Consider the following 57,671-nt stretch of genomic DNA (forward strand, 5'->3'; position numbering starts at 1 on the left):
ATCCTGCGCGACGAGAAGATTCTCGAGCGCGTGCGCGAAGAAACGGCACCCTATTTGCAAAAGCGTCTGCGTGAGCTGGCGGACCACCCGCTGGTGGGCGAGGTGCGGGGCGTGGGCCTGCTCGGTGCGATCGAGCTGGTGAAGAACAAGCAGACCCGCGAGCGTTTCGAGGGTCAGGGCGTCGGCATGATCTGCCGCGGTCACTGTTTCGACAACGGCCTGATCATGCGCGCGGTCGGCGACACCATGATCATTTCGCCGCCGCTGGTGATCAGCAAAGCCGAAATCGACGAGCTGGTGGCCAAGGCGCGTAAGTGCCTGGATCTCACCGCCAGTGCAGTGCTGGGTTGAGTTAAGCGCTTGGCCTTGGTTCAGGCCAGAACTGCAAGTCCAGGTCCGGGGTGGTGGGGCATCGATTGCTCCACTGCTTGTTAGGCGTGCCTTCTATAGCGCCCTGGCGAGTACGACGTCAAAAACACCACGGCGTAGCTTTCCGTCCTGTTTCAAATCAATGGCCAAAGAGGGTTTGTGGCCGGCCCAGGGATCGTTCGCAATGAAGGGGTCGCCCTTGAAATAGAGCTGCGTCGTAACCGGAACGTGCAGCGATTCCATGAAGCGCATGTGGATATGGGCCGGTCGCGTCAGCCCCGCGTATTTCTCGAGCCCGGGGAGATTTGGCGGGATCGGGTAGCGGCCCGGCACAATGGTCTCAATCTCGTATTGCCCTTTTTCATTGGTGTACAGCATCCCCCGCAAGTGGAAGGTCGTAGTCTCGGTGAAATTGCCGGGCTTGTTGGTGTCGTATAAGCCAGCTTGGTTCGCTTGCCATACCTCGATCAGTGCCCCGGGGAGGGGGGTGTGGCAGTCTGAACTGAACACCGTGCCGGTCAGAACAAGCCTGTCGCCGGGCTCGTCGGGGTCTGCCAGGCGGGCGCGAAATGGCGCGCCGAACCGATAGTACGGACCGATGATCTCGGCCTCGGTGGGACGACAGTTTTGCTGCGCAGCAAAACCGGGCCCGGCCAGCAGCGCGCCCCCGGCTATCACCGCGCTCCTGTGCAGGAACGTCCGCCGTGAAATGGCCAAAGTCAGCTTTGAAATCGGATAGTTGTTCATGGTTGCCCCCTCTTCGGGTATTCGCACCCACTAAGAGACAAATGACCCGCCTAACGTCTGGTTGGGCACTCCCGCAGACCCGGCAATAGCCGCGTCCTTCAGCCTTCGTTCGCCCGAAACCGACACGGGCAATTGTTCAGCCTAGTACAAGCTTCAGTGGGAGCTCCTGGAGGCCGCCCAGTCGCAGTAGGTTGAGCGTAACTATCTCAAGGTGGGGCTGGCGCGTGTAGCAAGAACACTCCCTCTCTGCATGTTGCAGAGCACAGCTGAGGGTGGTTTGCGTATTTGTGTACCTGCGTTGAGTACTGACAGTATGATCGCCGTTCCTGCCCGGCTGGTGACTCGCCTGGCGTTGCCGAAGTGAGCCTTGAATTTGCCTTTCTTGCGTCGAAATTCTTTTCGTTTTCCTCAGTCCGTGCTGCTGGCATTTGCGCTGTTGCTGCCACTGGCCGGCTGTATGAATTCGGCCGTAGCACCGACCATCCAAGCTTTGCCTGAGCGGGTAGAGCTGAGCGGTGTACCCTTCTTTGCGCAGACCGCTTATGAGGGGGCTCCTGGGGCTCTGGCGATTCTGCTTTCGCAACAAGATGTCGTCACGACGCCTGGGCTGATCGCCAAAAAGTTGCAACTGCCAGGGAGTGAGGCTCGGCTGCAACAGAATATGCAGCGAGTGGTGAATGAACATGGCCTGCTGGTCTATCCCCTAGAGGCGGATCTTCCGGAACTATTGACCCAGGTCGCGGCAGGTTTTCCGGTATTGGTTCGCTTCAATAACGGTTTTGGCTGGGTATCGTTGCCGCGCTATGCGGTACTGATTGGCTATGACCGCGCGGAGCAGACACTGCTGTTGCGCTCGGGGATGAGTCGACGCTTGTCGATGGATTTCGATGACTTCGAGTCAGCCTGGAACGCTGTCGGGCATTGGGCCGTTCTGGTTCAGGCGCCGGCGCAACTGCCGGCTAACGTGGATCGACAACGCTGGTTGACTGGCGCGACAGAACTGGAGCAAGCCGGACAAAAGCTCGCGGCGAGTAACGCTTATCGAGCCGTCGAGCGCTCATCATCTAGCTCACAAACTAAAACGGCGCCTTAAAGGCGCCGTTGTTCTTTGCTACGGGCTCAGACCCCGAGTTTGTCACGCAGGGTGTAGTACCAAGCCCCCAGAGCGCTGAACGGCACCTGGAACAGACGGCCGCCAGGGAAGGGGTAGTGCGGCAGGCCGGCAAATGCGTCGAAACGCTCGGCTTGACCGCGCAGGGACTCTGCCAGCACCTTGCCGGCCAGGTGTGTGTAAGTCACGCCGTGGCCGCTGCAGCCTTGCGAGTAGTAGATGTTGTCGCCAAGGCGGCCGACCTGGGGCAGGCGCGAGAGGGTCAGCAGGAAGTTGCCGGTCCAGGCGTAGTCGATCTTGACGTTCTTCAGTTGCGGGAAAGTCTTGATCAGTTTCGGGCGGATGATCGCTTCGATATTCGCCGGGTCACGGGCGCCATAGACCACACCGCCGCCGAAGATCAGGCGCTTGTCACCGCTGAGGCGGTAGTAGTCGAGCAGGTAATTGCAGTCTTCGACGCAATAGTCTTGCGGCAGCAGGCTCTTGGCCACTTCGTCGCTCAGCGGTTCGGTGGTGAGCACCTGGGTGCCACACGGCATCGACTTGGCCGACAGTTCAGGGATCAGGTTACCGAGGTAGGCGTTACCCGCGACCACTACAAACTTGGCTCTTACCCGGCCTTGTGGGGTGTGTACCACTGGGTTGGCGCCGCGTTCGATACGAATGGCCGGCGATTGCTCATAAATGCGCCCACCCAGGGATTCGACAGCAGCGGCTTCGCCCAGCGCCAGGTTCAGCGGGTGGATGTGGCCGCCACTCATGTCCAGCATGCCGCCGATGTAATTCTCGGTCGCGACGACTTCACGGATGCGCTTGGCGTCCATCAACTCCAGCTGGGTGTGACCATAGCGCTCCCAGAGCTTTTTCTGCGCTTCGAGATGGCCCATCTGCTTGCTGGTGATTGCGGCGAATACGCCACCATCTTTCAGGTCGCACTGGATGTCGTACTTGGCGATGCGCTCACGAATGATGCGGCCGCCTTCGAACGCCATCTGCCCGAGCAGTTGCGCTTGCTTGGGGCCAACGGTGCGCTCGATCACGTCGATGTCGCGGCTGTAGCTGTTCACGATCTGCCCGCCGTTACGCCCGGAGGCACCAAAGCCGACTTTCGCCGCTTCCAATAGGGTGACTTTGAAACCGTTTTCCAGCAGGAACAGGGCGGTGGATAGCCCGGTATAACCGGCACCTACAACGCAGACGTCCGTCTCCACTTCGCCGGCCAGCTCCGGGCGAGCAGGAACCGGGTTGGCCGATGCGGCGTAATAGGACTGCGGATAAGGAGTGTGTGCCATCTTGCAACCTCTGTTTTATATTTTTTACGGATGTGACGATGCTACCCGAGTTGAAAATGCCCGGCTAGTACCCTGTGCAAAATATTAAACGCCGGGTTGAACGGTAAAAAATACGCTTATTCAGAGAGTTAGCGAAAAAAGTATTGACACTTTCGCGTGTCTCCGTAGAATGCGCGTCCATTGCAGGCACGTAGCTCAGTTGGTTAGAGCACCACCTTGACATGGTGGGGGTCGTTGGTTCGAGTCCAATCGTGCCTACCAAATTAAAAAAGGGTCGCTCAGGCGACCCTTTTTTATTGGGCGCTTGTCAGGGCTTCGGCTTTCTGAAAGCATCCCCGATTCTTCAAATTCCCAGTGACTGCGGTTCGGTTCAGGTTGGCCTTCGGGCTCCTGCCATTGTGAGGCGGGCATACCGCCGAATCGCGTACTGGCTCATCCCAACCCACGTGACCTTTGGTAGGGGTCACCACTAGGAGAGGAAGCGCCATGCCTGTTATTACTCTTCCCGACGGCAGCCAGCGTTCGTTCGATCACCCGGTCTCTGTGGCTGAGGTAGCTCTATCCATTGGCGCAGGCCTGGCCAAGGCCACCCTGGCGGGCAAGGTCAACGGAACCTTGGTTGACGCCTGCGACCTGATCGACGGCGATGCGACTCTGCAGATCATCACGGCGAAAGACGAGGAGGGGCTGGAGATCATCCGTCACTCCTGTGCACACCTGATCGGTCATGCGGTCAAGCAGCTCTATCCGACAGCCAAGATGGTGATCGGTCCGGTCATCGATGAAGGCTTCTATTACGACATCGCCTATGAACGCCCCTTCACTTTGGAGGATGTGGCGGCCATCGAGCAGCGTATGCAGCAGCTGATCGATACCGAATACGACGTCATCAAGAAGATGACTCCGCGCGATCAGGTGATTGCCGAGTTCAAGGCTCGCGGCGAAGAGTACAAGCTGCGCCTGGTCGAGGACATGCCCGAGACGCAGGAAATGGGCCTGTACTACCACGAAGAATACCTCGACATGTGCCGCGGCCCGCACGTGCCGAACACTCGCTTCCTCAAGGCCTTCAAGCTGACCAAGCTGTCGGGCGCCTACTGGCGTGGCGATGCCAAGAACGAGCAGCTACAGCGCATTTATGGCACCGCTTGGGCCGATAAAAAGCAGCTGGCCGCGTACGTTCAGCGCATCGAAGAGGCCGAGAAGCGCGATCACCGTAAAATCGGCAAGCGTCTGAATCTGTTCCACACCCAGGAGGAAGCGCCAGGCATGGTGTTCTGGCATCCGAATGGCTGGACCCTGTATCAGGTGCTTGAGCAGTATATGCGCCAAGTGCAGCGCGACAACGGCTACCTGGAGATCAAGACGCCCCAGGTGGTTGATCGCAGCCTGTGGGAGAAATCCGGGCACTGGGCCAACTACGCCGAGAACATGTTCACCACCGAGTCGGAAAATCGCGATTACGCGATCAAGCCGATGAACTGCCCGTGCCACGTGCAGGTGTTCAATCAGGGGCTGAAAAGCTACCGCGAGCTGCCGATGCGTCTGGCCGAGTTCGGTGCCTGCCACCGAAACGAGCCGTCCGGTGCCTTGCACGGCATCATGCGTGTACGTGCATTCACCCAGGACGACGCGCATATCTTCTGCACGGAAGAACAGATGCAGGCCGAGTCCGCGGCGTTCATCAAGCTGACCCTGGATGTCTATGCGGACTTCGGTTTCCAGGATATCCAGCTCAAGCTGTCGACTCGCCCGGAAAAGCGCGTGGGTTCCGATGAGTTGTGGGATCGTGCCGAGGCCGCTTTGGCTGCCGCGCTGGACAGCGCCGGTCTGCCTTATGACCTGCAGCCGGGCGAGGGTGCGTTTTACGGCCCTAAGATCGAGTTTTCGCTAAAAGATTGTCTCGGTCGGGTCTGGCAATGCGGTACCCTGCAGCTCGATTTCAACCTGCCAGTGCGTCTGGGGGCTGAATTCGTCAGCGAGGACAACAGCCGTAAGCACCCGGTGATGCTGCATCGCGCCATTCTGGGTTCTTTCGAGCGCTTTATTGGCATGCTGATCGAGCACTACGAGGGTGCATTCCCGGCTTGGCTGGCGCCAACTCAGGCTGTGATATTGAATATCACCGATAAACAGGCTGATTTTGCTCTCGAAGTTGAAAAAAAGCTCAATCAAAGCGGGTTCCGTGCCAAGTCTGACTTGAGAAACGAAAAAATCGGCTTTAAAATCCGCGAGCATACTTTGCTCAAGGTTCCCTATCTCTTGGTTATTGGAGATCGGGAAGTTGAAATGCAAACCGTCGCCGTGCGTACGCGAGAAGGTGCTGACCTGGGCTCTATGCCCGTCGCCCAATTCGCCGACTTCCTCGCTCAGGCGGTTTCCCGGCGTGGTCGCCATGATTCGGAGTAATTATTATTAAGCGTGAAATGAGACAAGATAAACGAGCTGCACCGAAAGCCCCGATCAACGAGAATATCTCGGCACGCGAGGTTCGGTTAATTGGCGCAGACGGCGAGCAAATTGGCATCGTCTCGATTGATGAAGCGCTTAGAGTCGCCGAAGAATCCAAGCTGGATTTGGTGGAAATTTCCGCTGATGCGGTTCCGCCGGTTTGCCGAGTGATGGACTACGGCAAGTCGATCTTCGAAAAGAAGAAACAAGTTGCTGCTGCGAAGAAAAACCAGAAGCAAGTGCAGGTTAAAGAAATCAAGTTTCGTCCAGGGACGGAGGAAGGGGATTACCAGGTAAAACTACGCAACCTGGTACGTTTCCTAAGTGATGGGGACAGGGCCAAGGTATCCTTGCGATTCCGCGGCCGTGAGATGGCGCATCAGGAGCTGGGCATGGAGTTGTTGAAGCGGGTTGAAGGTGACCTGCTCGAATACGGCTCCGTTGAACAGCATCCAAAGATGGAAGGACGCCAGCTGATCATGGTCATCGCCCCCAAAAAGAAGAAATAACCACCAGGGCACGGCAGGCCTTGCGGTTATGTTTATCAACTGAATGCGGAGTATCCGAACATGCCAAAAATGAAAACCAAAAGCGGTGCAGCGAAGCGTTTCTTGAAAACGGCTTCGGGTTTCAAGCACAAGCACGCTTTCAAGAGCCACATCCTGACCAAAATGTCCACCAAGCGTAAGCGTCAACTGCGCGGTAGCACCATGGTGCATCCGTCTGACGTGGCAAAGGTGGCGCGCATGCTGCGCGTTCGTTAATTTCGGTCAAGAACTAGAGGAAGTTACTCATGGCTCGTGTTAAGCGTGGCGTTGTTGCTCGCCGTCGTCATAAAAAAATTCTGAAACTCGCTAAAGGCTACTATGGCGCACGCTCACGCGTGTTCCGCGTTGCCAAGCAAGCGGTAATCAAGGCAGGCCAATATGCCTACCGTGACCGCCGTCAGAAAAAACGTCAGTTCCGTGCTTTGTGGATCGCCCGTATCAACGCAGGCGCTCGCATCAACGGCTTGTCCTACAGCCGTTTCATCGCTGGCTTGAAAAAGGCAGCGATCGAAATCGACCGTAAGGTTCTGGCTGATCTGGCAGTGAACGAAAAAGCGGCGTTTGCTGCGATTGTCGAGAAAGCGAAAGCCGTACTGGCTTAAGTCCCCGACAGTCACCGGGCTCGCCCGGTGCTAAACGTCACCAATAGGGGAAGAGCCTTCGTGCTCTTCCCCTATTTCGTATCTGGAGTCTGTAAATGGAAAACCTGGATGCGCTGGTCTCTCAAGCTCTAGAGGCCGTGCAACACACTGAAGACGTCAATGCCCTGGAGCAGATCCGGGTTCATTATCTTGGCAAGAAAGGCGAGCTGACCCAGGTGATGAAGACCCTGGGCAACATGTCGGCTGAAGATCGCCCGAAAGTCGGCGCTCTGATCAACGCGGCCAAGGAGCGTGTTCAGGACTCGCTCAATGCTCGCAAGGAATTGCTTGAGCAGGCAGCGCTGAGTGCCAAGCTCGCCGCTGAGTTCATCGACGTCACCCTACCAGGTCGTGGTCAGACTTCTGGCGGCCTGCATCCGGTCACCCGGACGCTGGAGCGCATCGAACAGTTCTTCACCCATATTGGCTACGGCATTGCCGAGGGCCCCGAGGTGGAAGACGATCATCATAACTTTGAGGCGCTCAACATCCCTGGCCACCACCCGGCGCGGGCGATGCATGACACCTTCTATTTCAATGCGAACATGTTGCTGCGCACCCATACCTCACCGGTACAGGTTCGCACCATGGAAACGCAACAGCCGCCGATCCGCATCGTCTGCCCGGGCCGTGTCTATCGTTGCGACTCGGATATCACCCATTCGCCGATGTTCCATCAGGTCGAAGGCCTGCTGGTAGATGAAGGCATCAGCTTTGCTGACCTGAAAGGCACCATCGAAGAGTTCCTCCGGGTGTTCTTCGAGAAAGACCTGGGCGTGCGTTTCCGCCCGTCTTTCTTCCCCTTCACCGAGCCATCGGCTGAAGTCGATATGCAGTGCGTGATGTGCAGCGGCAAGGGCTGCCGGGTATGCAAGCAGACTGGCTGGCTGGAAGTCATGGGCTGCGGCATGGTCCACCCCAATGTGCTGCGCATGTCTGGCATCGATCCCGAGAAATACCAGGGCTTTGCCTTCGGTATGGGGGTCGAGCGGCTGGCCATGTTGCGTTACGGCGTTAACGACTTGCGCCTGTTCTTCGACAACGATCTGCGATTCCTCGCGCAATTTCGCTAGGTCGCATGCCCGTAACCGTTTTCTAGGAGAAGAGCAGGATGAAATTCAGTGAACAGTGGCTGCGCAGCTGGGTAAGCCCGAAGGTTTCCCGCGATGAGCTGGTAGCTCGTTTGTCCATGGCCGGCCTTGAGGTTGACAGCGTGACGCTGGCCGCCGGCGCATTCAGTGGCGTGGTAGTGGGCGAGGTGCTGAGCACCGAGCAGCACCCGGATGCCGACAAGCTGCGCGTTTGCCAGGTCAGTAATGGTGCCGAGACTTTTCAGGTGGTCTGCGGCGCGCCGAATGTGCGCCCAGGTCTGAAGATTCCCTTCGCCATGATCGACGCCGAGCTAGCGGGCGACTTCAAAATCAAGAAAGCCAAGCTGCGCGGCGTCGAGTCCAGCGGCATGCTCTGCTCGGCTTCCGAGTTGCAAATCAGCGCTGACAATGACGGCTTGATGGAGCTGCCGGCGGATGCGCCGGTTGGCCAGGACATCCGTGCCTATCTCGACCTGGACGACGCCAGCATCGAAGTCGACCTGACTCCGAACCGCGGCGATTGTCTGTCGCTGGCTGGCCTGGCGCGCGAAGTCAGTGCGCTGTACGCCGCAGAGGTTACGCGCCCGGTCGTTGCCGTTGTGCCGGCGGTACATGACGAAGTTCGCCCGGTAGAAGTGCTGGCGGCAAAAGCTTGCCCGCGCTATCTCGGTCGCGTGGTACGCAATGTCGACCTGTCCAAGCCTACGCCGCTATGGATGGTCGAGCGTCTGCGGCGTGCCGATGTGCGCAGTATCGATGCAGCGGTGGACATCACCAACTACGTGATGCTCGAGCTCGGCCAGCCGATGCATGCCTTTGACCTCAACGAGATCAACGGCGGCATCCGTGTGCGCATGGCGGAAGAGGGCGAGAAGCTGGTTCTGCTGGACGGCCAGGAAGTCAGCCTGCGTGCCGATACTCTGGTCATCGCCGACCATCAGCGCGCCTTGGCTATTGCTGGTGTGATGGGTGGTGAACACAGCGGTGTCGCTGCCGGCACCCGTGACCTTTTCCTTGAAAGTGCTTTCTTCGACACCATCGCGGTGGCAGGCAAGGCGCGTTCCTATGGTCTGCATACCGATTCCTCGCACCGCTTTGAGCGCGGTGTTGATTGGCAGTTGGCGCGTGAAGCCATGGAGCGTGCGACTGGCCTGTTGCTAGAGATCGTCGGTGGCGAGCCCGGGCCGATCACCGAAGTGGTCAGCGAGGAGCATCTGCCAAACATTGCGCCTATCACTCTGCGTGCCGAGCGCATCGATCAGATGCTTGGCCTTGAGATCGCGGCCGATGAAGTTGAGCGCCTGCTCAGCGCCCTGGGTCTGCAGATTTCATTGGAGCAAGCGGGGCAGTGGCGTGTGGAGGTGCCAAGCCATCGTTTCGATATCAGCCTGGAAGTCGATCTGATCGAAGAGCTGGGTCGCTTGTACGGCTATAACCGTTTGCCGGTTCGCTATCCGCAAGCCCGCCTGGCGCCGCAGCCTAAAGCCGAGGCCCGTGCCGAGCTGCCAGCACTGCGCCGCTTGCTCGTGGCCCGTGGCTATCAGGAAGCGATCACCTACAGCTTCATCGATCCCAAACTGTTCGAACTGTTCAGTCCTGGTGTTGAGCCGTTGATGCTGGCCAACCCTATCTCGACAGATATGGCTGCCATGCGCGCGTCGCTGTGGCCGGGATTGGTCAAGGCGGTGCAGTACAACCTGAACCGCCAGCAGTCGCGGATTCGTTTGTTCGAAAGTGGCCTGCGCTTTGTCGGCCAGCTCGAGGGTTTGAAGCAGGAGGCCATGTTGGCCGGCGTGATCTGCGGTGCTCGCCTGACCGAAGGCTGGGCCCACGGTCGTGAAGTCGTCGACTTCTATGACGTGAAGGCCGACGTAGAGGCGCTTCTTGGCTTCGCCGGCGCCGAAAATGCCTTCAGTTTCGTGGCGGGGGAGCACCCGGCACTGCATCCAGGCCAAACTGCCCGGATTGAGCGCGATGGTCGCCTCGTTGGCTTTGTCGGCGCCATCCACCCGGAGCTGGGCAAGGCCCTGGATCTGGATCAACCGGTCTTCTTGTTCGAGCTGGTTCTGGCTGAAGTGGTTCAAGGACTGCTGCCCAAGTTCCACGAGCTTTCGCGCTTCCCCGAGGTGCGTCGCGATCTGGCGCTGTTGGTGGATCGGGATGTCGCTGCCGATGCCGTTCTCGGAACTATTCGCGAGGCCGCCGGCGAGCACCTGACAGGCCTCAAGCTATTTGATGTGTATCACGGTAAAGGCATTGATCCGCATAGAAAAAGCTTGGCGGTCGGCTTGACCTGGCAACATCCATCGCGCACTCTTAATGACGATGAGGTGAGTACTACAACGCAGAATATCCTCAGCTCGCTGGAAGAAAGGTTCAACGCCACGTTAAGGAAGTAGCGTATGGGGGCTCTGACGAAAGCTGAAATGGCCGAACGTCTGTATGAAGAGCTAGGCCTGAATAAACGGGAAGCCAAGGAATTGGTGGAGCTGTTCTTTGAAGAGATCCGGCAGGCGCTGGAGCTTAACGAGCAGGTCAAACTGTCGGGTTTCGGCAATTTTGACCTGCGCGACAAACGTCAGCGTCCCGGCAGGAATCCAAAGACAGGAGAGGAGATCCCGATCACGGCTCGACGCGTGGTTACCTTTCGCCCAGGGCAGAAATTAAAAGCCAGAGTTGAGGCTTATGCTGGAACCAAGTCATAACGACGAGTTGCCGCCCATACCAGGCAAGCGCTACTTCACGATTGGTGAGGTGAGCGAGCTCTGTGCGGTCAAACCGCACGTGCTGCGTTATTGGGAACAGGAGTTCACTCAGCTCAATCCGGTCAAGCGCCGCGGCAATAGACGGTACTATCAGCGCCAGGATGTGTTGATGATCCGGCAAATCCGCGCGCTGCTGTATGACCAAGGCTTCACTATCGGCGGGGCGCGCCAGCGCCTCTCGGGCGACGAAGCCAAAGATGATACCACCCAGTACAAGCAGCTCATTCGGCAGATGATTGCAGAGCTGGAAGATGTTTTGCTTGTCCTGCGTAAATAATCTCTCGCTTTCAAAAAACTTCCACTTTTCAAAAGCTTAATGTATAGTTCTATCCGCTTTCGGCAGTACGCGGAAGTGGATTAACGCCTAGTCGGGGCGTAGCGCAGTCCGGTAGCGCACTAGCATGGGGTGCTAGGGGTCGAGTGTTCGAATCACTCCGTCCCGACCATATAACTCTAGAAAATCCAGTCACTTAGCGGTGGTTGGATTTTTTTATGGGCGGGTGATTCGTGCATCGATGCAATTTTGCCCCACTTTTTGCCCCACCTAAAAGTTCTCTGCTGAAACATTGAAAATACCTAGGGCGTGTCAGGTGCACCTGCCAAGCCAGTTCAACCGTACCTGATGCTGATGAAGATGCATGATGCGGCGGCGATGTTGGGGCAGTGCAGTGCTCAACGCATGCCGCTGGCGGCGCGCAAGTGCCTGACCTAAGACCGGGCGCGAAATGGCTCGGCACGCTGAGGTTGGCCGGAGACTGGAGTAGCCATCTAATTCTGCGATCCGCACAGCCCCATTGGCAGCGCGGCAGCAACGAGAGCATCAGCGGCCTGATCCGCCAGTATGCGTCCAAGGGCGAAAATCTGCCGGTCCGCAGCTAGGAATAGTTGGTTGCCTTAAAGCTAGTGCGTCGAGGGACCTCGTTGGATGTCGCTCCTGGGGCCCGGCGGCCATTCTGCTGGAGCTGTGCATCACCCCCAATTTGTCGATACCTCACCGTTTGATGTCACGTCGGTTAATAGCTCGCATTTCTTCCCCTTTCTTTTGCCAGTCTGGTCGGTTGTCGACAGGCTGCGCCGATGTGCGCTTGTCTTGCGCGCCAGCATCGATGGCGGTTCTCACGCTAGCTGCTAGCTCCTGGAGTGTTGGTGCGGTGCTGCTCGCATCTTGAATGGTCGTCATAGCACTGATTTGCTCCGGGCTGGTTTTGCTGCTTGCTTTGAACGAGCTTTCGTCCAGCGATTTTGCTGGTGTTACTGGCGACTCGCTGTGCTCCTTCTTATGCGTGGTCAGTTCTTCGAGCGGCGTGTCGGCAGATGGGGCGTCGATATCGATTTGAACTGAAACGTGCTCATTGAAGTTTGTTAGTGGTGTAGCAAGCACTGAAGTGGAGTCGCTGTCTGCCTGATTTGCCGTCAAAGCATTTTTGAGTTTTTGTTCGGCTGAGGAGTTCTCCTCTGGGGTAACTGTCATGCCATTTTCTGGCGATTGACTAATTTCTCCACCTGCCTCATGCGGTTTCTCTCGCAGAGACTGTGCCTGTGTCCCTGAGGTGGCGTTGTGTTCCTGCTCCACGATCTGAGATGTATTAACTGTGGCCTTGGTGCTGGGCAAAGGGGCGGGCTTCGTCTGGCTGCGACGTATGAAAACTTTCTTGGCAGGAGTTTTTTTCTTTGGCATGTTTGCAGGAAGTGGCGGAAGTTGGTCGCGGACTTCTTTTTTTCTCGCCCTAGAAAGTCTATTAACTTTTTTTTGCTGCTCGGTATCTAGGGGGATAGTGATATCTACTTCGGCCTGGCTGAGTCTGAGTTTGTATTCGTGAAGTTCATCAAGAGCTTGGTCTAGCTGATGCTCAAAGATTGCCGCCCGCTTCTTGAAGACTCCTTCATCCTTCCTCTCGGCCTTGGATCTGTTCTCACGGGCAAGGCTGTCCGAAATTATCATTTCCAGGGTGTGAGTTTTTGTCTCGCCATAGTCAGCGGATAGCCTGCTCAGCTGTCTTCCTGCTTCCTCCGATAGATTAAAGTTGTGCGGCTTTTTGCCGGTTTGCTTATCCCTGGATTTCTGTTTCCTCCAAGCAGCTTGCATAGTTTCAAGCAGCTCTTTGAGCTTTTTGTCCGTGCTCCCCTTGAGCGTATGAATTTGGTGGAGTTGCTCATAAAGCTCCTTCGCAGGTGGGCTGTCAGGAACCCTGGCGCACCTGTGTTGTAGGTACGTCATGGCCCATGCGCTTACATCGGTTCGCGTTACCCAGGCGCGTTTATCTTTCGCCTTGATCATGCCGCCCCCTCGATTGTGGGTGATCACTTTTTAACCATTATAGCGGATGGAGCACTACCTGTGACGTAGTCACGGCTAAAATAAAATACAGGGTGTATTTATTGCGATATTATTACGACTTGATGATGACCTGCGGTGGAGAAATCATGCTCGTTCGTGCGTTGAGTTTCCCGCTTCCGAATGTCGGACCTGTGGCGAAATACTTCCTCGTCCGATTCGTTCAGGGCTTCGGGATCACGGACCCAGTTAGCTTGGGCGTGAAGGAGCTGGCGAAAAGGTTCGGATTGTCGGATCGACAGATTTCCGCGTCGTTGGAAGCTTTGCTTGGCGGAGGAGTACTAGCGTTGTCATCCACGCCTGGTGGAAGGGGGCGTCCGAAAAGATCGTACCGACTCCACGAGGTTTCCGTTGATAACTTCAACAAACCTCCCCAAATGCCACGTAAATCCTATGAGCCGCCGCCTTTTAATGAAATTCATAAGGAGGCAATTGGTAGGCTTCTTCGGCACGAGAATACGATAGCTGCCCAGCTGAACACGAAGTCCGAATCGAGGGGCGATGTTGCTAGCTTGTCGGCTCAAATGCGGGCTAGACGTCAGCCCGGTCGATTGTCCATCGTGAATCGATTATTGCTGGGTGTACTGCTTTGCTACGCAGACCATTTTGGCGTGGTCCGCGATCTTGGCTCTTCGGCGCTGCGAAAGGCGACCGGCCTCAATCAGGAGCGGTTAAAGAACCGGATAGATGAACTGATTGAACAGGGCCTGATAAGAGTCTATGTGCCGGGTGCTACCAGCTCAGTTTTTGCGAAAAAAGAGCACAGCACCTATTTCCTCAATTTGCACCACCCCGAGTTGTTCGAATGTGGGAGCGAAACGCTAGTCCTGATCAGTGAAACAGAGCACTCATCCAAAGATAATGAGCTGCAGTATGGTGATCAGGTCTCGCAGGGCGCCAGGGATGTCAGGCGTTTTCCTTCGGATTTTGACGGGATGGCTGTTGGCGGGTTTTTTCGCTATTTCATGGGGCAACAGGAATGCGTCTTTCGTTTGTTAGAGTTGAAGCTTGAGACCTATGCCGCAGATTTCCTTTCCTGGAACTGGATTGCGCTGGCTACCGGTGTTGAGATTGAAGACCCCAATCTCCGCAAGCGTATTCGCAACGAATTTGTAATTCCTGAGAGCCTCCGTGAAGCCTTAAGCACGGGCCCTGAAATCGCTCGATTACCGAGTCTTGTTGAGTCCATGCTCTATGGCCTTTCCATTGCGCTGGCTAAGCGGATTCAGAAAATGATCAGCGATGTGCCAGGTATTCCATTCGCGTCGATGGACTTCGTAGTTATTCCGCAAGCTAAGAATGTTGGCTATCGACGTTTTGTACTGCTTGCTCGTCTGAGATCCCCTGGCTCACAGCGTGGATGCCTCGTCTTGTGCATTGGCAATAACGGTGAGTCAGCTATCCAGGCTTTCACTACAGAGGCGGAGATTCCGGTAGCGGATCAATATCGTTTTGGCTTACGTGCGAAGCCACGCGCATAGCTCCAGGCCGATACAGGCCCCTCCGTACGTATTTTCTTACAAACTTCCCCAATCCTCTGAACGAATACGAGGAACCCGTTCATGAGGATCATCCGCCTGAAAGAAGTCATTGATTCAACCGGTCTGGCCCGGTCGACCATCTACAAGTACATGGCCGAGGGCACCTTCCCGAAGCCAGTTTCGCTGGGGGATCGATGCCGTGGCTGGTTGCTTAGCGAGGTCGAGGATTGGATCTTGGCCAGGGTCGAAGAGCGCGACTCGGCCGAAGAGAGGCGCAGTACGACTCCGGCCACTGGCTTGATTAGACCTGACGATTAGCCATGATGCGCCATGGTCGGCAGCGAGCCGACCATGGCGTTTATGCCGGCTGGGCGTAGCCGAAGCGGAACTCAGCTAACTCCCCCAGGCGACCTGGTAGATCTCTCGGCAGGCTTGGCAATGTTGCTCCCCATTGCTAGGCCTGTCGGAGCTCCAGGAAATCAGGTGCCTAGTTGGGCCAGTGCATGCGCTCGATAGTTTTTTGCCGGAGTGAGGGCGGAGACAAAAACACCGGCGTGGATGGAACATTCGGGACTACTTCCCCGAGCCAGTCGGGGAAGGCTTTCTCGGTGTGGGTAATATGCTTTTACTAGCACTTACCACCCGTAGGGTTGGGGTCGCTTCATCACGACAGCTACTGACCGATGGAGTCAGTAGAGGGTATCAGGCAGGTAAGACAGTACGAGGTAACGTTTAAAAAATACTCAATGGGCACAGGTTATGAACCTAAACCCAGGAGTAGTAACCATGCTTCGTCATCCCGAGAACCGTAACCTCCACCTGCACTACGACGATACCTTTGAAGGCCTACCAGTGATGGCCGAGAAAGGCCCCTTCGTCCGTGAGTACCTGTCTCGTTCGAAACGAACCATAGGCCTGACACTTGATCAGTATCCCAGGGTACTGGCCTTCAGAGCGGATCTGCGTCTTCCGCAGAATATCGATCTACCTGACCATGCCTATACGAACCAAGTCATCAGCAGGTTCATCGAGTCCTTCAAGGCGAAGATCGAGCACAACCGTGACCGGGCGCGTGAGCGAAACAAGTATGCCCATGACTGCAAGGTTCGTTACGTCTGGGCTAGAGAAGTGGGTTGGGGGCGGCGACCCCATTACCACCTACTGATCCTGCTTAACCGAGATGCCTACTACACGATCGGGCGTTTAGCTTCTAAGAGGGCCAACCATATCCGGCGTATAGAGGAGGCTTGGGCCACTGCGCTTGGGCTGACATACCGGCAAGTCAGAGGGCTGGTGCAGATCCCGGAGAATGCTGAATATCTAGTCAACCGTTATGTCCGTCGTGGTGACGTAGATGAGCTACCAGCGCTATTCCGTCGTGTCAGCTACCTGTGCAAGGCTGCTACGAAGTCGTATGGGGATCGCCAGCGTGGCTTTGATACCAGCAGAGGGTAGTGATCTTCATTCTGGCTAAGAAGCTCGTGCTTGGGGTGGAGCAGGCCAATCAGACTTCTGGCCGTAAGGCGAGCGTAGGCGCAGTTTTTATCGACATGTTTGGCTTTGCTGAACAGCGCATGCGCTTGTGAATCGTCGAAGCGATATCCGCAGGAACGCTGACAGATCGTACCTCGCTGCCGTCGGCTGTGCAGTAGAGACAGAACCTGGCGTCAGGCGGGCTCAATAGATGGCAGGCGGTACATTCCACCGCCTTCCCATCCCAGGCCCGCATTGCTTTCAACATAGTCGCCGCAATGAGGTCCGCCCGGCCTTGGACGGTAGCGTCCTGCTCAGTAGCTGGATATTGCTCTGCCATGTCAATTTGCATAGCGCGGTGTGTCTTCAGGGCCAAATCACGCTCGGCCTTCTCTTCCGCGAGGGCAAGCTGCCGAGCTTGTTCTTCGGCTTCACGCTCGGCCTGCTCTTGTAACCAAGTAGCGTTCAGCTCAGTCGCGTGCAATTGGAGCTTCTGCTCTGCGCTTGCCAGTAGCCTTTCGCCACGGATGCATCTGATCCAGAAGCGGGTCGACGGATCCTGCAGCACGGCATGCGCGAAACTGTCTGGGTCATTGATCTGCTCCAGTGTCAGGCGATGCAGGTCAATCTCCATGCTGGAATGTTCGAGAGCTTGAAGCTGACGGTAACGCTCATGCTCCATCCTGGAGGACATCTTGATGCGTACGATCAACTGTCGGCCAGATTGATGCAGGACTGCGTGGCCTCTTAATCCGTCGAGGTCAACGAATCGTTCCACGGAGTCTGCCGTGGCGGTTGCTGGCTTCAGTTCGACTTTATCTTCCAACAGCCGGCCGCTTACCGTGGATACTCTGGCCGTGCCGAGAAAGGCTGGGAGCAGGAGTTGTCTGTGCTGCACGATGAGCGCGACTGCAGCTCGTCTCACCCCTTCGCGGAATCCATCGGTGCAGTCATTCGACTGGGCATGGCGGAAATGAGGAATGACTTTTTCCCCGTTATTGGCCGCATTCAGCGGCTGCCTGCATCCTGGGCAGACGCAGCCGCAACGCAGTCCGTTCCCGACTTCATGCGCCCGGAATAGGGTGCCGTCTCGCTCTCCAAAGGGGATTTTTTTCTCGCGCATCGTCCATGCTCAAAGCGTCCACTGCCTGTGCGGATCATAGCCGGCGAACCCCCATTTGAACCAAACATCTGTTGCCCGCTGAGGGCGATCTGCCGACTCCAATTCCGTATGATCGCAACCCGGTTGACCGACCAGGAGGCCTCCGCCATGCTCATGTCTCTCTCGCCGAATGACTTTCTGTTGCTCGCAGTGCTGGTGCTGGTGGGGCTGGCCAGACTGGCCTACGGCGGGACGGATGAATAGGCACGAGGTAGGAGTCGTCTTGTGGCCCTAGCTCAGTGATACAGCCAGGGCTGCAGTTGATCCAGGTTCGCCACCACGATCTGCTGCGCCGTAGCCTTGGCATGCACCTTGGTCGGGTCGATCTGGTAGCGCTGCAGCACATACTGCACTAGGGCGCCTCGGGTCTGGATCCGCAGTTGTCCTTCCTGCATGCCGTAGTCGCTTTCGATGATTACCTTCTGTTCAGGCTTGAGGCGCGAGTCCGGCTCGATGACTACCTGTACCGGTGTATTCCAACCTGCATCCTGGTCCCGACCCTGCTCGGTGAAGTAATCCATCAGTTCAGGCACGCCACGGAAACGGCTCAGCACAAAGTCACGAAAGTCGCGGTTCTTCTCGCAGTAAGCACGCACATGCCAGCGCATGCCGGTGTAAACGAGTGTGTGCGGAGCGATCAGGCGGCTTTCGCCTTCCGGAGTGGTGAAGGACACATACTCGCATTCCAGGCGTAGCCCCTCTCGGCAGGCTTTGAGCAGCGGACGGAGCACTTCCGGCCTTACCGAGCGATCCGGCACAGCCAGAACTTCTGTGTGCGCATAGGCCAGCGCCAGGCCCTCAATGTGCGGTGCACGGTCGTGATTCTGGTTGAGCAGGTGCAGGTAGGCGCTGGCGCTGTCGTCGATGAACAGCGGTTTGAACTGCTTGCTCGGCACGTACCCCTTCACATGCTTGTCATATTCCAGGTTCTTCGGTGCGTGCTCGTTGATGTAGGTGTTGATGTCCTTCGACGCCTGCTGGCGGCTAATCCCAAAGCTCTGCATCAGGTGATTGGTAGTTAAACGCCCCTCCCACCAGGCTACCGTCTCGATCAGTCGGTAGCGCAGCGCCAAATCCCAGCGGACAGATTCGATCGATTGCGTGCGTTTCATTTCTTCTCCACCTGATTGAAAAGTTTACCTGTACGAGTAAACACCATGGATACGTCTACTTAGGCTACATATCCTGAATCCCGCACACAAGCCGGATTGATCCCGGCCAGACGCGGAATTCATTCTCAAGGAGTAGAAACATGGCATTGATCGATTGTGGCGAATGTGGCCGTATGGCAAGTGATCAGGCAGCGGCTTGTCCGCACTGTGGGGTGCCAATAGTGCAAATCTTTGCTAGTCCCCTGCCGGCTTCTAGAGCTCCCGCAGTCGCGCAGCGTTCGGTGGGTTTCTGGCTGGGGCTAGGCATCTTTCTGGTGCCGATGATTTTTGCCTGGTTCCTACTTAGGCTGGGACACAGCGCAACCAGCCGCATCATTGGCTTTGGCTGGTTGGTATTTGCGCTCTTTGCTGCCCTCGGGCATGAAGGTGAGGATGCTGTGTCCGGAGGTTCGACCTCATCCACCTCAGCGCGGAGTCAATCTGCAAAGGTTGCTCAACAGGTAGAGCCGCTGCATGAATACACAGCACAGCAAATGGCTGCTGAATATGAGCGCAACACCGTTGCTGCCGATCAGCACTTCAAGGGTAGGCGCTTCAAGGTCACCGGTGTGGTCGACTCGATCAATACCGATCTGTTCGGCAAGCCTTATGTCACGCTGCGTGGCGGGGTAAACCAGTTCATGGAACCGCAGTTCAAGCTCAGCGATGCTCATGCCAACTATGCCGCCGGACTCCAGCAGGGCATGCGCATCACCCTGATCTGTAAGGGGCGTGGAGACGTAGCTAAAACGCCGATGTCGGACGAGTGCATACCCGATAACTGACCATGCTGGCAAAAAAGCACTGTGCATGCCTTTACCCATGCACAGCCAGTGGATAAGGTGACAAACACCGCAACATGGCAGGCCGTGGTATCCCAGGGATGGCCGAGTTTCAGCGCTTATAGCCTTCAACGCTGTCGTTTCAGTTCTTTGTATCCCGCACCGTTGCCTACATGAATTTGAATTGTTGGCAGCCTTTCGGCTGCGCTGAGGATTTGCACATGAGTGGCATGACCCAGTTACCCCCAGGTTCAGGTGGCTATTGCCTCTGGTTATCCAGCGCCCGCTGCGCATTTAATGCCCTGACAAGGATTGCTTCATGCAACTGACCCAAGCCCCAGCTCCCGGTGCCCGCGCGCTGATCCGCGATGAAGAGTGGATCATCCAGAACGCCGACCAATGCAATCTCGGTGGCTGGCAGCTCTCCTGCATCGGTGTTTCGGAAACCGTGCGCAACCGCCATGCGCTGTTCCTCACTGAGCTTGATGGCGTCACCCTGATTGACCCGGCGAAAACCGAGCTGGTCTACGACGAGTCGCCCACATTTATTGCTTCGCGGCTGTTTATCGAAGCGCGTCTGCGTCAGTCAGCACTGCAAAACGAATCGGTTGTGATTGGCCAGCACGGGGTGATGGATGCGCTGCCATTCCAATTACAGCCCGCCCATCAGGTGTTGCAGCAACTGCGCCCGCGCCTGCTGATTGCCGACACCGTAGGCTTGGGTAAAACCCTTGAGGCCGGCATCCTCACCGCCGAGTTGATGCGCAGGGGGAAAGCCCGGCGCATCCTCGTGGTCACCACCAAAAGCATGATGCGCCAGTTCCAGCAGGAGTTCTGGAACCGCTTTACTATCCCGTTGACCCGCCTGGACTCAGCCGGTATTCAGCGCATCCGTCGTGATATCCCGGCCAACCATAACCCCTTCAACTACTACGACCGCACCATCATCTCGGTCGATACCTTGAAGCGCGACAGTGAGTACCGCCATTACCTGGAAAGTGCTTGGTGGGACCTGATCATTATCGACGAAGCCCACAACGTCTCCTACAAGGGCAACCGCACCCAGAGTAATCGCCTGGCCGAGTTGCTCTCGCAACGCTCGGATGCGCTGATCCTGCTTACGGCCACACCGCACAACGGCAAGAAGGACAGCTTCGCTAGCCTTGTGCACATGCTCGACCCAACAGTGCTGCCAGTAGGGGCCGACTACACCCGTGAGGATGTTGATCACCTCTTTGTTCGCCGCTTTAAGAAAGACGTACGCGAACAGATGAAGCAGGAATTCCCCGAGCGCGAAGTGTTCCGTCTGGCCTGCGCCGCAAGCCCTGCGGAAAACCTCGCCTTCTATGCCCTGGCCGAGCTCAAACTCAATAGTGACGGAGCCGGTGCCCGCGACGGTGCCATGCTGTTCCGCACCGTGCTGGAAAAAGCGCTGTTCTCATCCCCCGCAGCCTGTTTGCAAACGCTGAAAGAGCGCATCCGCAAGCTGGAAGCGAAAGACGCACACCATCCTGATCTTGAAGGCCTGCGTGACCTCCAAGGTCTGGTACAAGCCATCAGTGCCGACAAGTTCAGCAAACTGCAGCACCTCATCAGCCAGCTTAAACAAGGCCAGCACTGGCGGTGGGATGGCAAAGACCCAAGTGACCGCCTGGTGATCTTCACCGAGCGGGTGGAAACGCTGAAGTTTCTCCAGCAAGAGCTGCCCAAGGCCCTTGGTTTAAAAACCGATGCCGTAGCCATCCTGCACGGCCAATTGCCAGATCAGGACATCCAGCAGACGGTCGAAGATTTCGGCAAAACCCATTCGCCCCTGCGCCTGCTGATCGCCTCGGATGTGGCCTCTGAAGGTCTAAACCTGCACTACCAGGCCCATCGCCTGATCCACTTCGATATTTCCTGGTCGTTAATGGTGTTCCAGCAGCGCAACGGTCGCGTGGATCGCTACGGTCAGCTGCATGCGCCGAAAATCGGCTACCTGCTAACCGAACCACGCCACGAGCGTATTCGCGGTGACTTGCGCTACCTGGAAATTCTCATCGATAAAGACGAGCAGGCCGCCAAGAACATCGGCGATCCATCGGCCTTTATGGGGCTGTATGACGAGGAGCTGGAAACCGTCGAAGTGGCCAAGGCCATTGAAGGCAATAGTACGGTTGATGAGTTCGCTGCGCTCCTGGCCGGTGATGATATCGACCCCTTCGAAGCCCTGTGGGGCGCGAGCGTATCCAGCAACGATGGCCCTGCGCCCGCCAGCACAGCAGCGCTTGCGGCCCCCACTGCTGAACTCACCAGCCTGTTTAGTGACAGCTATATCTACCTGCGCGATGCCTTGCGCTGGCTGGCGCAACAGTCGCCGCGCGAACATGCTGAAATCAAAACGGATGACGCGCGTCGCACACTGAGCTTCCAACCCAGTCGCGACCTTGCCCAAGTGCTCAAGCGTGAGCTGGCCAGCGAAATGTGGCCGACCGATAACACCTTTGCTCTGAGCGCCGACAAAACTGTGGTGGAAGAGGCGATTAAACAGGCGCGCGATACCAACGCCTGGCCCCAGCTGCATTACCTCTGGGCGCTCAACCCCATTGCCCAATGGCTCGACTACAAACTCATGGCCCTGTTCCGTCGCCAGCGTGCACCGCTGCTACGCGTTGCCCAGGGGCTGGCCGCAGGCGAAGCCATCGTGCTGGTGCTGGCCCAGGTGCCCAACCGTCGTGGCCAGGCCGTACTGGCCGAGTGGCTCGGTGTACAGCTCAATGCTACCGGGCAGGTACAAGGCGTGCTCAGTCTGGCGGAAACACTGCAGCGCACAGGGCTCACCAGCACCGCAAAAGCCCAGGCCAACGATGGCCAGGTACCCGACAGCCGTACCCTGCAAAGTGCGCTACCCGCGGTTATCCAGGCGGCTGAGAAACACATCAAGCCGATCAAGCAGGCCTTCGATGCCAACTGCCGCCAGCGCCTGGAGCGTGAGTTGGCCAAGTTGCAAACCCTGCAACTCAAACACAACGAACAGCTGGAAATCGATTTCGCCAAAGGGATCGAACAGGTCGTCGCAGCCAAACGTAAGCAGAAAGAAAGCGCCACCGCAGACCTGTTCAGCAACTACCAACAATGGATACGCGACACCCTGCAACTGGATGACCGCGCTCAGTTCACCGTTGTTGCCGCGCTGATGGCTTAAGGAAGGAATACCCCATGAGTTTTGCCATCACCGGCCTCACCAATGCCAACGAGTTCTACAGCCAGCATTACCTGGACGAGATCCTCGAAAAAGACCTCAAACCGCTGTTTGACCAGTGGAAAGAGCAGGGCGCGCAAAGCCCCGTTGGCCGGCTGCGCACCGCCGCCGGGGCCAATGGCTATTTTCGTGCTCGTGAGCGCTTTCTGAATGAGCGCAAAGCCAGCGAGCGCGCCAGCCTGTTTATTGATCTGGTGCAACCGCTGCTCGCCGCCCTCGGTTACGAGCTGGCGCAGCAAAGTCTGGCACTGGCTGATGGCGAGTTACCGGTGCTCGCGGTGTACCGCGATGCCAAACACCAGCCGCTATTGGTTATTGCGGCAGCCATTGCAGGTGCGGAAGACGACGACAGCAGCCCGCTGCAATTGCTTGCGCCTGCTGCCAGTGAGCAAGGCAAGGGCAAGTATGCCTACAGCGACTGGGAAGAAACCCTCAGCAAGCGCCTGTTTGCCGACGACCACCCACCACGCTGGGTGTTGCTGCTGCACCATGAGGAATGGCTGCTGGTTGAACGCAGCAAATGGGGTCGCAAGGCGCTGCTGCGCTTTAATCTGCCGGAGCTGTTCGGCCCGCGTGACGACAAGCAATTCCGCGCCATGGCCGCGTTGCTGGGCAGCCAGTCGGTGCTGCCGGTGGAAGGCGGCGTGGCGCTGCTCGACAGCCTGGACGACAGCTCGCATAAGCATGCCTTTGAGGTGTCCACCGATCTTAAGTACGCCCTGCGTGAATGCATCGAGCTGATTGCCAACGAGGCCATCTGGTACAAACGCACGGTGGCGAAGGAGAAGGTGTTCGAGCGTAACGACACCGACCTGGCCGACCAGCTCAGCCGCGAAAGCCTGCGCTACATGTACCGTTTGCTGTTTATGTTCTACATCGAGGCGCGCCCCGAGTTGGGCTATGCGCCCATCGATGCCGAGGCCTACCTCAAGGGCTACAGCATCGAGCACCTGCGCGAGCTGGAACAAACCCCGCTGACCACCAGTGAAGCCCAGGAAGGCTTCTACTTCCACGACAGCCTCAAGCAACTCTTTGGCCTGATCTGGCAAGGCTATCCACGCCGTGATGCCACCGCGAGCCAGCTCGACTTGAGCGGCAGCCATGACGGCTTGCTCAATAACGGCTTTACCATTGCGCCGCTGCAAGGCCACCTGTTTGACCCCGCGCGTACGCCGCTGCTGGGCAGCATCAAGCTGCGCAACGCGGTACTGCAGAAAGTCATCGAACTGATGTCGCTATCCCGTGGCGGCGGTAAGAGCCGGCGAGGGCGCATCAGCTATGGCACCCTGGGTATCAACCAGCTCGGTGCGGTGTATGAATCCCTGCTGTCCTTCCGTGGTTTTTTCGCCGAAGAAGATCTCTACGAAGTACGCCCCGACCCCAAGGGTAAGAAGGCCGCCGCTGCTGATAGTGATGGTGACGAGAGCCAAGAAGACGATTCCAGCGAGAGCGATACCGACAACGAGGATGGCCTCGATACCCCCAGCGCTGCTGCGAAGAAAAAGGACGCCGAGGTTAACCCCCTGGATGCGGCCTACTTTGTGCCTGCCAGCAGCATCAGCCAGTACACCGACGCCGAGCGTCTGTTTGGCGGCAATACCAAGATTCACCCAAAAGGCACTTTTATCTATCGCCTAGCCGGGCGTGCCCGTGAGAAATCGGCGAGCTATTACACCCCGGAAGTGCTGACCAAATGCCTGGTCGAACATGCGCTAAAGGAGATTCTGCCCGGTAAGTCGGCGGATGAAATTCTCAAGCTCACCGTGTGCGAGCCAGCCATGGGCAGTGCGGCGTTCTTGAACGAGGCTGTCAGCCAATTGGCCGAAGCCTATCTGCAAGCCAAACAGAAAGAGCTGGGTCGCACCATCCCGCACGAGCAGTACACCGAAGAAAAACAGCGGGTGAAGATGTTTATTGCCGACAGCAATGTCTTTGGTGTGGACCTCAACCCCATTGCTGTGGAGCTGGCCGAGGTCTCGCTGTGGCTTAACGCCATTTTCAAAGGCAGCCATGTGCCCTGGTTCGGCCTGCAGCTCTACAACGGTAACTCCCTGGTGGGGGCGCGGCGCGAACTGTTTAGTACCGCCCAGCTCAGCCCGGGTAAAGGCGAGAACGGCCAGCCCGAGCGCGACTGGCGCGCCGCCGCGCCGCGTGCCTTGCCTCTCACGCAAGTGCCGGCTGCTACCGATGTATTCCACTTTTTGCTGCCTGCTGAAGGCATGGGCATGGTCAGCGACAAGGTGGTCAAGGCGCTGGAACCCGCCGCCTTCGAGCAATTTAAACAATGGCGCAAGGCCTTTACCGCACCGCTCAGCAAAGACGAAATCCGTCGCGTACAAGCCTTGAATCAGGCCACCGAACAGCTCTGGCAGCAGCACGCCCAGGAGCTGGCACGTGTACGTGCCGCCACCTGCGATGAACTGCACGTATGGCCTGATCCGGCGGCCAATCATGCGCCCACCAGCACCGCGCAGAAAGACGCTGCCTATCAGCGGGAGATGCTTAGCGAAGCGCAGAAAAATGCCAGCCCCTATCGCCGCCTCAAGCTGGTGATGGATGCCTGGTGCGCCCTGTGGTTCTGGCCGCTGGATAAAGCCAGTGAGTTGCCCAGCCGCGAACACTGGTGGTTTGTGTTGGAAACGGTGCTGCTCGGCAACGCCAGCCTGAGTAACGCCAATGATTTGTTCCCGGAAACCCAGTCGCAGCAAGGGCTGGACTTTGCCCCCGAGCGCGACCGCTACGGTCATGTCGATATCGCCGCACTGATCAACGCCCTGCCGCAACTGCAGGTGGCGCAGCAGGTGGCCAGCCAGCAGCACTTTATGCATTGGGCGCTGGAGTTTGCCGATGTCTTCAAGGCTCGTGGCGGTTTTGATGTGATCCTCGGTAATCCACCGTGGATCAAGGTGGAGTGGAACGAGCAGTCGCTGCTGTCGGACTTCGATCCGCGATTTGCCATTCGTAAGCTCAGCGCCAAGCAGACGGCGGATCAGCGCGAGGCGGTATTTGCGGCGTTACCACAGGCCAAAGCTGATTTTCTGGCTGAGTGTGTGGTCACTGAGGGTATGGGAGAGTTCCTCAATGCCCGGCAGAACTATTCGCTGCTGGAGGGGCAGAAGGCCAATCTCTACAAATGCTTTTTGCCGCTGGTGTGGCAGATCGGCAGTGGTGTGCAGGCCCTGCTGCATCCGGAAGGGGTGTATGACGACCCCAAGGGTGGTCAGCTGCGCGCGGCGCTTTATCCACGTTTGCGGGCGCATTATCAGTTTGCCAATGAGCGTTTGCTGTTTGCCGAGGTAGATAACCATACGCGCTACAGCATCAATATCTATGGAAGACAGCGTCCGGAGATTTGCTTCGTTACCGTGGCCAATTTGCTTGATCCCGTGTCGTTGAACCGCAGCTGGTCACATGCAGGTGGCGGCAAAATCCCCGGGATGAAAACTGAAGAAGGTAAGTGGGAGCTATCGGGTCATACCAACCGTCTGATTGAGGTTGAAGAGCCGTTGCTAGCCACCTTTGCCCAGTTGTACGACACACCCGGCACACCAGCAATGCAGGCGCGTCTGCCCGCCGTTCATAGCCGAGAGCTAGTTTCGGTGCTTGAGAAGTTCGCCCATGCCCCGCGTCGATTGGGCGATCTGGGTACTGATATCTACTGTACCCAGCATTGGAATGAGTCCATTGGTCAAAGCGACGGCACCATCCGACGTCGTAACACCGGCGAGCAGGGTTTTGCCAGTGAACCTGTAGAGTTCGTGCTATCTGGTCCGCATTTCTATGTGGGCATACCGCTCAACAAAACCCCCCGTAAGGTCTGCGACTCGAACAAGGCTTATGATCAGCTGGACCTTGAAACCTTGCCCGACGACTACCTGCCGCGCAGTAACTACCTGCCCGCCTGCGATGCCCCCGAGTACGCTCGCCGCGTACCCCGTGTAAGTTGGGTGGAAGAAGGCGAGCGCGAGGCGAGGACGGTGACGGGGTATTACCGTCATGTAAACCGCGAAATGATCAGTCCATCGGCTGAGCGGTCCTTGATTCCAGCGCTCGTGCCCCCGGGGCAAGGACATATCAATACCGTTCTCGCGAGCGCCTTCCGAGATCAACGACAGTTAGTGGATTATCACGCTCTGTGCCTGTCTGTGCCTGTGGACTATCGGGTTAAAAGTACGGGTATGGGGCACGCCAACACGACACTTATCAGTCAGTTGCCTCTGTTGCATGAGCATCCACTGAGTCGTGCGCTTAGGGCTCGTGCGCTGATCCTAAATAGTCTGACCAGCCAATACGCCGACCTCTGGCGCGAGTGCTGGCAACCAACCTTTCAGCAGGACAGTTGGGCCAGCAACGACCCACGCCTGCCGCAAAACTTCTTCGCGCAGCTTACCCCCGAATGGCATCGCAACTGTGCCCTGCGCAGCGACTACGCCCGCCGCCAGGCACTGGTGGAAATCGATGCGCTGGCCGCCCAGGCCCTCGGCCTGACTCTGGACGAGCTGCTGACAATCTATCGCGTGCAATTTCCGGTGATGCGCCAGTACGAGCGTGATACCTGGTACGACGCCAACGGTCGCATCATCTTTACTACCAGCAAAGGCTTGGCCGGCGTCGGCTTACCGCGCAAGGCCGGCAAACGCGATGCCGACTGCACCGTTTGCCTGCCCGATGGCAGTACTAAAACCGGCCGCCTCGGCTGGGAAGACGTGCAACCCACTCTTGACCCTAACGGCAGCAGCCAACCCCGAGTCCCCGACGGCACCATCATCGAGCGCCCCATCCTCGACGACACCCAACCCGGCGGCCCGATTCAACGCACCATCCAATACACCGCCCCCTTCACCCTGGCCGACCGCGAAGCCGACTACCGTGTGGCTTGGGCGCATTTTGAATCGGAGCAGACGAATGACTGAGGAATGTTCAATGGGCAATGCCAAGGGAGAGGGCTCCATGCAAAGCCATAGCGGCAATATCAAAAGTCCAATTGCCGCTGAGCTGCAAAGAATCGAAGAAGATTGCATCCACTCCGGAAAAGCACAGTTCAATGCCGCAGACCGATGGTCTCGCTACCACTACTGGTTAGGGGTTCCATCCGTTGCATTGAGCGCCGTGGCCGGTGCTGCCTTTATGAAAGAGTATGGCCAAGTAGCAGCGGGACTATCCGCCGTGATCACAGTGCTAACTGCACTGATGACATTTCTTAAGCCATCCGAGCGTGCTTCGGCACATAAAACCACTGGAGATCAGTATCTCGCGTTGCGTAACGACGCCCGGGTCTTTCGCGAGATCAAACTGCACCACACTTGCGACGAGCAGTCGGCCATTGATGGGCTTGATGAATTCACGACGCGTAGGAATGAGCTCAACAACGCGAGCCACCCGATAGCGCGAAGGGACTACGAAAAGGCGCGTGATGGCGTAGACCAAGGCGAAGCCACTCACCGCGTCGACAAGGAGAAGTGATGTCAGTTCTTTCGTATCTGGAGAAGCGTGCCAGCGCTGCGGTTCTTTCTGATGATGAGAAGCGCTCGATCAATACCTCGATCACAACGCTGCGCGCAAGGTTGACTAGTTACTTTGGGCAAGGCGTGTCTGAACAGTTTCAGTTCGGCTCATCCACTCGGGGCACTATCTTGCCAAGAAAGATGGATGAAGGCTCGGACATCGACTACATGATCGTCTTTTCGGAGTCTGGCTACACGCCTCAGACCTATCTTGATCGGGTGAAGCGGTTTGCCGAAACCTACTACTCCCGGTCAGAAATCAAGCAGTCATCGCCGACCATCGTTTTGGAGCTCAACCATATCAAGTTCGATCTGGTCCCAGCGCTCAAGTCCTATTCTGCCTACAAAATCGTAGGCCGCGATGGCGAGTGGCTTGAAACCAATCCGAATGACTTCAACGAGACGCTGACGGCAAAGAACAACCAGGAGCTATCCAAGATCAAGCCGACCATCCGCCTGGTCAAGTTCTGGAACGCTAAGAATGGTTACGTGTTTGACTCGTACAGCCTTGAGAAATGGATTGTTGGTCTATCGTACGGCGCATGTATCAATCAAACGCAGTATTTATTCAATGTATTTGACAACCTGAATCCCTACTCGATAGACACGCAGTGGCGTCGGGATAAAGTGGAACGGGCCCAAAAAAATATCGCAACGGTTCGCCAGTATGAGCAAGACAGTCTGCCGTACAGCGCCGAAGAAGAGGTTAAAAAGCTGATCCCTGAGTAACAGGGATGTCGGGCACTGCTGGCCACGCACCGGACGTGAGCTCTTAACGATTTGCCCGTATTCGGTGAAAGCACGCTAACGCTACAGCCCATCAGGGAAGACAAATTATGTCGTATGCAGGTATTTCCGTTCGTGAAGCACTGGACAAGCTGAACGCCCCCAACAGCGGGTGGTTTTTGCCTCAGGTGCAGCGGCAATACGTTTGGGGGGCACGCCACGAGTCAGAGGACTATGTGTGCCTGTTACTCGATTCACTTCTCAAGCGCTATCCGATAGGTGGCGTGGTGCTTTGGGAAACAGATCAGAAAGTTCCATATCGCTGCTTCGTGGGGGACTATGCCCCAGGGCAACATGCCCGCCAGGTAGATGAAGGGCTGTGGGGAGCACCCAAGGCTCTGGTATATGACGGTCAGCAACGCCTGCAGACCTTGTATTCAGTACTTCGTCACCGCTTCAATGGCCGGGTATTGCACTTCGATTTGTTGTTCGACCCTGCCTTTGCCGAGTCGGACGAAACTGGTTTTCTATTCCGCGATGCCAGTGCCATAGCGGAGGCTCGTTACCTGCGCATGACCGAATTGTCCTGTTTGCGTTGTAACGAGGATGAAAAGGTCGATCTTGAGGACCGTGTTCTGATGGCAGCAGGCGATGACAAAAACGTCAAACTGCGTATTCGCAGAAGCCTGAGTGCGCTGTGGGACATTTTCGTCGACACCAATCACAAGTCCATTGCCTACTTTTCGGTGAAAGCAGATACCCCATCAGAGGTCAATGAGGTCTTTCGGCGTCTTAACACTGGCGGTGTGGCACTGACCCAACTGGAGTTGGTGTTCGGCAAGATCAAGGCGGTTCACTCGGATTACGAGGAAAAGCTCTGGGCGTTGTCCGAGAGAATTGCCAAAAAAAGTGGTGGTATTGAGTTCTCGTCTACATCGATCCTGCAGTTCTTTCATTTGCTGATTAAGAACACCATTCGAATCGATGAGGGGCGTCTGGATGATAGCGATATCCAAGCTTTTCAGGATGCTCTAGAGAGTGACAGTGAGCCGTTAATCGAGGTGTTTAGTGGTTATTTGAAGGGCCTGCTAAACATCAATCATGCCTCCATCGTGCCTCGTTGGTTGGCCGTATTACCTATCGCGGCTTACCTGACTGAGCTTAAGCGCCATGGGCATGAATGGCGTATCCGTAACTGGGATGAGTCAGAGGTTCAACTGATTCACCAGTACTTCTTGCAGTCCCAGCTTTGCGACTGGAATACCCAGACCATGATCAATGCGTTTGGTCGCGAGTCCATGACTGCTGGCAAGGAGAATTGCTCATTTCCGCTTGAGCAGATTCGCCAGATTGCGATCGAGAAGAACCGTACTGGAGAGCTCAACGAGTACCAGCTGTTGAGTCAGACATGGTTGGCTACTAAAGTGCTTATGCCACACCGAAGCTATGTTTTTCACGAAAACAAACCACAGGTGGATCACATCTTCCCGATGAAACTTGTTGGGCAAGATGATACCTATCGGGAGGCTGTTGATGTGCTGTGGAATTTCCAGCCTATGCCAGCCGAGGTAAATAGGTACAAATCAAATCGTCACCCTAAAGAGTTTTTCCAAAGTCAGGACGGTAGTAAATATTGGCCTTCCTATGACTTCATCCCAGAATCTAAAGACCTGCTTTGGGACGACCATCTAGCATTTGTCGCTTCAAGAAAGCAGCAGATGCTGGATGCATTGAAGAGTCTTTATGGGCTAACGGTCGTCCCATCAGATGATGAGACGGTTTGACCATGCAGCCACTTATTGTCGCCCAGCAAGTCACTCAGGGTGTTGCGGACTTTCTCCGCACGGCCTTTCCATCTACCACTAACGGTTTTGAGGGCTTGCTGGAGCGCTTTCTGGCCGAGCGCAGCAATATCTTTAAAGGCCCGTACCTGACGCTGCCACTACCATTTCGTAAGCAGTTGAATGGTGGTGCACCGGCTTTTCCCTGGTTGCCGGCCAGCTTTGTGCCGCACGCGCATCAAGCCAAGGCGTTTGCGCGGCTGGCGGGCTCAGAGGCTCAATCCACGTTGGTGGCAACGGGTACTGGGTCAGGTAAGACCGAGTGCTTTCTATACCCGATCCTTGAGCATTGTCGTGTGGCGCGTGCCGAGGGGCGGCGTGGCATCAAGGCGATCATCCTCTATCCCATGAATGCCTTGGCCAGCGACCAATCTGGGCGCGTGGCCAAGGAAATCGTTAAGGCCGCTGGCCTTAGTGGGATTCGTGCAGGTCTGTATGTGGGTGATGCACCGGCTATCGAGTCGCAAACGGTCGCCCAATTGAGTGATGGCAGTTATTCGGTGATTACCGACCGCAATGCCCTGCGTGAAAATCCGCCGGATATTCTGCTGACCAACTACAAGATGCTGGACTTTCTGCTACTGCGTGCCGCAGATGCTCCTTTGTGGGCGCATCAGCAGCCGGACACGCTGCGGTATTTGGTGGTGGATGAGCTGCATACCTTCGATGGTGCGCAGGGTACTGATCTGGCCTGCTTGATTCGCCGTCTCAAGGGGCGGCTGAATGCACCACCGGACCAGTTGGTGTGCGTCGGTACTTCGGCAACGCTGGGAGACGATGGCGTTAGCGATTTGCTGGCCTTTGCCGGCGATGTGTTTGGTGAAGTGTTGGATGACAGCGCGGTTATCGCCGAGGACCGCGAGTCGGTTGGGGATTATCTCGCTGAAGCCTTGGTTGAGTTCACCCAAAGCCCGCAGCCCAGTGATCTGGATGTGTTGGCCCCCGAGAACTATGACGACCTGCATGCCTATCTGGCGGCCCAAGCACCCTTGTGGTTCGGTGAGCCTTGCTCGGTCACACAGGCCGAGGATTTTGCTTGGCGCTGTGGCTTGGGTAAGCACCTGAAGAGCCACTTTGCCTTCCAGAATCTTTTGCGTGATTTGGAGCGTCTTGGGCCAAAGTCCGTGTTGCTGGATGACCTGTTGGTACTGCTCAAGCGCCGTTTGCCGAGCTGCGACGATGAGCGCTTTGCGTTGCTTTGGTTGTCTAGCCTGCTGTCGCTGGTAGCGCATGCACGCCAGGATGCACATCAGGACTTCTTCTTGCAGGTTAAGGTGGAAATCTGGCTACGCGAGCTCCGCCGCATGGTGGCTGTGCTGGATGCTGAGCCGCAGCTTCGGCATTACGATGACTTACGTAAAGCCGATATGGAGCGGCTGCATCTGCCGGTGATCCACTGCCGCGAGTGCCACGCCACCGGCTGGGGTTCTACGCAACAAAAGATCAGCCCCAATCAACTGACCCATGACCTGCAGGCGTTTTACAGCGCGTTCTTCGCCGAGGATGTGAGCACCCGTTTTATCTTTCCTTCCAGTGCAGAGGTGAATCCTGCGGTGTTCGAGCGCAAGCAGGTATGCCCTGTCTGCGGCACCTTGCATCAGGCATCGCAAACCGAATGCACACACTGTGACGATCAGCCTTTGCTGGCCGTGGATATTGCCAGCAACCTGCGTGAAGGTACGCGCAATGGCGCGAAGTACACCAAGTCGCACCATGATTGTCCTTTCTGTGCTGGGTATAAAACGCTGACGATTGTCGGTTCGCAAGCGGCCAGCCTGGCGGCGGTGATGGTGGGGCAGTTGTTTGCAACGCGCTTCAACCCGGACAAGAAGCTGATTGCTTTCTCTGACTCCGTACAGGATGCGGCGCATCGTGCGGGCTTCCTTGCTGCGCGAACCTGGCGAATGAACTTGCGTTCGGCGTTGGCCCAGGTAATTGCTGATGCCTATGCCGCAGGGCAACCACTGACGTTATCAAGCTTGCCGACAGCTTTCGCGCAGCGTTGGCGCACGGCGCTAGGCGACGGTCATTATGTCGCTAACTTCCTGCCTCCTCAGATGCATTGGTTACGTGATTACGAAACCCTGATGGAAGAGGGGGCGCTGCCCGAGAACAGCAACCTACCTAGCGAGTTAGCTAGGCTGTTGCCGTGGGTGCTCAATGCAGAGTTCGGCCAGGATGCCCATATTGGGCGCACCCTGGTAGCGACTGGAACCGCTTGCGTGGTGCCACTTGCAGGCAAGTTAGACGAGGCCGCGCAATGGTTGTTGCCACGTCTACGTAACACGCTTGAACCGTTAGCCGCAGCACAGCTGGTCGAAATTGTTATTTTACTGCGTGGGCTGTTGGAAAACATGCAGCGCATAGGGGCGTGGCGCGATTCGGAGCTGGGGTTTTATGCGCGAATGGGTAGTAACCCTTGGGGGTACAAGAAAAAGAGCCTCAGCCAGTTCAAGCTTCTCACCAGCCCACGGCCACCGCGGTTTTTGACGCTGCCAGAGTTTGGCCGCTGCGTCAGTATCACTAAGAGCCATGCCCGTTTGTTTAGCGACTGGGCGTTCAAGGCATTGCCTGCTTTGCATGATCTGGCGCTGGGTGCGGATGCCTTGATTGCACCGCTTTATCGGCTTGCCCTTGAGGCGTTGGAAAGCGTTGGCTTAGCTGGTTTTGAGGAGGCCACCGAGAAGCCGGATATCCGTGTATGGGGGCTGGAACCGTCTGCTTTCCACGTTATCTTGGGGGGCAAGGTATGGCGGTGTGCCAGCTGCCACAGCACCACACTCTCTGGCCCAGAGGATGATTTTTCTGAGCAAGCGTGTCGCCGCGTCGATTGTCGGGGCGAGTTGCTGGCACTAGAGGTGCCCGGTGATTTTTATCGCAAGCTCTACCTGAATGCGGACATTCAGCGGGTAGTGGCGCATGAACATACAGGCTTGCTACCGCGCGAGACGCGTGAAGCGGTAGAGCGCAACTTTAAATCCAACAGTGATCGCCCCGGCGGCATCAATGTGCTCTCCGCGACACCTACGCTTGAGATGGGTATCGATATCGGCGACTTGTCCAGCGTGCTGCAATGTTCGGTTCCTCCACAGCAAGCCAACTACATTCAGCGAGCCGGCCGGGCAGGGCGCAGCACAGGTAATGCGTTGTTGATGAGCATGGCGACCAGCAAACCGCATGATCTGTATTTCTGGGACGACCCGAAAACCATGATTGCGGGCTCTGTGCAGGCCCCAGGGGTTTTCCTTAACGCCTCAGCGGTACTTGAGCGTCAGCTCACTGCATTTACTCTTGATTGCTGGGTGCATGAAAACGGGCGGGCGGCGCAGATTCCCCCGGAAATTCGTGGGGTGTTCACTGCGATCAATAATCAGACCAACAGCAAGTTTCCTTACCCTTGGTTGAGCTATGTGGAGCAGCATCAGGCATCGCTGCTTGAGCGGTTCTTGCATTTGTTCAATCAGGGGGAGTTGCGCCCTTTGAGCGAGGGTACGCGCCAATGGCTGGCTAATTTCATCCAGGGCAGCAACGGTGATAGCAGCCCGTTGGCGTACAAGATCGTCAACCGTTTGCAGGGTATTGCCAGTGATGTTGAAAGCATCAAGCGCAAGCGTGAGGCGGCAGCCAAGGAGATCGATAAGCTGCAGGCATTGACGGTGCGTGGTGAGGATCAGGATCTGGAGTTGGCACGACTGCTTCAGGATCGAACGGCGCTTTCGCGTTTGATTGGCAGCATTGAGGGTAAGGCCACGCTCAATGTGCTGACTGATGAGGGGTTGCTACCCAACTATGCATTCCCGGAGCAGGGTGTGCTGTTGCGTTCGATTATTGTGCGCGATCCAAAGCCTGGAACAACGGCTCCTGATCCACTGACCTTCGAATATGAGCGACCCGGATCAACGGCCATCACGGAGTTGGCACCGAACAACACCTTTTATGCCGAAGGCCGGCGGGTGGTGATCAATCAGGTCGACGTTTCGAAGATTAAGCCGGAGCACTGGCGTTTCTGTAGGCAGTGCTCCTATACCGAGCCGCTGTCCTCAGGTGATCAACACCCAAATTGCCCGCGCTGTGGCGATACGCTGTGGCGCGACAGTGGCCGCGTACACGAGATGCTGCGCTTGACCACGGTATTTGCCCGCACGCTGGATCGTGATAGCCGTATTGCGGACGACTCAGACGAGCGTCAACGCGGTTTTTATGTGCGTCAGGCGTTGGTTGATAGCCCGCCCGATGCAGTGCGCCAGGCCTTTGTAATTGACGAGCAGACATTTCCTTTCGGCTTCGAGTTTCTCGACCGGGTCACTTTTCGCGAGGTGAACTTTGGCGAGCAGTCAGCGGAAGGCATGCCGATGGAAATCGGCGGGAAGGAGCTTAGCCGACCTGGTTTCAGCATCTGCCCCGAGTGCGGGACTTTGCAGCGCAAGCGCAAGGCTGATGAGCTTTACCGCAATCATTCATCTTGGTGCTCGAAGCGCAAGAACCCGGAAGCGAGCACCCAGCAATGCGTGTTTCTCTATCGCGAGTTCACCAGTGAGGGTATCCGTCTTTTCTTGCCTGAGGTGGGTTTTGCGGACACTAATGAGGCTTTGCTGAGTTTTGTTTCGGCCCTGGAGTTGGGGCTGGCTCGGCGTTTCAGAGGGGCGGTGGACCATCTACGCATTGCTCTGGATATGCGCATGGCCGCAGGCTCAGACACTCCGCGCTGTTATTTGGTGATCTACGACAGCGTACCGGGAGGCACTGGCTACCTTAAAGAGCTGATGCGCGCCCCCGAGCCGTTGCTGGAAGTGTTCGATATTGCACTTCAGGCTCTCAATAGCTGCACCTGCAACCAGAATGCGGACACGGATGGCTGTTACCGCTGTGTGTACCGCTATCACAACAGCCATGATCGTAAATCCATCTCGCGGCGCACCGCGCAGAAGCTGTTGGGAGAGGTAGTGCAGTACAAGGGGGCACTGAAGCCAGTCACACATTTAGCTGACACCCAACCGGTCAACCAGTTGCTGGACAGCATGCTGGAGAAGCGATTTGTTGAGGCACTACGCCGCGAGCACCAGGGCGAAACGTTCAAGCTGAGCGAGTTGCTGTTCAAGGGCAAGGCGGGCTATCAGGTGCAGGCCGGCTCGCGCCGTTGGCGCATGGAGTTGCAAGTCAAACTGGGGGCTAGCGATGGCGTGCTGGTGCCGTGCAAGCCAGATTTTGTGTTCTGGCCAGACGATGCCGCCAACGATTTGCCGGTGGCGGTCTTTGTTGATGGCTGGCAGTACCACAAGGACATCATCGTCACTGATCTGGCCAAGCGCATGGCGGTGGCTAAGAGCTGTAAGTTTTCGGTTTGGACACTGACCTGGGATGACATCGAATGCGCCTTGCAGAACAAGGCACTGGCTACGCCATCCCCCTGGCCAACGCTGCTGAATGACGATCCACAACAGGTAGTGCAGAAACTCTGCACTGCACAAGGCATCGGGACACTTTCCAATTTCAAGTCACTTTCGCCATTTACCCAACTGCATCAGCGCTTAGCTCAAGGGCAACACCAGGCGCTTGGCAAGCTGGCTATCTCCCTAGCAGCGGGCATGCTGATGCCACCAGGGGATACCTCCGCGCTAAACACTCTGCACGAAGGGGCTTTCTGGCAGCGGCTGGATGAGCTGGGGCTGATTGCTGGTTTGCATGGTTATCGGCAGAGCGTACGCCAGCTTGGTACGGCCTTAACGTTAGCCACCGCCATGCATCCAGAGCAACTTAAGAAGGTGATGACCGGTAATGGCACGGCTGACTCTGAGCCTGTGTTGGTCGGCGAGTGGTGCGAATCCGACTTGCCAGACAGCGAGCGCCAGTTGCGTTGGCAGCAACTTTGGCAGGCACTGAACTTGTTGCTGCCATTGCGTCAGCTTTGGGTTGGAAGCGCTGAAATGCCGGGGCTGACTGCGCTGCAGGATTCTCCCGCACTCAAAGTGAAATCCGACGCGCTATCTGAGGCGTGGCAAGAGGCGCTGGACCTGGCCGCGCAGGAGGTGCAGGCCTGGCTCCTGGCTCTTGCTGGGCTGGGTGTGAGCGCTCCAAAACCAGGTTATGAGTTGATGAATGAGAAAGGCCGTGTAATAGCCGAGGCGGAATTAGCTTGGCCAGATGTTTGCGTTGCCGTTCTATTGCCTGATACCGCAGCAGAGGCAGCGCTGTTTGCTGGTCAAGGTTGGCACTTTTTTACGGCTGATGGTGGTGAGCTGCCCGATACGCTGAGAACCCTTTTGATGGAGACACTGGCATGACGCTGGCACTTAAGATTGCAATGTCCGATGACTTTCTAAAGTCGTTTGCGGCAGTTCCCCGCTCTCACCAGCAGGCAGTGCTGACCTTTGTCGCCAAGTTTCGTCAGAACCCGATGGCAAGCGGCATCAATTACGAACGCATTCGTGATGCTGCCGATCCGAACATGCGCTCGGTACGGATCAACGACAATATGCGCGGCATCGTGCTCAAGCCTGATGTGGGTAACGTGTATTGCCTGCTGTGGGTAGATCAACACGACGATGCCTATCAGTGGGCACGTCGCCATCGGGTCGCCATCCACCCGGATGTTGGCAGTATTCAGGTGTATGCGGTGCAGGAGACAGCTACCACGATGGCATCCGCCGCGCCGGCTGTAGTATGTGCGCCGGGCCTGTTCGATTCCCTCAAAGACCGTGAAATCCGCCGCTTGGGCGTACCCGATGACCGGCTGGAAGCGGTGCGTGCCGTGACCAACGATGAAGAACTGGATGCGTTGGAAGCGCAATTGCCCGATGAGGCATTCGAGGCGCTGTATCTGTTTGCTGCCGGCGAGCTTTTCGACAAGATCATCAGTGATCAGGCCGCGCCGGAGCAGGTTGACCCCGCAGATTTTGGTGCCGCGCTGGAGCGTGACAGCACTCGCCGCCATTTCGTAGTGCTGACAGATGACAGTGACCTGGACGCCTTGCTCGCTGCTCCGCTGGATCGCTGGCGGGTGTTCCTGCACCCTAGCCAGCGCAAGCTGGTGGAGCGTGACTGGAATGGGCCGGTGAAAGTAACCGGCGGCGCCGGTACAGGAAAAACAGTGGTGGCTATGCACCGCGCTGCACGTCTGGCACGACAGTACGCTGCCTTGCCCGGCCGCCCTGTGTTGTTCACCACCTTCACCAAAACGCTGGCCGAGGACATCCGGCAGCATTTGGCGCTGCTGTGCACGCCACAGGAGCTGGAGAAAATCCAGGTGGTGAATCTGGATCAGTGGGCCTCCAGCGTGCTGCGTCGCTTTGGCTATCCACATGACCTGCTATACAACGAAGGCGACCGTCGCCGCTTCTGGCAGGCAGCCCTGTCGGCCATGCCGGCATCGGTTGATCTGACCCCGCAGTTCATGCGTGCCGAATATGAGCGGGTGGTGCTGCCGCAAGCCTGCGAAACCGCCGAGGACTATATGCGTGCCAGCCGCGTGGGTCGCGGTGGCCAGCTTGGTCGTGCGGTGCGTAAGTCCATCTGGCCGGTGTTCGCCGAATACCGCGCCCAACTGCAAGCCGCCAACCTGCGTGAGCCAGAAGAAGCCTTTCGTGAGGCTTGCCAGCTGCTAAGAAAGGAGAAGCCAGCACTGGGGATTCGCGCCATGGTGGTGGACGAAGCTCAGGACATCAGTAACGCAGGCTTCGAGCTGATTCGTACGGCTGTGGATGCTGCCGAAAACGACCTGTTTATTGTTGGTGATGCTCACCAGCGCATCTATCGGCACAAGGTGGTGCTTAGCCGAGTGGGTGTTGAGGTGCGTGGTCGTAGCCGCAATCTGAAGGTGAATTACCGCACCACCGACGAAATTCGCCAATGGGCCTGCGCCCAGCTCGAAGGCTGTGCTGTCGATGATCTGGACGGCAATGCAGACTCTCTACGTGGTTACCACTCCCTGACCCACGGTGATGCGCCGGATGTCATCGAGTCGTCCTCCCTGCAGGAGGATATGTCGCATATCCAGGCGATCCTGAAGCAACTGCAGGACGACGGCATGGAGCCTCGCCAGGTCTGCATCACTGCGCGCGCCAATGACGATCTGGACGGTATTGCTCGGGCCTTGCAGCAAGCCGGTACTGTCTACCTGAAACTGGACAACTCAACCTCTGACGACTCGGCACTGCCAGGCGTTCGTCTGGCTACCATGCATCGCATCAAGGGGCTTGAGTTCAGCGTGGTGATTGTTGCCGCCTACAGAGGAGCCACTAGCTATGCTGAGCAATTTAGCCGTGATGAAGATGCCGGCGTAACTGAAGACACAGAAACCTCCGAGCGATGCCTACTGCACGTTGCGGCTACTCGAGCAAAGCGAAATTTGTTTCTTATAGTTCGCTCGCGCGATTGAGTCGGAGGCTAAGCTGAGCATGAAATCGGAAAGGTTGATTTGCCAAGGTAGGTAGTTCAGGAGTCGACATGTTGAGTCCAGGCGACAAGGTCAGACTGAAAGCTAATCCGGCTCGGGTTGGCATCTTGGGTAATGAAACCGACGGGCCTGCACACCGGCAGCGGCTGTTGGTCATGTACCTCGATGGCAGCGAAGATTTCGTTCTGCCCTCGACGCTTGAAAAAGTAGAGAACAAGTCTTTGCGCCCCTACGAATGCATTGAGCAGGGGAGGTTCAGTGGCGAGGATGACCTGCGGGCAGCGATTACCTTTCACCGCCTGAGTGGCAAGCTGGCCAACCTGATCTACAGCCTCAACACAACCAATACCCAGTTTCTGGCTTATCAGTTCAAGCCGGTATTGCAGTTTCTGGACTCCCCGTGCAACGGCATCCTGATCGCGGATGAAGTGGGCCTGGGTAAAACAATTGAGGCGGGCTTGATCTGGACTGAGCTGCGCGCTCGATTGGATGCAAAGCGTTTGTTAATCGTTTGCCCGGCCATGTTGCGCGAGAAGTGGCGCGATGAGCTGGCCAACCGCTTTGGCGTGCAGGCGGAGATGGTCGATGCGGGGGAGTTGTTGAAGAAGCTCCAGGCAGTGCGGGAGCGACCACAGGATGGCTTCGCGGTAATCGCCAGCATACAAGGGTTGCGTCCGCCTAGGGGATTCAATCAGCCGGATCGGATCAGTCAGAGTTCGGCAGCCAAGTTGGCCAGGTTTCTCGAAGATGCCGAGGTAGACGAGCCGCTGCTGGATATGGTCGTGGTCGATGAGGCGCACTACCTGCGTAACAAGGGCACTCAAACCAATCTGCTGGGGCGGTTACTCCGCCCGGTTGCCTCTAGTCTGGTCATGCTTTCGGCCACGCCGATCCAACTACGCAGTTCGGACTTGTTCAACCTGCTCAATCTGATCGATGAGGACGCTTTCCCCTATGAGGAGAGCTTTCGATACAGCCTTGAGGCTAATGCCCCTATCGTAAGGTTGCGCGATCGCGTGTTGGCTGGGCCGATAACCCGAGCGGATTTCATCGAAGGACTGGATGAGGCGCTTGATGCGCGCTTTTTCGAGGATAACGAGCAGATCACCTACCTGCGAGAGCATGCCCCCAGCAACAAGCGGTTGGCCGATCCCAAAGGGCGGGCAGAGCTGGCTGACCAGCTAGACCGAATCAACCCGCTCAGTAAAGTGGTGACCCGTACCTTGAAGCGGGATGTGGACGAAGGACGGGTAGTGCGTGCACCTTACGCGATTCGCGCAACCATGAGCGGTAGTGAGTCGGTGTTTTACGAGCAGGTGACTGAGGCGATTCGTGGGTATTGCGTCATGCATGCTGTATCCACTGGCTTCATGCTGACTATCCCGCAGCGACAGATGTCCAGCTGCATGGCGGCAGCCTGCCGAGCCTGGCAGAAAAAACATGCTGCTCTGGAGCAGGACGAACTTGAGGAGACCTTGTACGACTTACAGGGTGATCTGCTGGAAGAGGAAGCTCCTCAGCCTGACGATATGGGGTCGCTGCTCTCGGCGTTGGTGGATATAGCTCGCGAGGTGGGCGATTACGAAACGCTGAGGCGCAACGATAGTAAGTACACTGAGCTGCTGAAGAATCTGCGCAGCTATTGGGCTGACAATCCAGGCAGGAAGGTCGTCTTGTTTGCGTTCTACCGGCAGACCCTGGCCTACCTTGCCGAACGTTTGCGTGAGGATGGCTATGCCTCCGTGTTAGTCCAGGGGGGCATGGATAAACAGGAGGCTTTGAAGCGTTTTCGCGAACCTCAGGGCCCGAGCATTCTGTTGTCTTCCGAAGTGGCTTCCGAGGGGGTCGACTTACAGTTCTCCAGCCTGGTTATCAACTACGACCTGCCTTGGAACCCGATGCGCATTGAGCAGCGGATAGGTCGTATTGACCGTATCGGCCAGGAAGCTGAGCGGATCATGATCTGGAACTTTATGTACGCCGACACCATCGACGAACGAGTCTATGACCGCCTGCTGGATAGGCTGCCTGAATTCATAGAATAAGTGCAACGCTTGAAACGAGAGGCAGAGAGCCAGCCACCGGTAGAATCCAGGCTCTCACACCGAAGGATTCAAGCGCAGATGACTACGCCTTACCGGCAGCTGACTCAGGGCCAACGTTACCAGATTGAGGCCGGCTTAGCCGCTGGGGAAAGCCAGGCCAGCATTGCTAAACAGCTTGGCGTGCATCCCGCGACGATCAGTCGCGAGGTTCGCCGCAACAGCACCCAGAAGATCTACAAGGCTGTTTCGGCGACCAAGACAAGTGATGCCCGCCGAGCGGATGCACGCAAGTACTGCAAGCCAGTTACGTGGTTCAGCCATTACCTTCCGCTCTGGCTCAAGCACGGTATGAGCCCGGAACAGATAGCCCATCGACTGAAGCAAGAGCGGCCGGATCAAGCGGTAAGCCATGAGTGGATTTATCGGTTCATTGCCGCCGACCAGCGCGGTGGCGGCGAGCTTTACACGTATCTGCGGCATCGCCGAAAGCGGTACCGAAAACGGTATGGAAGCCACGACCGGCGCGGGCAACTGCGTAATCGCGTGTCGATCAGTGAGCGCCCTGTCGAGGTCGAAAACCGCGAGCGTCTGGGCGATTGGGAGGGTGATACGGTGCACGGACTGGGCGGCAATCTGGTCACACTGGTTGATCGAAAAAGCGGCTACCTGAACGCCTATCCGGTCAGGCGCAGGACGCGCCGGCAGGTGACGCGCGCGATCAACCTGTTGCTCCAAGGTCATGCAGCGCACACGCTGACGCTGGACAACGGAAGGGAGTTTGCTGGGCATGAGCGCATCGCATTTCGGAGCCAGTGCCAGGTCTTTTTTGCAGACCCGTATTCATCGTGGCAGCGCGGCACCAATGAAAATACCAACGGACTGCTTCGGCAGTATTTCCCCAAGGGCAGCGACTTCAGCAAGTTGACCGTTGAAGCGGTAAATCGGGCGGTAGCGAAGATCAATTTACGCCCGCGCAAACGCTTGGGCTGGAAGACACCGTACGAGGTGCATTCAGGGGTGAGCGTTGCACTTATGTGTTGAATTCAGGCTGCATATCTTCACGCGCGCTTTGGGCAGCATGGAGGGGATTCTCGGAGAGCAGATTCGTGAGCTAACTAAAGATCTGCTAACCCATAAGCTGACTCCGGAAGAAGAGACTCAGCGTATCAATCAGGCCAGCCTCGCGATCGAGAACACCAATCGGCAGCAAGAGGAACTCGAGGCCCAGGCAACTCAGTTGATCGCGCATAGCGACTTCATCCAGAACAAGGTTCGGGCTGCCAAGGAGTTGGGTCGGTACATCCGTGGGGAGGATTTGCTCAGTTATGCACGCGACTTTCTGACCGAGAACTATCCCGGTTCGCGCCTTGTGCCGACTGATCGCGATCCGATGGAGTATGAGCTTGAGCTTTCGGTGCAGGCCCGAGTCGAGTTCGCTGAGTTCGTAGACCTGTATCGCTTGCAGGGGCGAAGCCAACTGTTGAGTCAACGTGCTAAACCGTTGTTCTTTGAGAACCGCCAGGGAAATCCGTCAAATGCATTTGAGCGAGTAACGCAGGATCATCCACTGATTCGATTTGTCACCGAGCGTCTGCGCCAAGTGGGCAAAAGCCCGGCAAAGTTCCCGGTTTCAGCGATCGATCTTGCCGCCTTTGAGTTGCGCGGTTTTGAGCCTGGGGTATATGTCTTTGGCGTCTACCGCTGGACCGTTTCCGGTACCCGCGACATCGAACGGTTGGAATATGTTGTTCGGCCTTTTCTGAGTGACTGTTTCGTCGAGGGGGAGCAGGCAGAGCACCTTGTTAACACGGCAGCGCTCTGTGGGAACCAATGGTTGGGTGTGGCCAACGAGTTGGACACTGAAGCTGCGGCCGCTTATTTCGATGCTTGCCGTGACCAGCTGGATGAGCGTTTTGATGACTTTCAAAGTGCCCAAGGCCGGGAGGATCGTGACCGGCTAAAGATGATGAAAAAGGCCCTTCAGTCACATTTGGACAAGCAGGTAGAACGACTCATAACGACAATCCAGTCACACCGATCCTCCGGTGAGGAACGACGTATGCGCATGATTCCAGCGGCTGAGGGGAAGCTAAAAAAATTGCGCAACAGAATTCAAGAGCGCATTGCTGAGCTTGAGCTGAAGAGTGGCGGAAGCTCTGACAAAAACTTCGTGACGGGTGGTGTCATTCGGCTGCTTTGATCTCAAGGGACTGGCATATGCGCGAGACGTTAGAAGAAAAACTCAAAGAAGCCTTCGCCAAGGTAGGGCAAGAATTGCCTGCTCGACCTCTAACTATTCAATCGTCGGGGCATAAGCCTGAGCGTGATGGAAGGCACCAGCAGGTAGAAAACAAACCCTCGTGGGTCAAGGCACCGGCAGGCGTAACAGCAGAACAGGCACCAGTGCCTCGACCAAGAATCGCGGAAAAAAAGAAAAAAGCAGCGAAGGCCCGACCACCTCTGTCGTCAAAGCGACCAAATGCAGCAGCTCAGCAAATGAGCGTTGACCTAAGTGTTTACCGCCAAGGCGTCAATCCTCGAGAGACGAGAGCAGTCAGCACAGGCCCTGATTCTCATTATGAAATTTCACTTGGTACTGATTCTGCACCGAGCTGGGATCACTCTGATGGAACGTCCGCACTGGAGTTGCTGGAACTCGAGCTAACGGGGCAACAGGTTCATCCGACGCCGAAAGAGGGGGTGACTGCTCGGGAAGATCGAGCTTTGGTCCTCGGACTGGACTTTGGTAGCTCCAGTGTGAAGGTCGTTGTTGGTGACAGTGCTTTGGAAAAAGCATTTGCTGTGCCATTTCGAAAAGCTCCTGGGTTGCCGAGCTTTTTGCTGCCGTGCCGGCTTTACAAAGAGGGAGGAGCGTTTTCGCTTGAGGCCGGGGGCAGAGCATTGGCTGATCTCAAGTTGGCTTTCCTTGCCCATCCCTCGGTCGTTACGTACCAGCGGCGAGTCGTGGCGTTTCTCGCTCTAGTTATTCGAAGAGCACGTGCCTGGCTATTTAGCGAAAAGGAAGCGGTTTACCGTTCAAGCAATATTGTCTGGCGGATGGCATTGGGATTCCCTACAGCCAACCACTTGGATCCTGAACAAACGAAGGGATTTAGACTATTGGGTGCAGCCGCCTGGATTCTGGCCGGAAGCGCGGAAGTAAAGATCGACGATATCGGGGTTACCGCTGCCTTACATCGTGCAGAGGCGCTTGAGGCGGGAGAGTTCCCTTCCGAGCAAGAGGATGTGGAGCTTTCTGTCATCCCAGAGATCGCTGCACAGGTATACGGCTATGTCGCCTCGGAGCGATTCGATCACCGGGCAGCCAACAACTTCATGATGGTTGACGTAGGGGCGGGGACCGTAGATGCATCGCTTTTTCACGTCAAGCGCGGGCGCGGTAAATGGGACTTTGAGTTTTATACCGCAACAGTCGAACCACTCGGCGCTGTCAATCTGCATCGAAGTCGTCTGAATTGGTGGGCTAGTGCCATTCAGGAGCAAGCATCCGATCGCGAAGACCTTCTTGAGGCGATTACAGTTGCAAAAAAGGTGACTGATGCCGAGGTAGGCATGCCAGAGAGGCTTGAAGCCTATTTCTCAGCGGTCGCTGTCAAATTTTCCGATCCTCGCCAGCATTCTGATCAGCAGTTTTACGCGAAGGTGTTTAAGCAGGTGGGGCACGAAACCTACTGGAAGACATCACGAGGTCATCTGACGCGGGAGCAGCTGACCGATATCCCAGTCTATCTGTGTGGTGGTGGGAGCCGCATGCCGTTCTATGGTCGGTTGAGAGAGACGCTGAACAACCATCCCAGCCTGTACGAATGGATGAGAGTGAAAGTCAGACCACTAGCTCTGCCCAAGAGACTCGAGGCTCCTGGACTTGCGAGAAATGATTTCGACCGTTTGTCTGTGGCATATGGCTTGAGTTTCCTTAACCTCGGACAGGTTTTGAGGTCGGTACCTAAGTCAGTGATTCCGGTGACCATTTCAGACGCGTGGCGCGATAATTACGTTGATAAATAGGCGTTAGCTATACAGAGCTCGACTCTGTATGAGTTCACCTCGGTGCCTTGAGCGATCCTGGTGTCGACCGAAAAAAAGAAAATGCGTGAGTATCTAAACCGGCGTGAGCAGCCTTTGAGCTGCTCACGCCGGTTTATGCCGGCTTCGACAGATAAGGGTCAGTTGATGGAGATGTGTCTGAGCACCCCGTAAAACAGTGCGCATGCGATGACCAGCATGATTAAGATCGGTGGGAATCGCAGCATCAAGGAGCGGGTGCAGCAACTGATTGGCGACTGGCAAACAAGGCTTGGCGTAACCCCCAGTTTCTGGGCGTGAAGAAAATGAAAACTAAATGGGGCAGCTGTCATACCCAGGCCAAACGTATCTGGTTAAACCTTGAACTCGCTAAAAAGCCCCCCGAGTGCTTGGAGTTCATCCTGGTACATGAACTGGTGCATCTTTTGGAGCGACACCACAACCAGCGGTTTGTGAGATTGATCGATGAGCATCTGCCGCACTGGCGGGAGAGTAAGGCGCGGTTGAACTCATCACCGCTGGCGCATGATGAGTGGGGATATTGAGGGCCTGGGATTGGCCAATAGTTGTCATTTACCTTTTGATAGAGCGACAAAAAAGCAACCAGTCAGGCCCCATCGGTTCCGACGTCTACTGCAGTGCTAGAAGACGATGCGCGGATATACTGCCAATGCCGTTACAATGTGGCCGTACGTACGAAACGGAATACATTGAGCAATTTACATCCGGTAAATGTTGCCGTTCGTGACTTGTCAGACGAGTCACTTGATGTACCAAGCTCAAAATGTCAGGGAGGCATGAGCTGCTATGGCGCGAAGGAAATCTGCTATGCCTGGACTTGGAGTGCCGGGGCAGGCTCAGGGGCGTGCAACTCTTCAGAGCGACCGTGGGGACGAAACGCAGGCACTGTTCATGTACCAATGGGCGGCAGGCGTTGTCTTACTGGCTGGTGCGCTCGCCTCGCTGAATGAGTATGTGGCCATTTGGTGTGAACACCACGATGACCTGTTGGCGGAACTTCCAACAGGTGGATTCCACGCCATACAGGTCAAGACTGTCTCGGCCCAGGGTGCTAGCTGGACCTGCAGTGACTCAGGTTTCGTGGATGCCGTGCGGAAATTTGCAGAGCACGAGGCCAAGTATTCGTCTCAGCTTCAGCAGTACATCTTCTTTTCGAACGCAAAGCCGTACATCCCGGGAGCGACGGCCAAGGCTGCAACGAAACTGGCTAGCAGTCCGTTCAGAGTTCGTGACGAGTGCCGAATAGCTGCAGATGAAGGATGTATCCCCGCGCCCTATAAGGCGTCTTTTGACGCACTGGTGAAAGCCTCGGGCACTGCTCCTGCTACGGTCTTCAAGGTACTGCGTAAGCTAGAGTTCCAGGTCGGCCCCCCGCTGGAGGGCTTCCGAGAGCATCTTAGCTCGGTCATCGGCGGTGTTCCCGTCTGCAAGCAATTCACTCTTGAGTGGCTTGAAAAGCTGCGCGACGAGCTACTACTGCTCGTCGGCAAGGCCAGTTCGCTTGACGTTCCTTCCCTTGATTTCTACGCCTCAATTCTTCAGCAGGATGGTCGGCCTGAGGCAGCTGTGCGTGGCAAACGCATTTCTGTAGAGGACTTCGAAATTGCCCTGAAACAGCACCCGTCGGGTGGGTTTCGCTACGCCGAGGTAGGCGGCCACCTGCGACTGGGCAAAGCCTCCGGACAAATGGAGGTCCTTCGCCAGAAGATGAACGCAGGCTTCGTCGGAGCCTACTTCGATTCCGTATGGCTGCAGGCCATGGCTGCGGAGCGACGCCTGATGGAGCGCGCGCATGAGGACCCCGATGCGGCCTTGCGTATTACCAATCAGCTCGAGGGCGTGATGTTGGTCGAGTGCCAGAATGCTGAAGCTGAGGCAGCCCTAGAAGTCGATGAGCGTCGTCGGGGGCTGCTGATTTACCAGCGAATCTTGCAGCGCACTGATGAACTAACTCGCCACGACAGAGCTAGTGTTGAGAACGAAAGGGCCGAGACTTTGAGAGGCGTAGCCGGTCTTCTATCCGGCAGTTGTAAGTTTGCCTGGGGCGTTCCCCCTGATACGGGAGGTGGTGATGGCGCTTGAACTCGTTCAGGCTCTGGCCAGGACCGAGCTAGATGACCACCTGCACATGGCTCGCCTGCTGATGTTGCTTAATGCCCATGCAGGAAAGACAAACAAGCCAGTTGAGGGGGTGACCAAACTGGCAAAGCTTGATTTCCTTTTACGTTACCCGAACTGCCTTGAGCGTGCCCTAGTTGCTAAGGGTAAGCCGACGGCTCCTGCGTGCATTCAGGATTTCGAGCGCACGACCATTGAGTCCAAGATGGTCCGATTCAGGTACGGTCCGTGGGACCACCGATACCGCCGATGGATTGCACTGCTTGTGGGGAAAGGTCTGTTGCATGCGAGAGTAGACGGCAGAACAGTCAAGCTGTGGCTGACAGAAGTAGGGCACTCGGCTGCCCATGCATTGGAGGACGCCCCAGACCTCGAATACCTCTCGGCCCGAGCCGGGTTGGTCGCAAGGACGTTCGGCACGATGAGCGGCACGGCACTCAAGAATTTCGTCTACGCCACCTTCCCCGAAATTATCACTATGAGGTGGGGTGACCCAATCACCATATGAAGATTGTTCTGAAGTTCCTGGAGCTGCATTTTCGCAGGTCGGTCGAAACTATCGAGTTCGAGCGCGTCAACTTTTTCTGGGGCAAGATTGGGGCTGGAAAGTCCAGTATCGCCCGGCTGGTCGACTACTGTCTGGGTGCGGAGATCAATCTCACTCCAGCTCTTCAGCTTGAGTTTGCCCAGGCGGTGTTGAGCCTTGAAGTTGAGGGCCGAAGGCTAACAATTTACCGGGAGCGGGAATCCAGCAACGTTGTAGCAGCATGGAAGGAAGGTAACGACTCGTTAGAGGTGCTCATCCCTGCGCGAAGGGCTGATGGCGTTGTGGTGCCTGGCACTTCAATTGAAGTGCTTTCGGACTTGATTTTCCATCTCGCCGACTTGCCTGTGCCCAAGGTACGCAAGGGGCGTCGCACCGCCGACCCTAGCATGGTGCGGCTCAGTCTTCGTGACCTTATACGTTTCTGCTACATCGACCAGGATGAGATTGACAGCGACTTCTTCCGGTTGGACCTCGAGGGTGACTGGGCTCGTAGGGCGAAGAGCGTCGATGCGATGCGCTTTATCTTGGGCTACCACCAGGAGCGAGTCGCTGCGCTTGAGGCTGAGCTACAAGCTCTTCATGAGCAAAAGATGGCTGCCAAGGCCGCAGCGGAGGCGCTGACGAAGGTTCTAGAGGAGTCTGGCTTCTCCAATCCTGTTGAAATCGAAGCGCGCATCGAGGCGCTAAATGCTCAGCGCGATAAGGTTCGCGTGGCTGCAGTAGCCGCGAGGGAAAAGAGGGGAGATGGTGGAGGGCATGCTGTCGACATTCTGCGGCAGAGGGGCCGGGCGCTTAGCGCGGACCTCCAAGGCCTTGAAGACATGCAGCAGGCCGTGCGGCAACGTGGGGAAGATACTGAACGCCACCTCAACGAACTGAGAATGCTGTCGGTCCGTTTCAGCCGAACAAAGTCGGCTCGGACAATATTGGCCGCCGTCGATTTCGCTGAATGTCCTCGCTGCACACAATTATTGCCAGGCAGGGCAGACTCCCTATGTTCGGTTTGTGGGCAGCCCGAATACCAACAGCCTCATGAGCATTTAAGCAATGAGGTTGTCGAGGCTGATCTGAAATCACGGCTTGGGGAGCTCCAAGAGACGCTGCTGGGCCTCAAGCAGCAAGAGAAACGCGTCACGCGGCAGTTGGAGCGAGCGCAAGTGGAGAAGGCGTTGGTCGACCAGAGTTTGGACCAGCGGCTGAAAGACTACGATTCGGCATTCTTGTCCCAGGCGCTTGAGTTTGAGCGAGAAGCAACGGTTCTGGAGCAACAGGTCGGTTCGCTAATCTCCTACCGGAAATTGCCGGAGCGATTGGCGGAGTTATTATCAACTGCCGATTCTCTCCAGGGGCAGGAAAGCGAGTTGCGTGCCAGGCTGCTTCGGGAGCGAGAAAGTGCTTTCAAGGACCGCACCAACCTTGATGACCTTGAGATGTTGTTCTTGGACTGCTTGGTCCGCTCATCCTTCCCTGGTATCAATGAGACCTTCAAGGTTTCTATTGACCCTAAGAGTTTCGTTCCAGAGGTCTTCCCGGTCGATGCAACGGAGTTTGCAGTGACTTCGTTTGCAAACATGGGCAGCGGCGGAATGAAGACTATCTTCAAGGCCTGCTACGCATTAGCACTTCATCGCCTCGCGGCGCAGACTGGCGCTGCGCTGCCGTCTTTGTTGGTGATGGACTCGGCTATGAAGAACGTCAGCGAACGGGAGAATCAAGAACTGTTCCAAGCCTTCTATAGCCTAATGTACGAACTTGCTGCTGGTGAACTAAAGGACACACAGTTCATCCTTATTGACAAGGAGATGTTCCCAGTGCCAGAAGGCGTTGGTGTGAGGGTTCGTTCTCGTCACATGGCTCCAGGTAGCCGTGAGAACCCTCCGCTGGTGCCGTACTACAACGTGCCAGAGGCCGAGCAGCAGTTGTCAGAGCCAGTGGAGCCTGATGATGACGATGAACTTTAAACCTTCGGGGCACGGACATCGTCCAGAGGCTGGTATGGGGCGATAGCAGCAGTTCGTCAGTGATATTTCCCACGCAGGTTGATATCACTGACTGTGTGTCATTGAGCAGAGTCAATGCTTATGAGAACTGCTGCTTTCTTGAGAAGCCACCAGAACACCGTACAGGTCAATACTGCGATGATCAGCGCTGGCAAAAAGCGCAGCATGACGATCCCTATCAAGACGGCCACTGCACAGCCGACCAGTACGCCAATGAAGGCGAACAGCAAAACGATAAAGCGCACCACACTCACGGCAATCTCCTATTCGTTGATGCAAGCGAACATGAACTGTTTCTCGGACTGGTCATGCTCGGTGATTGACTTAAGGTCAGAGCTCTAGTTGTCGTTACTGATTTGCGGTTTTGCAGCATGCAAGGTTGTAGCAGCTCCCTGTTTCCAAACATACGACGAGTCTGACGCAGCATAAAAAAAACACCGGCGCGGGGCCGGTGTCAGGTGATTTTTATCAATGTACAGTCGGTACTAAAACTCTAATTACATAACCGATCATTCGTTCTCCGCATCCCAGGCTTCACCACCGGGAGCCACCGGCGCACCACCTTTTTCCGACGCCCACGGGTTACCCACCGGATCTTCTTTGAACTTCGGACCACGGCCGGCGGCATAGGCCACCGCATTGCCGTTGTAATCTTCGTCGATGTAGAAGCGGTAGGTCAGGACATATTCGCCCCACGGACCGTTGCCGGCGAAGAAGCCACGCTCGTAGGTCTCAGAACCGACCGACGAGCACACCCGCGATTGGCTGCATTCGACCAGGAACTTGCCACCGATTTCGCGCACCATCTGCGATCCGTTATCGGCGGTGTAGACTTCGCTGTAGGTGGCTTTGGTGGTGGGAATGCTGCAGTCCCAACGCTTGGACACATCGCTACCCGAAACAGCAAGGGTGAATTTTTCTTCGCAGGGCTGGTAGTCACGTCCGAGGACGTACTCGGCCGCGTAGGTGGGGAGGGCGACAACAGCTAGAGTGGTCAGAAAAGCCAGTTTGATCATTTTCAAGTTGGTATACCTATTGGGGATGAATCACTTCTTGAATTTGACGACGATCCGGTTATCGATCGGGTATTTCTCGATCTCGTAGTCCGGGTTGAATGTCGCGATGTTGTGGAGAGCAATGCTGGCGGCAGAGAGCGCACCCACAGCCCCGGTGATGCCGCCAAAGAGGCTCCAAGCCGCAGTTGCGATGCGTCCTGCGGTGTAGACACGGCAGGTCATGCCGTTCGCTTCAATCTTGTTCTCCACCATGTTCACCGCGCTCATCAGGCGACCGCCAAGACCAATGACCTCGAAGGTTTCCTTGCGATTGATCAGTTGGGTCAGGGTGGAAGTGGAGAGCTCTTCGTATTGAATCCGTTTCATTTGCTATGGGTCTCGACATGCATGGTGTGGGGCTCTGGAGGTACTCGAAACTTTCAACAAGTCATCGCGTGCAGACGAAATACAACCTTGTGGGTTGGATAACAACCTCTGAAGCCCTTCATGTCAAGAGGATGGCACTCGACCATCCAAGTTGACTTGGAGGGGCCATGCAGAAGACCGATACGAAACATCTGGCGGGTTTGGTTGGCCGAGCGATTGCCCGCCAGCGCAATCGGTGTGGACTGACTCAGGAGGAAGTTGCCGAGCGTTTGGGTGTTGGCAACGAAGCGGTGTCGCGCATTGAGCGCGGCGTCGTGATGCCCAATGTCGAGCGCCTCATGGAGTTGGCCTCCATTTTTGGTTGCGAGACGGCCGATCTGCTGACCGAGGCCAGCCATCGCCCTGAGGATCAGGCCAGCCGCATCCAGTACCTGTTGTCGACCTTGGATCAGGCGGACCGGCAATTGGTCATGGGACTGGTCGAGAGCCTGGCGGAGCGCCTGCAGCGCAGCTGATTAGCCTGTATCACCTGACGACCTCTCCTCTGGTTGTTCATTAAAGGTGGCGCCACAGCGCAGACAAAGGCAGTTGTGGCTGCCAAACCAGAACTTCGCCACGTCCTGACTTACCAGCAGGCCAACCTGATTGCCAGCCAGTGCACCGGCAGCGCCGCAGAGCGTGGCCTCGAACAGCTCACCCAGCGCGGATCCTGGCCCTGAGTCGGTCGTAGGGGTGGGCATGCCAGGCTGGCGGATGCCATGCAGCACGCCATCCAGTACTCCAATCAATAGGGCGATACCCAAGGCAGCATCCTTGGGCAGTACGGCAATCGAGTCGCAGATCAAACAGTGTCTGCTCATGAGCATTTCCTCGCATGAAAGAAAAACCCGCCGTGACGGCGGGTTGTGGGAGCTGTGATGTAACCTGGGGGCGGCAGGCAGTGTCGGCTTCGCATTACCAGCCGTCGTCGTGCGGGGCTCCGGCCGAGTTCGCGATTCCGGCCCTGCTCAGCACACCGACGAAGAGTCCGCACGCCAGCAATACTGCGAGCAGGACGAGCGGAAAGCGCAGCAGCAATGCGAAGGCCAATATGAACGCCCCCGCTGCGGCCATCGTCCCAATGAAGACGAACACGCAGAATATGAAACGAAGCAGCGTCATGGTGAGACTCCAGGTGAGGGGCTTTCTGTAGCCAGCGATTCCAGCTTGTCCGCCAACGTGGGTTTGTTCGGTGCCGAGGAATCCGCCTCGGTTTTTTTCGGATCAGGAAGCGGGAAAAACTCCTCGACGATGGTGCCGCTGTCTTCTTCGTTGTCCTCGAAGGCGCCATTGCCCAGTCCCTGCCGCGCTGCGTTATCCAAAGCAGCCTGATCGAAACCGGCGACCTGGCGCGCCTCATCCACCTCCTTGGCGGCGAGCAGGGCCTCCTCCATGCGCATGCCGCTGCGCACTGTGATGTCGGCATAGAAAATCGGCGTGCCGTGACTCTGCCGGGTCGACTTGCCGCGCAGACGCAGCTCTAAGGGCAGGCAGGCCAGCCGATGGCCGGAGATGGCCTGGAGGTACTGCAAGCGTGCGGCGAGGGTACGGATGCTGTTGAAGCCGGTGGTGCGGAAGACAAAACTGCCGAGCGGATCGTCGTCGCCAATCACCACGTTCAGCCGCCCGTAGGGTTTGCAGACGCCACCCTTAGCCAGCGGACAGGCATCCGGCGACGGGCAGGGCAGCGTCTTGATCCCGTCCTCACCCTGTCGTTTGCACGTTTCGCCATTCCCGACGCAGAGGGGGCGCCCCGTGTTGCGATCGAACAGGGTGTAGTCGGCGCGGAAATTCAGCTCCGGCTCATTAAACAACAGGCGTATCGGGATGCTGCGCAGCTTGCCCTCTTGGGCTTGGCGCAGCTCGTCGTTGAGCGGATGCAGCAGCCAGCCGTCCCGTCCTTGCACCTGAGAGGTGATGGTGAACTGATCGTCCTTCTCCGGCAGGCGCTTGCCGTTCTTCTCGATGACCTTGCCGATGGAGATGCGCCCGAGTACGGGCGGGGTGAGAGCGAGACCTTTCAGCATGGTGGTTCTCCTGGAAATGAAAAAAGGCCATCCGGGCAACAGGTGTCGCCGGGATGACCAAGGGGGAAGTGACGAAGGAGGGGATCAGTTGATCAGGAAGCGGCGGCTGCCTTCCTTGAGCTTGGTGTAGCGCACCTGCAGGTAGGGCTTGTCCTGGAGCATCCGATCCACATCGAGCACGGTGCTGTCCTTGGCTTTCTTCCAGCTGATATAGCCGTTGCTGAACTCCGCTCGGGTGGCCTCGCCCATGGCCTGCTGCAACAACTGCTTTAGCTTGGCCTCGCGCGTTTCCTTCTCGGCCATCGACTGGCGCACGGCTTTGAGCTCCAGGTACGCCGCCGCCAGTCCGGCATGGCCGCTGAAGTCCAGCGTCTGGCCGTTGTCCTCCGGATAGAGACAGCGCAAAGCCGCCTCGGCCGACGCGCTACCGTCGGCGGGTGGTGGGGTGTCGGTTTCCACGTAGGTCCAGAACTTGCGCTCCAGTTCGATCAGGCGGGCGATCATTTGCTCGTCTCGCTCGATGCGGTGGATCTCCAGCGATTGACCGCCGAGCAGCACTGCTACATCGGCCGCCTGCTTGCCGGTGACGGCGAGCTGGTGCATCACCTGCAACTGCACATACTCGGGTACGCCTTCCTTCCAGAGGCGTGCCCCGTTTATACCGGCGGTCTTGCATTCGAGGATCTGCACGTCGTCGGCCCCGATTACCTCGCGGTCGATGTTGGCGAGCATCCAGGACAACTCGGGATGCGGATGCTGCAGCACGGCGTTGATGCGCCGGACCTTGTTCTTGGTGCGTTTGCTGTAATGCCAGGCCACGATGGGCTCCAACACGTTGCCCCAGTAGGCAGGGCTTTCCTCATCCTGAGGATCGGCTTTCGGCAGTGCCGCGTCGCGGCCGGTTTTCTCTAGCCACAACTCCAGTTGCGACTTGTACGGATTGAGGCCAACGGCGGCGGCTGCATCCGAGCTGCCGATGCCCTGCTTGCGTACGGTGAGCCAGTCTTCGCGAGGCAATTCCTTGGTGCTGATCAGGCGCAGCGCCGGGCGTGCCTTGCCCTTGCTGCTCAATGGAGTCGCTTTCATTGCGTTCACCTTGTGGGCATAAAAACGCCCGATCAGCGCGAGGCTGACCGGGCGTCATAGGGTGGAAGAGGTAAGTGGTCAGGCGACCAGTTGCAGGGCGGTGTCCAGGGCGCGTTGCTTGATCTGCGCGCCCTGGCCGAACCAGGCCGAGTCCATGCGGTACTCGTTGCTGCGGGCACGGCGCTCGTGATCGACGAACTCGGTCACGGAGTTGAGCAGGCCCCAGGCGGTGCCGCGTGCCGAGTCCAGTTGGCTGCCCCGACCGCGGCCTTCGTACAGCTCCTGGACCTTGCGCAGGGCGCGCTCGTTGGGCAGCACCTCCGGTAGAGCACCGGTCGGATTGGTTTCACACAGCACGTTCATGAAGAAGCCCAGCGCCTCATGCCACTGCACCTTGCGTTCGGCCAGTGCACGCATGCGGTACATGAAGTCGTCCCATTGCGAGACGGCGATGCCGAGTTGCTTCTTCACTGCCTTGGGATCGAAGCGGGTGTTGTGCGGCACCTTGATCGCCCGACTGGTGCCGTCCAGGGCGATGGTCAGGGTGTTGTTGCAGACCACCCGCACCGTGGTCGGTGTTGCGGTTGTTGCCAGGGTGCCATCGCAGGAGGTGGCCAGCAGCAGGTAGCCGTTGACCTGGTCGTTGCCCTTCAGGGCAGCACCTTGACCGGTACGCGCCAGCGCCCAGAACTTGCGGCCACCTTTGAGCACGCCGGCCGTTTCCAGCTCGTAGCCGGAGACCTCGGTGAGGTCGCGGTAGAACTCCAGCACCTCACGCGGCTGTACGGTGTGGTAGCGGTTGGAGACCACCGACAGCGGGGCCTTGGTATCCGAGCGGAACAGTACTTTCTGCTCAGGGAACGAGTGGATAGCGCCCAGGTGGCCGACGGCATCCGATTTGAAATGCACGGGGCTTTCCTGGATCTGCCAGTCCATGCCGGCCTCACGTTGCCAGATTTCGATGGGTTGTTTTTGCGTGAGCTGATTGCCAAGACCATGCCACGGAGTAGCGCCAGCGTAAGCCATTGTTTCGACGAGATGAGCCATGGTTGAGATTCCTTTGGGTACAGGCCGGCATAAGCGCTGCGCGAGGCGCAGCACTGACCGGACGATTGAAATGAAGGATGGGTGTGCCGGAATCAGGCCGGCAGGTTGAAGCGATGACCGCAGAGCAGACAGAGGTTGTTGGCGAGCACGTGGCGGTCGAGCGTATCACCCAGTTGAGCGCCGAGTGCGCAGCCACCTACACCGCCGGCCAGGCCGCCGAGGATGGCGCCCGACACGGTTCCGAGGGTGATGCCGACAGGCCCGGCGATAGCGCCGAGAGCTGCGCCAGCCTGACCACCAGCGAGGGCAGCGCTGACGCCACGCGCAACACCGCCCACGGTGCCGATGGCCGCACCGACTTTCATGGCGTGATGGAAGGAAGCGACTTTGGGGGAGTGACAGCGAGGGCACTGCAATGACATGGGGCGAACCTCCTTGGTGGTGATGTCATGGCAGTTATGTAGGGCTGAAATTTTTTTGAGTTGACACTGATGAGTATGTTTCATGCTTAACAGCGTCCCCAGCTTCTAGCATTATGAGTCACCTGTGTCTTTGTCCAGTGATCCATAGCGCTCCATAAATCGGGCCTTTCGGCCAATCTTAGCCCTCGTAACCCCACGTTTATCCAGAAAAAAGCCCTGATGCAGTCACCAGTTTTTGAAGTAGAAAATTGCCTGAAAAACGCTCTCCCAGGGGCGTTTGAAAAGGCCTGAAAGCCGCAAAAAACCTAGACGCGACAGCCACTTGTGCCTAGTATTCACGCCATATTCCGTCCCCGTCACTCGTCACGATTTTGGGTGTAGGAGGCACGCATACTCGTTAGGGATTCCCTCATGGCCAAGCGCTTTAAAAAGCCGATTGCTCTGGATTTGTTCTGTGGTTCGGGGGCAGTGTCCCTGGGGCTCAAGCAAGCCGGCTTTGACGTCGTGGGGGCGGTCGATTTTGATGCCGGGGCCTGTCGTACCTATCGGGCGAACCATCCTGAGGTGCGTCTTTTACAAAAGGACATTCGGCTGGCTGATCCCAACGACTTCGCTGACCTCGTCCCAGGTAAACTCGACCTGCTGGTGGTCTGCGCTCCGTGTCAACCATTCAGCAGCCAGAACCGCCACAAAAGCAAAGATGACGCCCGTAACAACCTGGTCGAAGAGTCCAAAAAGTTCATCGAGCGCTTCAGCCCTTCGCTGGTTTTTCTGGAGAACGTTCCTGGGCTGGCGTCCACTGACATCTTTGGTGGTTTCACCACCTGGCTGAGGGAAGTAGCGGGTTACGACGTAGCCGAGCCTATGCGTGTGGACGCAGCTGAGTTAGGGGTTCCCCAGCGCCGCACACGCATGATCCTGGTGGCTGCCAAAGGCGTTTCCCTTGCAGAGGCGACCAAAATAGCCCGTACGAGTAAGCGGACGGTCGGCCAAACCATCGGAAACCTTCCTGTTCCCCCCGTGGGGAGGGCCGACGCCGGTGCAGATGCGCTGCACTACGCTCGGAAGCACTCACCCCTGAACATCGAGCGTCTGCGGCACATACCAGTGGACGGTGGTGGCCGTGAGTCACTGCCTCCGCATCTGCAGCTCGCTTGCCACCGTAATGCAAAGAAGAGCTCCTTCTCGGATACTTACGGCCGGATGAAGTTGGGTGATGTCGCGCCGACCCTCACCACCGGTTGTACTGACATAACCCGGGGCCGCTTCGCTCATCCCGTTCAGAACAGAGCCATTACGCTGCGTGAGGCTGCCCGGCTTCAATCTTTCCCGGATGAGTACATCTTCTGGGGTAACGCCAGCCAGGTGGCTACCCAAATCGGCAACGCTGTACCGCCAGAGATGATGCGTACCATTGCCCAAAGCCTGAAGGCCGCACTCAGGTCTGGTAAGTCCGAGGCTGTGTGACCAACAACGCCTCATCTCGCCCCGCACCATCCTCCCCGATGGTGTCTGCGGCGATGAAGCGGGTTCGCAGCAAAAACACCGGCCCCGAGCTGGCTATTCGCAAAATTCTCTTCTCTTCCGGCCTTCGCTACAGGGTTCACTACAAACCCAGGGCAGTTGCCATCGGCCGGGCCAATATCGACATCGCTTTCCCAGGTATCAAGCTCGCTGTATTCATCGACGGTTGTTTTTGGCATGGTTGCCCGGATCACGGTACGATTCCAAAAGCTAATGGGGAATGGTGGGCTGAAAAGCTCAGTAGCAACCAAGCCCGGGATGAG

Annotated in this window: 46 protein-coding genes, 2 tRNA genes and 1 pseudogene (1 of these 49 running past the window's edge); 35 read left to right on the forward strand and 14 right to left on the reverse strand. The window is 56.9% G+C overall.

Translation table 11 applies throughout. The features are described from left to right. Positions 1-351, forward strand: a 351-nt coding sequence (locus FFS13_RS13370; RefSeq protein WP_137819586.1) for an aminotransferase class III-fold pyridoxal phosphate-dependent enzyme, incomplete at its 5' end; no start/stop codon positions are given. Positions 352-444: 93 nt separating this feature from the next. On the opposite strand, the gene FFS13_RS13375 is transcribed toward FFS13_RS13370, so the two are convergent. Beyond that, complete coding sequence (locus tag FFS13_RS13375; RefSeq protein WP_137819587.1) at positions 445-1,116, reverse strand: twin-arginine translocation pathway signal protein; 672 nt, start codon at positions 1,114-1,116, stop codon at positions 445-447. Between the two features lie 367 nt (positions 1,117-1,483). Between FFS13_RS13375 and FFS13_RS13380 the strand changes: the two genes are divergently transcribed. Then, positions 1,484-2,209 (forward strand): PA2778 family cysteine peptidase, encoded by a 726-nt coding sequence (locus FFS13_RS13380; RefSeq protein ID WP_371922958.1) that lies wholly within the window; start codon positions 1,484-1,486, stop codon positions 2,207-2,209. Positions 2,210-2,235: 26 nt separating this feature from the next. Here the strand turns inward: FFS13_RS13380 and FFS13_RS13385 are convergent, their stop codons facing one another. After that, entirely contained in the window at positions 2,236-3,519 is a 1,284-nt protein-coding gene (locus tag FFS13_RS13385; protein WP_137819588.1) for an FAD-binding oxidoreductase, read from the reverse strand. A 184-nt stretch (positions 3,520-3,703) separates the two neighbouring features. Here FFS13_RS13385 and FFS13_RS13390 point away from each other — a divergent pair. The 11 genes and pseudogenes from FFS13_RS13390 to FFS13_RS20125 form a co-directional block, all read left to right on the forward strand. Continuing rightward, positions 3,704-3,780: transfer RNA gene (locus FFS13_RS13390), tRNA-Val, on the forward strand. Positions 3,781-4,005: 225 nt separating this feature from the next. Then, positions 4,006-5,928 carry a threonine--tRNA ligase gene (thrS, locus tag FFS13_RS13400; RefSeq protein WP_137819589.1) on the forward strand — a complete coding sequence of 641 codons (1,923 nt, stop codon included), beginning with the start codon at positions 4,006-4,008 and terminating at the stop codon, positions 5,926-5,928. Further along, entirely contained in the window at positions 5,928-6,479 is a 552-nt protein-coding gene (gene infC / locus FFS13_RS13405; RefSeq protein WP_171006491.1) for a translation initiation factor IF-3, read from the forward strand. Before thrS ends, infC begins: the two co-directional genes overlap by 1 nt. Before the next feature lie 60 nt (positions 6,480-6,539). After that, positions 6,540-6,734, forward strand: a complete 195-nt coding sequence (gene rpmI / locus FFS13_RS13410) for a 50S ribosomal protein L35 (RefSeq protein ID WP_010489097.1) — start codon at positions 6,540-6,542, stop codon at positions 6,732-6,734. Between the two features lie 29 nt (positions 6,735-6,763). Continuing rightward, positions 6,764-7,120: a 50S ribosomal protein L20 gene (rplT, locus tag FFS13_RS13415; protein WP_108096687.1), complete on the forward strand. Its 357-nt coding sequence runs from the start codon at positions 6,764-6,766 to the stop codon at positions 7,118-7,120. Positions 7,121-7,215: 95 nt separating this feature from the next. Further along, complete coding sequence (pheS, locus tag FFS13_RS13420) at positions 7,216-8,232, forward strand: phenylalanine--tRNA ligase subunit alpha (protein ID WP_137819591.1); 1,017 nt, start codon at positions 7,216-7,218, stop codon at positions 8,230-8,232. A gap of 38 nt (positions 8,233-8,270) precedes the next feature. Continuing rightward, positions 8,271-10,649, forward strand: a complete 2,379-nt coding sequence (gene pheT, locus FFS13_RS13425; protein ID WP_137819592.1) for a phenylalanine--tRNA ligase subunit beta — start codon at positions 8,271-8,273, stop codon at positions 10,647-10,649. 3 nt (positions 10,650-10,652) lie between these two features. Continuing rightward, positions 10,653-10,955, forward strand: coding sequence for an integration host factor subunit alpha (gene ihfA / locus FFS13_RS13430; protein WP_003243414.1), 303 nt, complete (start codon positions 10,653-10,655; stop codon positions 10,953-10,955). After that, the gene (locus FFS13_RS13435) at positions 10,936-11,292 is read left to right on the forward strand and encodes a MerR family transcriptional regulator (protein ID WP_119955028.1); all 357 of its coding nucleotides are present in this window, start codon (positions 10,936-10,938) and stop codon (positions 11,290-11,292) included. The genes ihfA and FFS13_RS13435 overlap by 20 nt, the downstream gene beginning before the upstream one ends. Before the next feature lie 92 nt (positions 11,293-11,384). Continuing rightward, positions 11,385-11,461: transfer RNA gene (locus FFS13_RS13440), tRNA-Pro, on the forward strand. A gap of 170 nt (positions 11,462-11,631) precedes the next feature. Continuing rightward, positions 11,632-11,891, forward strand: a pseudogene (locus FFS13_RS20125) (IS30 family transposase); the annotation flags it as partial. A 115-nt stretch (positions 11,892-12,006) separates the two neighbouring features. Here FFS13_RS20125 and FFS13_RS13450 read toward each other — a convergent pair. Continuing rightward, positions 12,007-13,293 (reverse strand): hypothetical protein, encoded by a 1,287-nt coding sequence (locus tag FFS13_RS13450; RefSeq protein ID WP_137819593.1) that lies wholly within the window; start codon positions 13,291-13,293, stop codon positions 12,007-12,009. A gap of 146 nt (positions 13,294-13,439) precedes the next feature. Here FFS13_RS13450 and FFS13_RS13455 point away from each other — a divergent pair, with 146 nt between their 5' ends. The 3 genes from FFS13_RS13455 to FFS13_RS13465 all read left to right on the forward strand — a co-directional run bounded on the left by FFS13_RS13455 (position 13,440) and on the right by FFS13_RS13465 (position 16,286). Beyond that, positions 13,440-14,831 carry a hypothetical protein gene (locus tag FFS13_RS13455; RefSeq protein ID WP_137819594.1) on the forward strand — a complete coding sequence of 464 codons (1,392 nt, stop codon included), beginning with the start codon at positions 13,440-13,442 and terminating at the stop codon, positions 14,829-14,831. An 81-nt stretch (positions 14,832-14,912) separates the two neighbouring features. Continuing rightward, positions 14,913-15,149 (forward strand): AlpA family transcriptional regulator, encoded by a 237-nt coding sequence (locus FFS13_RS13460; protein WP_137819595.1) that lies wholly within the window; start codon positions 14,913-14,915, stop codon positions 15,147-15,149. Positions 15,150-15,617: 468 nt separating this feature from the next. Beyond that, positions 15,618-16,286, forward strand: coding sequence for an inovirus Gp2 family protein (locus FFS13_RS13465; protein ID WP_137819596.1), 669 nt, complete (start codon positions 15,618-15,620; stop codon positions 16,284-16,286). A 49-nt stretch (positions 16,287-16,335) separates the two neighbouring features. Here FFS13_RS13465 and FFS13_RS13470 read toward each other — a convergent pair whose 3' ends face one another. Next, entirely contained in the window at positions 16,336-17,427 is a 1,092-nt protein-coding gene (locus tag FFS13_RS13470; protein ID WP_137819597.1) for a hypothetical protein, read from the reverse strand. A 275-nt stretch (positions 17,428-17,702) separates the two neighbouring features. Further along, entirely contained in the window at positions 17,703-18,578 is an 876-nt protein-coding gene (locus FFS13_RS13475; protein WP_137819598.1) for a YafY family protein, read from the reverse strand. A 140-nt stretch (positions 18,579-18,718) separates the two neighbouring features. Between FFS13_RS13475 and FFS13_RS20265 the strand changes: the two genes are divergently transcribed. From FFS13_RS20265 to FFS13_RS13555, 16 genes are all read left to right on the forward strand, one after another. Further along, positions 18,719-19,402 (forward strand): hypothetical protein, encoded by a 684-nt coding sequence (locus tag FFS13_RS20265; protein WP_137819599.1) that lies wholly within the window; start codon positions 18,719-18,721, stop codon positions 19,400-19,402. Between the two features lie 316 nt (positions 19,403-19,718). Continuing rightward, positions 19,719-22,583 (forward strand): DEAD/DEAH box helicase, encoded by a 2,865-nt coding sequence (locus FFS13_RS13485; protein ID WP_137819600.1) that lies wholly within the window; start codon positions 19,719-19,721, stop codon positions 22,581-22,583. Between the two features lie 14 nt (positions 22,584-22,597). Then, positions 22,598-27,553 (forward strand): Eco57I restriction-modification methylase domain-containing protein, encoded by a 4,956-nt coding sequence (locus FFS13_RS13490; RefSeq protein ID WP_137819601.1) that lies wholly within the window; start codon positions 22,598-22,600, stop codon positions 27,551-27,553. Positions 27,554-27,563: 10 nt separating this feature from the next. Further along, entirely contained in the window at positions 27,564-28,103 is a 540-nt protein-coding gene (locus tag FFS13_RS13495) for an SLATT domain-containing protein (protein ID WP_218568619.1), read from the forward strand. Further along, on the forward strand, positions 28,103-28,873 hold the full coding sequence (locus FFS13_RS13500) for a nucleotidyltransferase (protein WP_137819602.1): 771 nt from the start codon (positions 28,103-28,105) through the stop codon (positions 28,871-28,873). Before FFS13_RS13495 ends, FFS13_RS13500 begins: the two co-directional genes overlap by 1 nt. 107 nt (positions 28,874-28,980) lie before the next feature. Then, entirely contained in the window at positions 28,981-30,654 is a 1,674-nt protein-coding gene (locus FFS13_RS13505; protein WP_137819603.1) for a DUF262 domain-containing protein, read from the forward strand. 2 nt (positions 30,655-30,656) lie between these two features. Next, complete coding sequence (locus FFS13_RS13510) at positions 30,657-36,992, forward strand: DEAD/DEAH box helicase (RefSeq protein WP_137819604.1); 6,336 nt, start codon at positions 30,657-30,659, stop codon at positions 36,990-36,992. Beyond that, positions 36,989-39,085: a UvrD-helicase domain-containing protein gene (locus FFS13_RS13515; RefSeq protein ID WP_137819605.1), complete on the forward strand. Its 2,097-nt coding sequence runs from the start codon at positions 36,989-36,991 to the stop codon at positions 39,083-39,085. The genes FFS13_RS13510 and FFS13_RS13515 overlap by 4 nt, the downstream gene beginning before the upstream one ends. 68 nt (positions 39,086-39,153) lie before the next feature. Continuing rightward, positions 39,154-41,148 carry an SNF2-related protein gene (locus tag FFS13_RS13520; protein WP_218568620.1) on the forward strand — a complete coding sequence of 665 codons (1,995 nt, stop codon included), beginning with the start codon at positions 39,154-39,156 and terminating at the stop codon, positions 41,146-41,148. A gap of 78 nt (positions 41,149-41,226) precedes the next feature. Further along, positions 41,227-42,189: an IS30 family transposase gene (locus tag FFS13_RS13525; protein ID WP_137819606.1), complete on the forward strand. Its 963-nt coding sequence runs from the start codon at positions 41,227-41,229 to the stop codon at positions 42,187-42,189. A 37-nt stretch (positions 42,190-42,226) separates the two neighbouring features. Continuing rightward, a complete protein-coding gene (locus tag FFS13_RS13530) occupies positions 42,227-43,348 on the forward strand; it encodes a hypothetical protein (protein WP_137819607.1) in 1,122 nt (373 codons plus the stop codon). Positions 43,349-43,365: 17 nt separating this feature from the next. Next, positions 43,366-45,177 (forward strand): hypothetical protein, encoded by a 1,812-nt coding sequence (locus FFS13_RS13535; RefSeq protein ID WP_137819608.1) that lies wholly within the window; start codon positions 43,366-43,368, stop codon positions 45,175-45,177. A 323-nt stretch (positions 45,178-45,500) separates the two neighbouring features. Beyond that, the gene (locus FFS13_RS13540) at positions 45,501-45,740 is read left to right on the forward strand and encodes a SprT-like domain-containing protein (protein WP_137819609.1); all 240 of its coding nucleotides are present in this window, start codon (positions 45,501-45,503) and stop codon (positions 45,738-45,740) included. Between the two features lie 283 nt (positions 45,741-46,023). Next, positions 46,024-47,298 (forward strand): dsDNA nuclease domain-containing protein, encoded by a 1,275-nt coding sequence (locus FFS13_RS13545; RefSeq protein ID WP_171006485.1) that lies wholly within the window; start codon positions 46,024-46,026, stop codon positions 47,296-47,298. Beyond that, the gene (locus FFS13_RS13550; protein WP_137819611.1) at positions 47,288-47,842 is read left to right on the forward strand and encodes a hypothetical protein; all 555 of its coding nucleotides are present in this window, start codon (positions 47,288-47,290) and stop codon (positions 47,840-47,842) included. Before FFS13_RS13545 ends, FFS13_RS13550 begins: the two co-directional genes overlap by 11 nt. After that, positions 47,839-49,842, forward strand: a complete 2,004-nt coding sequence (locus FFS13_RS13555) for a hypothetical protein (RefSeq protein WP_137819612.1) — start codon at positions 47,839-47,841, stop codon at positions 49,840-49,842. The genes FFS13_RS13550 and FFS13_RS13555 overlap by 4 nt, the downstream gene beginning before the upstream one ends. 98 nt (positions 49,843-49,940) lie before the next feature. On the opposite strand, the gene FFS13_RS13560 is transcribed toward FFS13_RS13555, so the two are convergent. The 3 genes from FFS13_RS13560 to FFS13_RS13570 form a co-directional block, all read right to left on the reverse strand. Beyond that, complete coding sequence (locus FFS13_RS13560) at positions 49,941-50,135, reverse strand: hypothetical protein (protein ID WP_137819613.1); 195 nt, start codon at positions 50,133-50,135, stop codon at positions 49,941-49,943. A 255-nt stretch (positions 50,136-50,390) separates the two neighbouring features. Continuing rightward, the gene (locus FFS13_RS13565; protein WP_137819614.1) at positions 50,391-50,903 is read right to left on the reverse strand and encodes a hypothetical protein; all 513 of its coding nucleotides are present in this window, start codon (positions 50,901-50,903) and stop codon (positions 50,391-50,393) included. Positions 50,904-50,927: 24 nt separating this feature from the next. After that, positions 50,928-51,263 carry a hypothetical protein gene (locus FFS13_RS13570; protein ID WP_137819615.1) on the reverse strand — a complete coding sequence of 112 codons (336 nt, stop codon included), beginning with the start codon at positions 51,261-51,263 and terminating at the stop codon, positions 50,928-50,930. 167 nt (positions 51,264-51,430) lie between these two features. Between FFS13_RS13570 and FFS13_RS13575 the strand changes: the two genes are divergently transcribed. Further along, positions 51,431-51,778, forward strand: a complete 348-nt coding sequence (locus tag FFS13_RS13575; protein ID WP_137819616.1) for a helix-turn-helix domain-containing protein — start codon at positions 51,431-51,433, stop codon at positions 51,776-51,778. Here FFS13_RS13575 and FFS13_RS13580 read toward each other — a convergent pair whose 3' ends face one another. From FFS13_RS13580 to FFS13_RS13605, 6 genes are all read right to left on the reverse strand, one after another. Beyond that, positions 51,779-52,123: a hypothetical protein gene (locus FFS13_RS13580; protein ID WP_137819617.1), complete on the reverse strand. Its 345-nt coding sequence runs from the start codon at positions 52,121-52,123 to the stop codon at positions 51,779-51,781. A gap of 94 nt (positions 52,124-52,217) precedes the next feature. Then, positions 52,218-52,424: a hypothetical protein gene (locus FFS13_RS13585; RefSeq protein ID WP_137819618.1), complete on the reverse strand. Its 207-nt coding sequence runs from the start codon at positions 52,422-52,424 to the stop codon at positions 52,218-52,220. Then, the gene (locus FFS13_RS13590) at positions 52,421-53,329 is read right to left on the reverse strand and encodes a hydrolase or metal-binding protein (protein ID WP_137819619.1); all 909 of its coding nucleotides are present in this window, start codon (positions 53,327-53,329) and stop codon (positions 52,421-52,423) included. The genes FFS13_RS13585 and FFS13_RS13590 overlap by 4 nt, the downstream gene beginning before the upstream one ends. An 84-nt stretch (positions 53,330-53,413) precedes the next feature. Continuing rightward, positions 53,414-54,415: a YqaJ viral recombinase family protein gene (locus tag FFS13_RS13595; RefSeq protein WP_137819620.1), complete on the reverse strand. Its 1,002-nt coding sequence runs from the start codon at positions 54,413-54,415 to the stop codon at positions 53,414-53,416. 78 nt (positions 54,416-54,493) lie between these two features. Further along, positions 54,494-55,462, reverse strand: coding sequence for a DUF932 domain-containing protein (locus tag FFS13_RS13600; RefSeq protein ID WP_137819621.1), 969 nt, complete (start codon positions 55,460-55,462; stop codon positions 54,494-54,496). 92 nt (positions 55,463-55,554) lie between these two features. Then, complete coding sequence (locus tag FFS13_RS13605; RefSeq protein WP_137819622.1) at positions 55,555-55,884, reverse strand: hypothetical protein; 330 nt, start codon at positions 55,882-55,884, stop codon at positions 55,555-55,557. 411 nt (positions 55,885-56,295) lie between these two features. Between FFS13_RS13605 and FFS13_RS13610 the strand changes: the two genes are divergently transcribed. Further along, entirely contained in the window at positions 56,296-57,351 is a 1,056-nt protein-coding gene (locus FFS13_RS13610) for a DNA cytosine methyltransferase (protein ID WP_137819623.1), read from the forward strand. Next, positions 57,348-57,671, forward strand: the 5' portion of a protein-coding gene (locus tag FFS13_RS13615; protein WP_256657895.1) for a very short patch repair endonuclease. Its footprint extends 138 nt past the window's final position; only the first 324 of its 462 coding nucleotides appear in the window; the start codon lies at positions 57,348-57,350; its stop codon lies off the right edge, out of view. Before FFS13_RS13610 ends, FFS13_RS13615 begins: the two co-directional genes overlap by 4 nt.

Source organism: Pseudomonas sp. 2FG, assembly GCF_005502935.1.
GTDB lineage: Bacteria > Pseudomonadota > Gammaproteobacteria > Pseudomonadales > Pseudomonadaceae > Aquipseudomonas.

Excerpts from the sequence above, each read along its gene's own strand:
- FFS13_RS13375 (WP_137819587.1), bottom strand. The coding sequence starts at position 1,116 with ATGAACAACTATCCGATTTCAAAGCTGACTTTGGCCATTTCACGGCGG.
- FFS13_RS13385 (WP_137819588.1), bottom strand. The coding sequence starts at position 3,519 with ATGGCACACACTCCTTATCCGCAGTCCTATTACGCCGCATCGGCCAAC.
- thrS (WP_137819589.1), top strand. The coding sequence starts at position 4,006 with ATGCCTGTTATTACTCTTCCCGACGGCAGCCAGCGTTCGTTCGATCAC.
- rpmI (WP_010489097.1), top strand. The coding sequence starts at position 6,540 with ATGCCAAAAATGAAAACCAAAAGCGGTGCAGCGAAGCGTTTCTTGAAA.
- rplT (WP_108096687.1), top strand. The coding sequence starts at position 6,764 with ATGGCTCGTGTTAAGCGTGGCGTTGTTGCTCGCCGTCGTCATAAAAAA.
- pheS (WP_137819591.1), top strand. The coding sequence starts at position 7,216 with ATGGAAAACCTGGATGCGCTGGTCTCTCAAGCTCTAGAGGCCGTGCAA.
- pheT (WP_137819592.1), top strand. The coding sequence starts at position 8,271 with ATGAAATTCAGTGAACAGTGGCTGCGCAGCTGGGTAAGCCCGAAGGTT.
- ihfA (WP_003243414.1), top strand. The coding sequence starts at position 10,653 with ATGGGGGCTCTGACGAAAGCTGAAATGGCCGAACGTCTGTATGAAGAG.
- FFS13_RS13435 (WP_119955028.1), top strand. The coding sequence starts at position 10,936 with ATGCTGGAACCAAGTCATAACGACGAGTTGCCGCCCATACCAGGCAAG.
- FFS13_RS13450 (WP_137819593.1), bottom strand. The coding sequence starts at position 13,293 with ATGATCAAGGCGAAAGATAAACGCGCCTGGGTAACGCGAACCGATGTA.
- FFS13_RS13455 (WP_137819594.1), top strand. The coding sequence starts at position 13,440 with ATGCTCGTTCGTGCGTTGAGTTTCCCGCTTCCGAATGTCGGACCTGTG.
- FFS13_RS13460 (WP_137819595.1), top strand. The coding sequence starts at position 14,913 with ATGAGGATCATCCGCCTGAAAGAAGTCATTGATTCAACCGGTCTGGCC.
- FFS13_RS13465 (WP_137819596.1), top strand. The coding sequence starts at position 15,618 with ATGCTTCGTCATCCCGAGAACCGTAACCTCCACCTGCACTACGACGAT.
- FFS13_RS13470 (WP_137819597.1), bottom strand. The coding sequence starts at position 17,427 with ATGCGCGAGAAAAAAATCCCCTTTGGAGAGCGAGACGGCACCCTATTC.
- FFS13_RS13475 (WP_137819598.1), bottom strand. The coding sequence starts at position 18,578 with ATGAAACGCACGCAATCGATCGAATCTGTCCGCTGGGATTTGGCGCTG.
- FFS13_RS20265 (WP_137819599.1), top strand. The coding sequence starts at position 18,719 with ATGGCATTGATCGATTGTGGCGAATGTGGCCGTATGGCAAGTGATCAG.
- FFS13_RS13485 (WP_137819600.1), top strand. The coding sequence starts at position 19,719 with ATGCAACTGACCCAAGCCCCAGCTCCCGGTGCCCGCGCGCTGATCCGC.
- FFS13_RS13490 (WP_137819601.1), top strand. The coding sequence starts at position 22,598 with ATGAGTTTTGCCATCACCGGCCTCACCAATGCCAACGAGTTCTACAGC.
- FFS13_RS13495 (WP_218568619.1), top strand. The coding sequence starts at position 27,564 with ATGGGCAATGCCAAGGGAGAGGGCTCCATGCAAAGCCATAGCGGCAAT.
- FFS13_RS13500 (WP_137819602.1), top strand. The coding sequence starts at position 28,103 with ATGTCAGTTCTTTCGTATCTGGAGAAGCGTGCCAGCGCTGCGGTTCTT.
- FFS13_RS13505 (WP_137819603.1), top strand. The coding sequence starts at position 28,981 with ATGTCGTATGCAGGTATTTCCGTTCGTGAAGCACTGGACAAGCTGAAC.
- FFS13_RS13510 (WP_137819604.1), top strand. The coding sequence starts at position 30,657 with ATGCAGCCACTTATTGTCGCCCAGCAAGTCACTCAGGGTGTTGCGGAC.
- FFS13_RS13515 (WP_137819605.1), top strand. The coding sequence starts at position 36,989 with ATGACGCTGGCACTTAAGATTGCAATGTCCGATGACTTTCTAAAGTCG.
- FFS13_RS13520 (WP_218568620.1), top strand. The coding sequence starts at position 39,154 with ATGTTGAGTCCAGGCGACAAGGTCAGACTGAAAGCTAATCCGGCTCGG.
- FFS13_RS13525 (WP_137819606.1), top strand. The coding sequence starts at position 41,227 with ATGACTACGCCTTACCGGCAGCTGACTCAGGGCCAACGTTACCAGATT.
- FFS13_RS13530 (WP_137819607.1), top strand. The coding sequence starts at position 42,227 with ATGGAGGGGATTCTCGGAGAGCAGATTCGTGAGCTAACTAAAGATCTG.
- FFS13_RS13535 (WP_137819608.1), top strand. The coding sequence starts at position 43,366 with ATGCGCGAGACGTTAGAAGAAAAACTCAAAGAAGCCTTCGCCAAGGTA.
- FFS13_RS13540 (WP_137819609.1), top strand. The coding sequence starts at position 45,501 with ATGAAAACTAAATGGGGCAGCTGTCATACCCAGGCCAAACGTATCTGG.
- FFS13_RS13545 (WP_171006485.1), top strand. The coding sequence starts at position 46,024 with ATGCCTGGACTTGGAGTGCCGGGGCAGGCTCAGGGGCGTGCAACTCTT.
- FFS13_RS13550 (WP_137819611.1), top strand. The coding sequence starts at position 47,288 with ATGGCGCTTGAACTCGTTCAGGCTCTGGCCAGGACCGAGCTAGATGAC.
- FFS13_RS13555 (WP_137819612.1), top strand. The coding sequence starts at position 47,839 with ATGAAGATTGTTCTGAAGTTCCTGGAGCTGCATTTTCGCAGGTCGGTC.
- FFS13_RS13570 (WP_137819615.1), bottom strand. The coding sequence starts at position 51,263 with ATGAAACGGATTCAATACGAAGAGCTCTCCACTTCCACCCTGACCCAA.
- FFS13_RS13575 (WP_137819616.1), top strand. The coding sequence starts at position 51,431 with ATGCAGAAGACCGATACGAAACATCTGGCGGGTTTGGTTGGCCGAGCG.
- FFS13_RS13580 (WP_137819617.1), bottom strand. The coding sequence starts at position 52,123 with ATGAGCAGACACTGTTTGATCTGCGACTCGATTGCCGTACTGCCCAAG.
- FFS13_RS13585 (WP_137819618.1), bottom strand. The coding sequence starts at position 52,424 with ATGACGCTGCTTCGTTTCATATTCTGCGTGTTCGTCTTCATTGGGACG.
- FFS13_RS13590 (WP_137819619.1), bottom strand. The coding sequence starts at position 53,329 with ATGCTGAAAGGTCTCGCTCTCACCCCGCCCGTACTCGGGCGCATCTCC.
- FFS13_RS13595 (WP_137819620.1), bottom strand. The coding sequence starts at position 54,415 with ATGAAAGCGACTCCATTGAGCAGCAAGGGCAAGGCACGCCCGGCGCTG.
- FFS13_RS13600 (WP_137819621.1), bottom strand. The coding sequence starts at position 55,462 with ATGGCTCATCTCGTCGAAACAATGGCTTACGCTGGCGCTACTCCGTGG.
- FFS13_RS13605 (WP_137819622.1), bottom strand. The coding sequence starts at position 55,884 with ATGTCATTGCAGTGCCCTCGCTGTCACTCCCCCAAAGTCGCTTCCTTC.
- FFS13_RS13610 (WP_137819623.1), top strand. The coding sequence starts at position 56,296 with ATGGCCAAGCGCTTTAAAAAGCCGATTGCTCTGGATTTGTTCTGTGGT.